Origin of the sequence: Marivirga tractuosa, from assembly GCF_042140215.1 — a bacterium.
Lineage (GTDB): Bacteria > Bacteroidota > Bacteroidia > Cytophagales > Cyclobacteriaceae > Marivirga > Marivirga tractuosa_A.
The window spans coordinates 1,557,129-1,614,799 of the sequence record NZ_CP159478.1; the positions used below are offsets into that span (position 1 = coordinate 1,557,129).

Below are 57,671 nucleotides of genomic sequence, written 5' to 3' on the forward strand. Positions count from 1 at the left end.
TTTGAACTTGCTGTTGTTCTGCCGAACAAAGTAGCTAATTATTGCCGTAGTACCGATGTGAGGCGCATAGACGATAAAATCAGTGCTAGACACATTGCTGAATTTGGTTTATTAAAAAAGATTGACAACTGGACAAAACCGGATGTCTCTTTATTGAAATTAAAAGGCCTGAGCAGAGAAAGAGAGCAATTACTCAATGAAAGAACCAGGGCCAAGAACCAACAACATGCCAAAGAACACATGGCAGAAGTCGATAAGTTTACATTAAAGAGAGCCAAGCAACACATTAAGTTCTTGGATAAGCTGATTGACCAAGTAGAAACTCAGATGAAAGAAATAGTCGGTCAAACCCCATGGTTAAAAAAGAAAATTGAATACATATGCTCCCTAAAAGGAGTTGGTTTTATTACAGCAACCATTGTAATAGCAGAAACAAATGGCTTTAACCTTATCAGAAACAGTCGTCAATTGGTATGTTATGCCGGTTATGATGTCAACAACAAACAATCAGGCACATCAGTTAACACTAAACCTCGCATCTCTCACAAAGGAAATAAACATATTAGAAAAGCACTTTACTTCCCAGCTTTAACGGCAGTTCAAAATGACGAACAATCAAGTAATTTTTATAATCGCTTATTTGAAAGGCAAAAAATTAAAATGAAAAGTTATGTGGCCGTGCAAAGGAAATTGCTGATACTAATTTATACGCTATGGAAAAAAGAAGAAAGATATAATCCAGAATATTACAAGGATAAATTTTTATTAGAGCAGCCCCGAGAGGCCGCCCTAACCGAGCTGGATCAAGTCCGCTCTTGATTTGTTTTCCTAATTGTAAATTTAATGAAAAATCATTTGGTTTTCAACACAGAATCTCCGGCTAGTGATGGTTACTTGTGCCTCGGCACAGGAAACAGATTTATGTTGCTTTCATCAAGAATCAATCGATTTCGCCCGAGGCGATAGTAATTTCCACTAGCCGGAGGCTAGAAGAGAATAACCCTTAGTGCTCCTGCTTTTATGAGTCTTTTTAAAAATAGTTAACTATTTTTAAAAAGACAGTGACCTTTTTTGATTGAATTATCAAAAGTAATTTTTTTATCAATCATTAATCTTAATAGCCTTAAAAGAAGTTCAATTTCTAAATTGTATCAGCTCCTAATATTGCAGAAAAGAAAATAATTCAGCATTTTACGTACCAAAAACTGACTATCATGGAACAAAGTGCTGTAACTGCTATATTTCTTCCTTTAGCTTTAGGGATCATCATGTTGGGAATGGGAATGACGCTCACTCTTAATGATTTTAAAAAAGTTGCGCTCTATCCTAAAGCAGCTGTTATTGGATTGATCAGTCAACTGATTTTATTACCTTTAATTGGCTTCGGATTAGCTGCTTTATTTTTCACTATTCCAGAATTGGCTGTAGGATTGATATTAATTTCACTTTGTCCCGGTGGAGCAACATCTAATTTAATCTCCCATTTAGCGAAAGCAGATTTAGCCTTATCTATAAGCTTAACGGCTATTAGTAGTATCATTACTAATTTCAGCATTCCAATTTTATTGAATATTGCCTTGGCTTATTATATGACTGGTGAAAAGGCTATCACACTTCCTTTCTTTAAAACATTTATTCAGATTTTCTTAGTAACTATTTTTCCAGTAGTCATAGGAATGATTATTAAGAAAAAGCGTCCTCATTTTGCCTTAAAGTCTGAAAAGGCAATGAATATAATTTCAACCTTCTTCTTTATCCTTATTTTGTTAGCAGCTATTTTAAAGGAAAGAGAAAATATCATTCCTTATTTTGAGCAAGCAGGAGTAGCAGCCATTATTTTAAATTTATCAGCATTATTGATGGGCTTTATTTTGGGTAAACTTTTTGGTCTGAATAAAAGACAAAGAAGCTCTATTGCAATTGAAACTGGTATACAAAACGGAACATTAGCAATAGCATTGGCTTTAAGTCCAGCAATATTGAATAATACCCAAATGGCAGTACCCGCTGCAATTTACAGCTTATTGATGTTTGTGACCGCTGCTGTAGTTATTCTGATTTCCAAAAAACAAAATTCGGAGGAGGCTTTAAAAGAACTATCTTTATCATAAATCTAAAATTATCGAACATGACTAAAAAATTATGGATTATTAGTGCTTTGATGCTGACTTCCCTTTGGGTTGTAGCACAAGATCAAGTCGAATTGGTGGAAAATACCATTAAAAAAAGTACGATTGAAGGACATATTTACTTTCTGGCATCTGATGAATTAGGTGGAAGAGAAACTGGAACTCCAGGAATTGATGTTGCCGCTCGATATATTTCTACCACTTTTCAGCGGTATGGAGTATCTCCAGTTGAAGGTGCGACTGAAGGATATTTTCAAGAAGTTCCTTTGGTGAAAAATGTTGCACCAGAGGCTTATGCGCTACAAGTTGGCAATGAAGCTGTAGCTGCGGAAAATTTAGTGCGAGTGGAAGGTTCAAGTGTTGAGTTAAAATCTGATTATGTTTTTCTTAATTACGGAACAGAAGAAGATTTCGATAACAAGAAAATTGAAGGTAAAATTGCGGTAGTATTAGCAGGGCAAGAGGATAATCAGGATTATAGATTTGTTTACCAAGCAAGTGGTAAAAAATCATCTTTGGCAAAAGAAGCTGGGGCTGTAGGCATAATTGAATTACATACCGATAATCCTGATAACTGGAACACTTTTAAAGGCTTTATAGGAAGAGGTTCTTCCATAGGTTTTAAATCAGAAGATAAAGGAGATAGTTTCTTCAAACTTTGGGTAAATGATGGCGAAAAACAATGGCTTGATAAACTGGATACAAGGAAAAATCCTGAATTGACCATCACTATTGGGGAAGCCATGCAATTGCCAATGCCTTCTAAAAATGTGGTAGGAATGGTAGAAGGAATAGATCCTGAGTTAAAAGATGAATTTATCATCTATTCTGCTCATTATGACCACTTAGGAATAGGAAAACCAAATGCAGAAGGTGATTCTATATACAATGGTGCTAGGGATAATGCCGTGGGTGTAGTAACGGTTATGAGTGCGGCTGAGAGCATTGCTAAAAATCCAACCAAGCGTTCGGCATTATTTATACTTTTTACAGCCGAAGAGAAAGGTTTGTTAGGAAGTAAATATTATGTTGAAAATCCGCTTTTACCATTAGATCAAATGGTGTATTGCTTTAATAGTGATAATGGTGGTTATAATGATACAAGTTTAGCTACAATTATTGGCTTAGAAAGAACAACAGCTGGAAAGCATATCAAAAAAGCATCCGAAACATTTGGACTTAAAGCGATTGATTATCCAGCTGGTGAGCAAGGACTTTTTGACAGAAGTGATAATGTGAATTTTGCTAAAAAAGGAATTCCTGCCCCGACTTTTAGTTTAGGATTCACGGCTTTTGATGCAGAAATCGGGAAATATTACCATCAGCAATCTGATAATCCTGAAAGCATAGACTATGATTATATGGAGCAGTTTTTCAGAGCTTTTGTTCTATCAGCTCGACTGATTGCAAATGATGAGGAAACTCCATTCTGGACTGAGGGCGATAAATATTATGAAGCAGGTAAGTCGCTTTATGGTAAATAATAAATGCAATAACTTCCTGAATGAAAATTTCAGGAAGTTATTCTATTTCAAATTCAAATATCCATCTATAATAATCTTTGAAATTGTTGTCCCCAATACTGCCTCTTTCTATAATCTCCACAGTTTGAGACCCCTTGAAACCTTCTTTAGCTCTGAATCGAAATAGCAATTCTTTTTCTATTAATTTTATCTCACTGATTTGATATTTTTTAGCTTGTTTTCTAATACTACGCCCACCTTCTGCAGGAAAAGTACTACCAAAGCTATATTCATATAATTCAGTTCCCTCAAGTGTGACTTCAATAACTTCAGTTTCAACATCGCTGTCTATACTTTCTTCCTTACAACTAACAAAAAATAAGGAAAGGGAAACAATCAATAATTGAAGTTTCATTTTGTTATTTTTAAGTAATTTATTTCACTTTAATTTCAAAAACCCATTTTTTCTGATCTGTAAAGTTATCATCTCCAATACTAGTCGATAAAAAAATCTCTACGGTTTCAGAACCTCTAAAGCCTTCTTTTGCTTGAAAATTGTACGTCCCCCAATTCATTTCGCTTATTTGGTAATTGTTAGCTTGCTTTCTGATTTCATACCCACCTTCTGTTGGAATAGCATCAGCAATTTCATATTGATATGGTTCTGTTCCTTCAAGCGTGACTTTTATGACTTCAGTTTCCAAATCGTTGTTCGTGTTTTCTTTACATCCCATAATGGACAGAAATAGAATTAGGCTTAGAAATGTAACTTTCATAGTTTTTTAATTAAAAGACTCTTTTACCATCTAATAGGTTGGAAGTTTTAAGTGATTTTGATAATTGTAACTCTAGTTACAAACAAAGGCTGCGCAAAAACCGTATCTTTGTGAAAAGAAATATACAACTTTTAAATTATCATTATGAATCATAAAAACATTAGTCCTGAAGAATTTGATAAGCTGTCAAAGGAGTCAAATACTGAAATTATAGATGTTCGATCACCTGAGGAAAAGGTGGAAGGATTTATTGAAGGCGCAAAAGTAATCAATATCATGGGGCCTACTTTTGCAGAGGATATTAAAGGACTGGATAAAGATAAAACTTATTTGGTTTATTGCAGAAGTGGTAACAGAAGCAGTACAGCTTGTGGCTTTATGGCTAGCAATGGCTTTGATAAACTTTACAATTTGGATGGCGGAATTCAAGCTTGGAACGAATACTCTAAATCATAATTTGAAATGGAAGCTTTAGAGGTAAAAAACGTAAAGTGTGGAGGTTGTGTAGATGCTATTAAAAACGGATTGTCTGAACTGGAAGGTATTGATGTGAAGAATATTGATATTCCAACTGGCAAACTGGAATTTGAAAGTGATGGCAAAACTTCAGTGGATAAAGTAAAAGATAAATTGGATAGCTTGGGTTATCCAGCAAACTGATAACTTATGGCAAGTTTTGGAGATTTAATAAAAAGTGAAACCCCTGTTTTGGTCGATTTTTATGCCGATTGGTGTGGGCCTTGTAAGATGATGGCACCTTATTTAGAAGAAGTGGCTCAAAAAATGAAGGGAAAAGTGAAGGTGATTAAAGTAGATGTGGATAAAAATCAACAAGCATCGGCTAAATATCAAGTGCAAAGTATCCCTACTTTAATTTTATTTCAAAATGGGCAAATAAAATGGAGACAGGCAGGAGTTGTACAGCCCAATACAATCATGTCTCAAATAAGTAATTTGAGCAATTGATATGAAACAAAATAAATTGTTACTTCCCATTTTGGCAGTCCTTACTTTAGGATTGGCTCCGTTTTTCCCTGAGCCTCATTTTTTCGGGAAAATTCGTTGGATAATGGGTGGAGGTGAAGGAATGCAGGTTGGAGATTATTTTGACTTATTAATGCACGGAGCACCATGGGTGTTTTTAGCCTATCGATTGATAGAAATGCTAGTTAAATCTCTTAAAAAACAAAGTTCTTGAAATTATTAAGAGGCTTATTTTAGGTGAGCCTTTTAATAATGTTTAATCCTATTTCCTTTTGAAAATATCCCCTATTTTAATTCCTAATTTCCAATCTACTCAATAATTAGATTGTTTTGATCTTCTATTATTTTAATGTAATAGCACTCCTAAATTTAGATACAAAAACTAAAGAAAATTGCGCTGATAATTCTATCCTTTATTCCTTACACTTCATCCTACTAATCCTACACTTCAGTCAACTTTAATTTATTAAAGCAGAAAACTACTCCACATTTGGTGCATAGAGCAACAATTATCAGCACCATGAAAAAGTTATTCATCATATTTATTTTAATCGCAAGTGTTCGGGCAGAGGCTCAAAACCTTATCTCGGGCTTTGTAACTTCAACTAAAGGAGACAGTCTGCCAGGCGTGAGTGTCTATATTAAAAATACATATGATGGTACTTCCACAAATGCAAATGGCTACTTCTCTTTTAAAACTTCGGCAAAAGGCAGTCAATTTTTAGTTGCACAATCAGTTGGTTATAAAAATCAAGAATTTCCTATTGAGTTGAATGGAGATCCAATCGAATTGGAAATTCAACTCAAAGAAGCGATCGATCAGTTAAATGCGGTAACTATTACAGCTGGAGCTATGGAAGCATCTGATGAAAACAAAGCCGTAGTGCTTAAACCACTGGATATTGTGACTACACCCAGCGCAATGGGGGATATTATTGGAGCTTTTCAAACCTTGCCTGGCACTTCTACAGTTGGCAATGATGGACGATTATTTGTCAGAGGAGGAGATGCCTCTGAAACGGCCATTTTTATTGATGGTCTACAAGTTGGAAATGCCTTTGGAACTACAGCTTCTAATGTACCTACTCGAACTCGATTTAGCCCAAATCTTTTCAAAGGTTCTTTTTTTAGTACGGGTGGCTATTCGGCTGAATACGGTCAAGCCCTTTCATCAGCTCTTGCATTAAACACTGTAGATATTCCGCTTCGTAGTCAAGGAGATATCAGCATTATGTCTTTGGGAGGTGGTTATACACAAACCTTGGTGGGTAAGAATAATAGTCTAACGGCCTCAGCTAATTATTTTGATCTTGCGCCTTATCAATCACTAATTAAGCAAAACTTTGATTGGGAACGCGCTCCATACGGTTGGGATGTTTCCCTTGCAGCTAATCAAAAAGTAGGGAATGGGGGAATATTAAAAGCCTATTTTCAAAAGGAATCTAATGGTTTGAAATTATGGCAACATAAGCCAGGTGATACTGGAAGAGGGAATCTAATTGGAATTAAAAATGATTATACCTACGCACAAAGTAACATCAAACTGATTGGGGAAAATAACTGGAGTTACACTGGTGGAATTTCTTATTCTGACAACATAGATCAATTTAATTTGGGTGGACAAAATATTCTCCAACAAAGTAGATTGGTTCATGCCAAGGGTGTGGCTATCAAAGATTTCTCAGATGCTATTTCTTTAAAATCAGGAATAGAAAGCACCTGGTCAATATTTGAAGAAACTCTGGTTGATGAAGGCTTGAGCAGGGATTTTCTAGATCAACGTTATAATGTATTTGTTGAGTCAGATTATTATTTGAGTAATCAATTGATTTTTCGTGGTGGATTAAGATCAGGCTACAGTGTTCTTAGTGATGAGTTTTGGGTGGATCCTAGAGCATCAGTTTCCTACAAATTTGAGCATGAAGGACAAATGTCATTTGCTTATGGCACTTTTAGCCAGCTTCCACTTGCGAAATTTAGGGTGATCAACAATAGCTTAGGAAATACAGAAGCCGAGCACTTCATTCTAAACTATTTTATTTCCAAAAATGGCAGGACATTTCGAGCTGAAGCTTTTCATAAATCTTATGACAACTTAATTACTTTTAATGGATCGGAATTAGCTCCTGAAGATGTCACACTTAGCGGAAATGGTTTTGCAAAAGGGATGGATTTCTTTTATCGAGATCGAAAATCCATTAAAGAAACGGATTTCTGGGTGACCTATAGTTTTGTGGATTCTAAAAGAAAATTTGATTCATTTGAAACTAAGGTACAGCCTGGTTTTGCTCCAAAGCATAATGCATCTATAGTAGCTAAGCATTTTGTATCAGCTTTACAATCACAGTTGGGAATGTCATTCAGTTTTAATGATGGATATGCTTATACCAATCCAAATTTAGCTGGAGAACAAAATGCCAAAACCAAAAGCTTTCAGGATTTGAGCTTAAGCTGGAGTTACTTACCAAAGCCTAACCTCATCATTCATTTTGCATGTAGCAATGTGTTGGGTCGAGATAATATTTTCGGCTATCAATATGCTCCTGAAAGCAATGATACAGGATTAGTTCCAGGAATGCCAGTTACACAAGGTGCACCCCGATTCTTATTTATGGGAATCTTCTTAACCCTTTCAAAGGACAAAACAGCAAATCAATTAAACAACTTATAAATCTAAAAATTATGAAATCGAGCATTTCAAAAAAGTCCTATAGAAAGATGATTTTCGTATGCGAGATTCCATATGGCAAAGTAAAAACTAAATAATAATCATATGAAAAAGTACATTTTAACAATCGCAATTACCTTTATTGGATTACTAAATTTAATGGCTAACGATTCTTCTTATGTAGAAGCCATGAAAACACAATTGCAACAATTTGATGAAGCCAAATCTCCTGAAGATTTTCAAAATGTAGCTAATGCTTTTGCCCGAATAGGGGAGATGAATACCAATGAATGGCTGCCTAAATATTATGCTGCATTTGCACTGACTAATGCTGGATTCAGGACTGAAGGAATTAAAGAAAAAGATGCTTTTTTTAAACAAGCTCAAGACCTAATTGATAAAGCAGTTGAAGAAAACGGAGAGAATTCTGAATTAGTGGCTATGAAAGGCTACGCTTTAATGGGTGAACTGGCAGCTGATCCTGCAAGCCGTGGGCAACAAATGTCGGGTTTGGTAATGAGCACTTTTGGAAAAGCACTTTCTTATGATTCTGAAAATCCTAGAGCTATGATTTTAATGGCGCAAATGGAGCAAGGAACAGCTAAGTTTTTTGGTACAGGTCCTGAAAAAGCTTGCGGAATGGCGAAAAAGAGCTTACAGCTTTTTGAACTAGAAGCCAGTTATGTCAATGAAAACCCTTTAGCGCCTAAATGGGGGAAAGATATGGCTGAAAAAATGACTCAGCAGTGTCAGTAATTGTTCATTACTAAAATTATTTAACTTTATTTATTAAGAGATCACAACAGAAATCCAAGTTCTAAAATGTACCTCATTAAATTTATGAGTAGTTTAGGACTTGGTATTTTACCTTGATTAATTAATCCAACTCAAATGCCTTATACAAAGCTCTTAAAACGAAAGTCTCTATATATCAAATTGGGAAAATTTATTTTGCTTAATTTGAGTATTGCGTTTGTGCTTATGGTTTTTTTCTGCCCAAAGTGTTTTTTAAGTCGGGATCTTTTGGTGCAGGTTATCCCTGACTTTGTCTTTTCTTTTTTTATGTCATCTGCCTTAAGCTTTGGAGGCTTTATGGTGGAGGATTATTTTGATAAGGGAATGAGCTGGGTGAAGTTTCCTGTAAAGCGTCTGTTATTAACTTTGCTTATCTACTTGTTTTACTCATTTGTGGTAAGTTACATTCTTTCTGTGATCGGTCGTTTATTTTTTGATTCGGAAGCAACTTTCAAAACAATTGACTGGCTACCAATGACAGAATACACTATTCTCCCTGTCGGTATTGCTTTAGTCCTGATTTCAGTTTTCACAGCAAGATCATGGCTTTATGAATGGCGAAATGCAGCAATAGAAGCTGAACAATTAAGAACTGAAAAGCTGGCAGGGCAATATCAATCTCTTAAAAATCAGCTCAACCCACATTTTTTATTTAACTCATTAAATGTATTGACCAATTTGGTTTATGAAAATGCGGATAAATCGGCATCATTTATTCAGCAGTTGTCTAAAATTTACCGCTATGTGTTGGATGTTCAACAGGAAGAACTTGTAAGTCTGGCAGATGAAATTGGCTTTGCACAAAACTACCTGAGTTTGCAAAAAATAAGGTTTGAAGAAAACCTAATTTATGATATCAAAACAGAGCATATTGATAATTTTTACTTGCCGCCACTTTCTTTACAGCTTTTACTGGAAAATGCTATCAAACATAATATTGTAAGTATGGAGCATCCTCTTAAAATCAAAATCCATCAAAAAAGAGATATTTTAGTAGTGAGTAATAATTTCCAACCAAAAAGTACGAATGAGATAGAAAGTAATGGCATCGGGTTAGAAAATATAAAAAGGCGATATGAGTTGATGAGTGATAAAATGCCTGAAATTTCTAAGACTGAAACTGAATTTAGCGTTACACTTCCTTTACTTATTTTAAAGAAATGAGAGTTCTAATTATAGAAGATGAAAGACCGGCAGCTGCCAGAATGAAACAGCTCATAGCTAAATATTTGCCTGAGGCTGATATTTTTGGTCATTTAGATAGTGTCTCCTCAGCTGTGAAATGGTTGCAAAATGAACCTAAACCAGATTTGATTTTTTGTGATATTGAATTAGCTGATGGTCAAAGTTTTGAAATATTTGAAAAGGTGGAAATCAAAAGTCCCATTATATTCACCACAGCATATGATCAGTTTGCCATCAAAGCATTTAAGCTAAATTCAATAGACTATCTCTTAAAACCAATCGATCCTGAAGAATTAGAAAAGGCAATTTTGAAATTCAAAAACCAGCAATTTCAACCACAATTGGATTTAAGTCAAATTCAACAATTACTGAAACCGCAAGAAGTTCATTATAAAAGCAGGTTTATGGTGAAGATAGGAGAGAAGATTCAGAGTATTCCAACTGATGAAGTGGCCTATTTTTTTAGTGCAGAAAGAACCACTTTTATGCAAACAAAAGAAGCTGGCAAAAGATATATTTTGGATTATACACTCGACCAAATTGAGGAGATGCTTGATCCGAAATCATTTTTTAGGTTAAATAGAAAGTATATAGCTTCTTTTGAGTCTATAGATCAAGTCCTGAGCTATTCCAACAGCCGCTTGAAAATCAAACTTAAAGATTGCGATGATAATGACATTCTTATCAGCCGGGAAAAAGTTGCCAAGTTTAAAGAATGGCTGGATGATTGATAGATTTAGCCAGCTTGCGAACCGCAAAAATATATAGTAGCCAAGGGCTACATTATTTTACCACAAAGCTCATGGAGATTTCACAAAGCTTCACAAAGGATTAATCCTGATTGAATAAGAAATACCCAATTGATTGTCCATGATATAGGTATAATAGTTAGTGCGAGCTTGTAACTCGTACTTTAATACTTTTCGCTATCTTTTTCATGCTACGAGCTAGGAAGCTCGCACCAACTAGGGGGATGATTGATGCATTTAAACAGCGTGGGGACCTCAAAGATATTTGGTAGCCAAAGGCTACAATTTTTTAACCACAAAGATTCTGTGTTGAAAACCAAATGATTTTTCATTAAATTTACAATTAGGAAAACAAATCAAGAGCGGACTTGATCCAGCTCGGTTAGGGCGGCCTCTCGGGGCTGCTCTAATAAAAATTTATCCTTGTAATATTCTGGATTATATCTTTCTTCTTTTTTCCATAGCGTATAAATTAGTATCAGCAATTTCCTTTGCACGGCCACATAACTTTTCATTTTAATTTTTTGTCTATCAAACAAGCGGTTATAAAAATTACTTAATGGCTCATCATGTTGGACTGCCGTTAATGCTGGGAAGTAGAGTGCTTTTCTAATATGTTTATTTCCTTTGTGGGAAATTCTAGCTTTGGTGTTAACCGATGTTCCAGATTGTTTGTTGTTGATGTCATAACCGGCATAACATACCAATTGACGGCTGTTTCTGATAAGGTTAAAGCCATTTGTTTCTGCTATTACAATGGTTGCTGTAATAAAGCCAACTCCTTTTAGGGAGCATATGTAATTAATTTTCTTTTTTAACCATGGGGTTTGATCGACTATGTCTTTCATTTGAGTTTCTATTTGGTCAATCAGCTTATCCAAGAACTTAATGTGTTGCTTGGCTCTTTTTAATGTAAACTTATCGACTTCTGCCATGTGTTCTTTGGCATGTTGTTGGTTCTTGGCCCTGGTTCTTTCATTGAGTAATTGCTCTCGTTCTCTGCTCAGACCTTTTAATTTCAATAAAGAGGCATCTGGTTTTGTCCAGTTGTCTATCTTTTTTAATAAACCAAATTCAGCGATGTGCCTTGCACTGATTTTATCGTCTATGCGCCTCACATCAGTGCTACGGCAATAATTAGCTACTTTGTTGGGCAGAACAACGGCAAGTTCAAAACCATTATCGTAAAGCGCGTAAGCCAATTGCTCATGATAAACACCTGTTGCTTCCATGACTACTTGAAGAGGAAGATCATTAAGTTGATGTCTTTTAACCCAATTCATCAATTTCTTAATATCCCTTTTGGTATTGGCAAACTGACCACTTGATACAATTTTTAATTCAAAATCCTCTTGGAGGGTAATCAAAACAACATCCAGAGCATCCATTGAAACATCGATTCCACAGCATTGTCTAAGTACTTTCATGGCTTTAAAGTTTAGTTCCACAATAGCAATAAGATACTCTTCTGGCTCCTGTCTCGTGTTAATACAAGATATTTCAATTGATGAAATTCTTTTGATTCTGGTTCGGAATTTAAAAAGAGTAAAAACAAAGTGAGGAATATCTTTGCGAGAACATAGCTCTTAGCTTGTTTGTTCACAAATACTGCTCTCACTTTGCCTAATTGCTTTATTAAAAATACTTATATTTTTAATAATTCTTGAACATACGAGATCATGAAGATTTCACTAAGCTTCACAAAGGAGTAATCTTGATTGAATTAGAAATATCTAATTGATTATTCAAATTTAGATATAATAGCTCCCACTAACTAAGCCTTAGCTGTTATTCCCTCAGTGAAACTTAGTGTAAAACTTAGCGCAACTTTGTGGTTAACCCTTCACAGCCTTCGGCTGTCCTTTTGTTTTCTCTTGAATTTTTTGCGGTTATTAAAAATTAGCTTTAGCTGTATTTTCCTCTGTGTTCTCAGTGTAAGTCTTAGCGCAACTCTGTGGTTAATCCCCCACAGCCTTTGGCTGTTATATAAATCTTCCATTACCGAATCATTAATTTATTTCTAAAAGTATTATCGCCCAAACTATTTTACTTACCTTTGCAACTTGATTAGTTATAGGTTTTTTGTAAATGTCTTAACTAATTGAATATCAGTTAATTTATTTATATTATTTAGATGTCAGAAATTAGAAATGTGGCGATTATTGCCCACGTTGACCACGGTAAAACTACTTTGGTTGACAAAATTATCTATGCTTGTCAAGAATTTCGTGAAGGAACGGAATCAGACGAATTAATTTTGGATAATAATGATCTGGAAAGAGAGCGTGGAATTACCATTTTGAGTAAAAACGTTTCCGTTACTTATAACGGTGTTAAAATTAATATTATTGATACTCCTGGTCACTCCGATTTTGGTGGTGAAGTGGAGCGAGTATTGAAGATGGCTGATGGTGTATTACTATTGGTAGATGCCTTTGAAGGACCAATGCCACAAACGCGTTTTGTATTAGGAAAAGCATTAGACTTAGGCTTAAAGCCAATAGTTGTAGTCAATAAAGTGGATAAGGAAAACTGTCGTCCTGATGAAGTGCACGAGCAAGTTTTCGATTTAATGTTCAACTTAGACGCTACTGAAGATCAGTTAGACTTTCAAACCATTTACGGTTCAAGTAAAAACGGTTGGATGAGCACTGATTGGAAAGAACAGACGGATAATGTTTTCCCACTTTTGGATGAAATCATTAAAACAATCCCTGCAGCACCTGTTAAAGAAGGGATACCGAAATTACAGATTGTATCTTTGGATTATTCATCTTTCGTAGGGCGAATTGCAATTGGAAGATTGTACCAAGGTACGTTGAAAGAAGGTATGCAAATTGGTCTTTGTAAAAAAGACGGTTCTGTTAAGAAAATGAGAATCAAAGAATTGCATACTTTCGAAGGCTTAGCTAGAAAAAGAGTGGAGGAAGTACATTCAGGAGATCTTTGTGCAATCATTGGTTTAGAGGGTTTTGATATTGGAGATACTGTAACTGATCCTGAAAATCCAGAGCCATTACCAAGAATTGCTATCGATGAGCCTACCATGAGTATGCTTTTCACTATCAACAACTCTCCATTCTTTGGTAAGGAAGGTAAATTTGTAACTTCTCGTCATTTGCGTGATCGTTTGATGAAAGAGACTGAGAAAAACTTGGCTTTGCGTGTAGAGTCTACAGATTCCGAAGACCGATTCTTGGTTTACGGCAGAGGTATTTTGCACTTATCTGTTTTGATTGAAACCATGAGAAGGGAAGGCTATGAATTGCAAGTAGGTCAGCCACAAGTACTATATAAAGAAATTGATGGCGTTCGTTGTGAGCCAATTGAGCATATGGTTATTGATGTGCCAGATGATGTTTCAGGTAAAGCCATTGAGTTAGTGACCCAAAGAAAAGGTGAATTGTTAGTAATGGAGCCGAGAGGTGATGTTCAGCATTTGGAATTTGAAATTCCTGCTCGAGGTATAATAGGACTAAGAAATAACATGATGACCGCCACAGCTGGAGAAGCTGTAATGAATCATCGATATAAAGAATATGCTCCATATAAGGGACATATTCCGGAAAGGAATAAAGGCTCATTAATTTCCATGGAGGAAGGAGCTTCTACAGCATTTGCGATCAATAGATTACAAGACAGAGGTGTATTCTTTGTTGAACCAGGTGATGTGATCTACAAAGGTCAGGTTATTGGACAACACTCTAGAGATAATGATCTGGATGTAAATATCAATAAGGGAAAGCAGTTAACCAATATGCGTAAATCAGGTAGTGATGATGCAGTGAGAATTGCTCCAAAAATCAATTTCTCATTAGAAGAAGCCATGGAATTTATTCAGAAAGATGAATATTTGGAAGTTACTCCAAAGAGCATCAGGATGCGTAAAATCTACCTTGATGAAAACGAGCGTAAAAGAATGTCGAAATAAAGACAAGTCTTGATATAAAACATATTATTAAAAGGGAAAAGCCGGTTAAAGCCGGCTTTTTTTGTTTAACACTATATTTCAAAAGCGTTTTAAATAGCTTAGCATTTGTAAGTGAAATATATTATCTATTTCTTTGAATATGACAGCAAAGAAAGTTTTAGCCAGCATTTTTCCATTACTATTTATTGGTTTTGGTGCTTTTTTTCTATTCAAAGCAAGTATCCCTCAAGTTTTCAAAGCTATAGAACAACAGTCTTTCGTTCAAGTTGAAGCAGAACTAATTGAAACTAATCTAGAATGGAGGCTCAACGATTCAGATAAATATATTTATGCGCTCTCCGCAATTTATGAATACGAATTTAATGATGTGCAATACTCCCATAAAAGGGAAGAAACGGATGTTAGGGATACCACTTATCATTATATGACCAAATCTAATAAGGAAGCCATACTGCAAGAATGGAAAGAGGAGGAAGCGAAAGCTTTTTATATTGATCCTTCGGAACCAGAAAAAATACAAAAACTTCAAGATATTGGGGCTGCATTTTGGGCTTTACTTATAGGCTTGCCAAGTTTATTTGTACTGGTTGGGATCCTTATGATTGTAGGGGTATTTAAGCATAAAAAAATAGATTATGCTAGTATTGCGGAGCCATGGCTATTTAAAACTAATTGGAAAAACAAACATATTTCTTGTAATACTATTGCAAGTAATCGTGGAATGATAATAGTAACTGTTTTTTGGAATCTATTTGCATTTACCATGTTCGGAATTATGGTAAATAAGTATGGTATTGATTCTACAGAATTATTATTAATAATTATTTTCCCAATTGTAGGATTGGGTCTATTATTAAGTACTTTTTCAAAAATTATAGATCTCACAAAAAATGGAACTGCATATCTAGAATTAGACCCTTTTCCTGGATCAATCGGAGGGCATTTTGGGGGAGTGATTTTTTTTAATAAGGTGCTTCCCAAAAATAGTATAGTTGAATTAAAATTAAACTGTATTAAAGTAACTATCTCTTCAGGGAGTAATAAAAATAGAAGAGAAACATTGCTGTGGCAAACTTCTGGCTTTGTTTATTTAAATAAGGATTCGAAGAGTGGGCAATTTAGGTTTGATATTCCGTCAGAGCTTAAGCCATCAGATTTAACCCGAAAAGGGATTCATTGGCATGTAGTAAGCACTATATCTTACGATAATGGTCATTTTGAAAGACAATTTGAAGTCCCTATGTATGAAACATCTAAGAAATCTTCAATATCGGTAGCTTCTGAAGAGCATCCGGAGGCAAAACGATTTGCTATTGATTTAATAAATGATGTCACAGAATTTACTGAAAAGGAATCTGGTTATACACTCAGATTTCCGAATTTCCGAATTTTAAAGACATTTTTGGTCTTTGGATCTTTCTTAGGCGGAGGATTGCTAGCATTGGTCTATTTTAATTTACAAGACCAGTTTCTACCTTTCCTATTCAATATTGGATTTGGTTTCATAGGAGCCATATTCTTCAGTATTGCTATTTTTGAAGGCTTTTATACGCTTAAAGTAGATTTGGAACCTGAGAAAATTAAAGTATGCCACAAATGGTTAGGTATTCCATTTAAAATAAAATCAATTTTAAAGGATGAGATGGCTGAATTTAAAATAGGACCTTATCTTAATTCAGATACGAATAGTGGAAAGCATACTGCTTATCATAAAGTTAGTTTAATTTGTAATGAAAGGAAGACGGCCGTAGCTATAAGGCTTAAAAATAGAGCCACTGCGGAGCAGATGAAAGATTTCTTTGATCAATACTATAATTTATAATGGAAGAATATATAGAAATTAGTTTATTGATGGCTTAAAGAACCTTAAAACCATAATAATAGATTCCCATTACGCTAAATATTTATACTACTTAATTATCTATGTAAAATCAAGTAGGTGTATTAATCTTACTGATTAATAAAATGTAAATTCCATAATCTTCATGTTGAAGTCACTATTTAAGGTTATATTAGTATATTGTTAAACAAATTAAAGCACCTTATTGATTTGAAACATAACTGACATGGCGGAAATAAAAACCAAAAAGAACGATAAAGATGTTTATGATTTCATTGATTCATATGCGAATACTGAGCAAAAGAAACAAGATAGTTATGAACTTGTAAAGCTGATGCAGAAAGTTTCTGGACAAGAACCCAAAATGTGGGGAGACTCTATCATAGGATTCGGGCAGTACCATTATAAGTCTGAAAGAAGTAGCCAAGAAGGTGATTGGCCACTGATTGGTTTTTCGCCTCGAAAAACTGCCATTTCGCTTTATGTTTATAGCGGTTGTTCAGGTCAGGAAGAACTACTTAAAGACCTGGGGAAATTCAAAATGGGAGCAGCTTGTATTTACGTTAAAAAGCTTTCTGATATAAATCAAGAACCACTCAAGAAATTAATGAAGTCAACCATTAAATTTCTAAAAGCAAAACACGGATAATCAAAGCAAGAACATTATGGACAAGGCTGCACAAACCATGATTGACAATCTGCATAAAAACACAAGGAAAACGCTAGAGCAGTGGATTGAGATCGTAAAAGCGCAAAATTTTGCAAAGCATGGCGAAATTATGAAATTCCTTAAAGAAGAACACGGGCATTCACATGGATTCGCTAATCTGATTGCACATAAAGCTAAAGGCTCTGATGCTGGCTCTGCAGAAAACCAAGAGGACTTGATTACAAAACAATATCAAGGGAAAGAGCATTTAAAGCCAATTTATGATAAGCTCATTTCGGAAATTAAAGGCTTTGGTGATGATATAGAAATAGCCCCAAAAAATGCTTATGTGAGTTTAAGACGCAAGAAACAGTTTGCGCTTTTGAACCCTGCGACCAAAACAAGATTTGAAATTGGTATTAACCTAAAAGGACAGGAAGCAAAAGGAAGATTGGAAGCTGAAAAACCCAATGCAATGTGTTCGCACAAAATCAAACTTACAGACCTTAATGATATTGACCATGAAGTTAAGGATTGGCTAAAAAGGGCTTATGAAAGTGCAGGTTAAAGAGAAAATTGAGTAGTAATCTCATAAATAACATATAAAATGGGCAAAAAAGGAGCAATGCCAAACTTCAATACAATGGATGATTATATCGCCCATCAGCCAAAAGAAGTTCAAGATGTTTTGCAAGCTTTAAGAAGCATAATCAAAGAGGCAGTACCCGGTGCTGTTGAGGTTTTGAATTATAAAATCCCAGCTTTTTCTTTAGTTAGTGGAGGGAAAAGAGACCAGCAGATTATGATGGCTGGATATGCTAAATTTGTAGGATTTTATCCTTTTCCAACTACCATGGAAGCATTCTCTGAAGAATTAAAGGAATATAAACAAGGAAAAGGTTCAGTTCAATTTCCACTGGATCAACCATTACCCAAAGACTTGATTATTCGAATGGTAAAGTTTAGGAGAGAAGAAATTATGAAAGGAAAGCTTTAGACTTTGAAGAATCCTCAGTTAGCGTTTTTTTATATGAAATCAACATTAAAAATTAATCTTCGAATTTTACACCAACCGAAGATGAATTTTTATTCAAAGATTCCATGTGACAACTTTGATTCAATAATATACACATGAAATTTGAATACCAAATTCTTACCACCTATACCCAAATTTGATACCTACCAGATTCCAAGATAAAAACTCAAGCTGAAATGGAGCCACTTCAAAAGAAAAGTTGAATTGATTGTCTCCCACAAATTGAATTCCTATTGGGAAATAAGGCAAAAAATCCACCGCAACTGCAGGAAATAAGGAACGAGCAACTGCCGCCCCCATGTAAGGTGTCCATTTTTTGTCGGAACCGCCCCAAAGGTGAACTTTCATCCCAATATGAACTCCTATAAAACCAATACCTGCTTCTGCATTTAAATGAGGGGTGAGGAAACGGTCGTAGGAAATGGACCCTATGGCATTAGGGCCAATGCCATATAAACTGATGCCAGAAGAATATTTTAGTCTAGGGTTTTGGTCTTGACTCTCAGTTTGTTGGGCTTGGATTCTCTGAGTAGAAAATACAATCAACATTATGAACGAAAGTTTAAGAATTTGCTTCATTTCTTTATGAAATCTTACTGAAGATAGCATTATATGCTCAGGAAAACAATGTGAAATACCTCTTTACCCTTTTGCCAAAAAAGTATTTGACAGCACTAAAGAAATTCAAGATGTGAAGAGTTGAGAAATTACTTAACACTTAGTTTCGAATTCAGTACAAACTTTTCGACTAAAAGTATAATTTATGGGATGGAGGTAAAATTTATTCTTTTATATTTAGGTTATTAGTTCAAAGTAAATTAAAATTGATAAAGTAATTTTCACTGTGGTAATCATTATGATTTTAATACTTTATATGTGAATACGTCTAAATTTAGAGATTAGTGCTCAAATATTGTTTTTCATACTGAAAAAGCTGAACGCACAGTAAAAGAGTGCTATAGCACACATTGCTTTTTGCCAACACTAGGTCGGAATTTTCAATAACAATTCAGTATATTTGACAACTATTCATAAAACACTTTTTGTAAAATGAATTCATTTAACGAAAAAACACCCATTCTATGAAAAGGGGAGAACTTACTTTTACGACAAGTTGTAGTTTAATTAGAAATTGGCAGTGTTCTTTAGTAAAGTGGCATGGTTAAAGAAGACTATTAAGAGAACAAAAGGTTACCCTGTCTAGATATTTTTTAGTTGGTGAAAAAGACTTATTAACTTTTAGTTAAGAGATGAAAATTTAATTCAGTCAAAGATGATAAGTTTGCTGACTTAGCTTTAAAGAAGGCCAATGAAGTATTTAATAAACAAAGCATGACAACAAAAGCAAAACCATTTCTAAAGTGGGCAGGTGGTAAAACTCAATTAATTCAAGAAATACAAACTAGTTTGCCTATTCAAATAAAATCTGAAAAGTTCACCTACATTGAGCCTTTTGTAGGTAGCGGTGCCATTCTGTTTTGGATGATTAATGAATTTCCAAACATAGAAAGAGCCGTTATCAATGATGTAAACTCTGATTTAATTAATACATACAGAACAATAGCTAGCAAACCGAATGAATTGATTTCAATTTTAGAAACTCTTCAAAATGAGTATCATTCTCTTGTAAATGACCAAGACAAAAAGAAAGAATACTATTATGAAAAGAGAAAACTATTTAACAAAAGAGAAATAGAACAAAGCGGTCAAGCAGCTTTGTTTATTTTTCTCAATAGAACTTGTTTTAATGGGCTTTATCGCGTTAACAGAAAGAATGAATATAACGTTCCAATGGGGAGTTATAAACAACCAACTATCTGTAATGCAGAGAACCTGCTTTCAGTTCACAATGCTTTGCAAAAAGTTGAAATCCTTTGTGGAGATTTTGAAGAAACTATAAACCATACTAGCTCCAATAGTTTCTTCTACTTTGACCCTCCATATAAACCATTAAGTGAAACTTCAAGCTTTAACTCATATGCTAAAGATGAATTCAATGATTTAGAGCAAATAAGGCTTAGAAACTTTTGCCAAAAACTTGAAGAACTCGACCATAATTGGATGCTTAGTAATTCTGACGTAAAAGGGAAAAACCCTGATGATAATTTCTTTGATGATTTAAATGCTAATTTTTTCATTGAAAGAGTTGAGGCTAAAAGAAGTATAAATGTTAGCCTTTCAATTTTTTATTTGGGGGTTACTTTATCGGGTTGGGTCATCCGTTCCAAGTCCTCGCTCCTCTGCGGGCTTTCCACTACTTTCCCTAACGCAGCCTAGCACAAACCATGAATTTATCTTTTAATCTAAGAATAGCCGAAGGTTATAAAAGCAATTCACAAATAGCTCGAGTATTAACTGAGAATTGGGTGCTTTGTAATTCATATTGTCCAAATTGTGGAACTATTCCACTCACTGATTTTGATAACAATAAACCCGTTGCTGATTTCTACTGCCAGTCATGTACAGAAGAGTTTGAACTAAAAAGCAAAGGTGGAAAGCTAACCAATAAGATTACAGACGGTGCTTATTCTACAATGATTGAAAGGATTAATTCTGTAAATAACCCAAATTTTTTCTTTCTTACTTACTCTGAAAAATGGACAGTTGAAAATTTCTTAATTATTCCGAAGCAATTTTTTACTGAAGAAATAATTATTAAAAGACCTCCATTGGCTCCAACCGCTAAAAGAGCAGGATGGGTTGGATGTTGTATTGATATATCTAAAGTTGCTGAAACTGGTAAAGTGTTTTTAGTGAAGAACTCGACTATTATCGATAGAGATATCGTTAGTCAGTCGTTTAAGAAAACTTTGTTTCTTAGGCAACAATCAAAAGAATCAAAAGGTTGGATTATAGATGTTATGAAGTGCGTTGACGAAATAAGAACTGATGAATTTGAACTTGACGAAGTATATAGTTTTGAGAAACGATTAAAACTGAAATACCCAAACAACAATTTCATAAAAGATAAAATAAGACAACAGCTTCAGGTTCTTAGAGATAAAGGTATTATAGAATTTGTTGGTCGTGGTAAATACAAAAAGATAAAATATGAATACATTTGAAGTACAAATCAAGGAATTCTTATCTAAGGTGATTGAAGTTGAAGCTAACTCTATTGAAGAAGCCATTTCAAAAGCTAGAGAAAAGTATGAAAAAGAAGAAATTGTTTTAGGTAGTGAAGATTTTATTACAACTGAAATTGAAGAACATAAAGATGAAAGACCCTAGAGAAATCTTGAGTAAAAAACTAACAGAAAATGGCATTTCATTAAATATTGCAAACATTATTGCACTTGATGCGGGAAGCTCACAAGTCAGTGTTGATAAAGCCTATCTAAAAAAATATAATTTCTCAGAAAGTCAATTAAAAACCGTTATTCAATTAGTATCTAACTTTTATTCAGGAATTCAATTGGAGTAATTTTTTCAAGAGATACAATGAAACTCTTAAATGAGTTTGATCATAAGTTTGATATGGTTTATGCTGATCCTCCTTATTTTCTTTCAAACAATGGACTATCTATTCAAAATGGACAAATCGTAAGCGTTAATAAGGGCAAATGGGATAAGTCTCATGGTTATGATTTCATCAACGACTTTAATCGCCAATGGCTTTCTTTAGTCCGCAGCAAAATGAAAGATGATGCTACAATATGGATAAGTGGTACCATGCATAATATTTTCTCAGTTGGTCAAATTCTGACAGAACTTGATTTTAAAATATTAAACGTCATAACATGGGAAAAGACGAACCCCCCACCAAATTTTTCTTGCCGTTACTTCACTCATTCGACTGAGCAAATAATTTGGGCTAGAAAAAAGGAGAAAGTACCACATTTCTACAATTATGATCTTATGAAGTAATTAAATGGCAACAAACAAATGAAAGATGTTTGGAAACTACCCGCAATTGCAAAATGGGAGAAGTCATGCGGAAAACATCCAACTCAGAAACCCCTTTCTGTTTTAACTAGACTTATTTTGGCTTCTACGAAACCTAATGCTTGGATATTGGATCCCTTTGCAGGTAGCTCAACCACGGGAATAGCAGCGAATCTTTCAAATAGAAGATATCTGGGAATTGAACAGGAAGAAGAGTTTTTAGAGATAAGTAAGAATCGTAAAATAGAGATTGAAAACAGACTTATTGCAGCAAAGTATAGACAAAAATTAGCAGGCTTTAATAATCAAGGAGAATTAGATTTGTTTCTTGCAGAAGAGCCGTTAGTTGAATATGGTAATGAATTGAAATTATGAAAAAGTCGAACAATCAACTCGGACAAATTAAATCTTCGTTACTACAGTCACTAAGAGCTTTCATACTAGTATACAGAGTTAAAAAAACATGAAAGCAACCATTGTCTTTAGGTAATAAAGGGGGAAATACTGATGTGAAATTAGTTACATTAAAAAATCAGGTTTTAAACCGAACGTAAAGTGCATTGAAATCCCGTGCTATACATATCTAAACTGTTATTCATCAAAACAGCCCATGAAAAACCCCCACAAACTCCACTTACTCCCCAGCCCTCTGGGCGAGTATTTTTGATATTTTTTTACCACTACCCAACAAAATTAAATCTGCTTTATAAAACCTTTTAAACCATCAAATAAGCTCATTTTGAGAGGCATAAGAAATAGCTTCGCTTATGTTGCTAACCTCTAATTTTTCGAATAATTTTCTTCTATGAAACTTAACGGTATCGGAAGAAATAAATAGTTTTTCGGAAATCTCATTGATACTATAGCCTCTAATTGAATAGCGTATAATTTCCTTTTCACTATCTGATAAGGCTATTTTTTCTATTCTCTTCCAGCAACAGCTACTTAAATCATATTTATAAGTTTCATTAAATCTATTCCGCTGTATTATATTATTGCCATATTTCTGTTCTGTTGACAAGGAGACTAAACCAATCGCTTTCCATATTTTACCTTCTTCTGTTAAAAATATGGGCGTTAACTTTTGATTGATCAGAATCAATTTCGCTTCATTATTAGTCAAATGGAAATCATAAGAAATAGAGTAGTCTTTCCTGTCTTCCAAGGGAAGGGTTTCATAAAAATCAAAACCAACCGTATTTATTTTTAATAGCAATTCTAAATCATCTGCTGGCACATATTTGAAATAAAACTCATAGTCCATTTCACAAACTTCTTCGGCAGTATGACCGCATTAACACGGTTATATTTTGTTTAATAGAGGATTATGTGAATAGGAAAGAGGATAGGGGGAGGGCTTTAATGGATTGATAATTTCTTTTTATATTTAGCAATTAGTTTATCGGCAAGAAAATCTGTTTACTCATAATTTTTTCAAGGTAAATTGTCAGTGAAAGAGAAATAGTAACATATTAGTTCACAATAGATTTGTTAATGCACATAAAGTATAATGCACCAAAATAGCGGCATAGAAATATATCAAAGCCCAGATGGACAAACTCAGTTAGAAGTTACATTTGACCAAGATACTGTTTGGTTAAATCAAGAGCAATTAAGTAATTTGTTTGACCGGGATAGAACAGTTATCGGTCGACACATAAGGAATGTTTTTACTGAAGGGGAATTAGAGGAAGGCTTGGTATGTGCAGATTTTGCACATACCACTCAACATGGTGCTATTAAAGGAAAAACGCAGAAAAAGACAACAAAATTTTACAATTTAGATGTTATAATATCAGTTGGTTATCGTATTAAATCTCTCCGCGGAACTCAATTCAGACAATGGGCTAGCCAACGTTTGAAAGATTATTTGATAAAAGGGTATAGCATTAATCAGCAGCGACTTGAACAAACAAATCAAGAAATTCAGATTTTAAAATCTGGAATCCAAATTTTAGGTAGGGCAATTGAAGATAAAGCTCATGAAAAGGGATTAGAATGGTTAACCCAGTTTGCTATGGGATTAACCTTATTAGACGATTATGACCATGAGAGATTAGACTCAAAAGGTTTATCCAAAGGACAAGTAAAATATCCGGAGAAAGAAAGCTACCAAAAGTTAATAAACCAAATGAAATCAGAATTTAGGTCAGGTATCTTTGGGTTTGAAAAGGATAAAGGATTTGAAAGTGCAATTTCCCAAATAACAAAAGGATTCGGAGAGAATGATTTTTATCCGAGTGTTGAAGAAAAGGCTGCAACACTATTGTATTTGATAATTAAAAACCATGCATTCACTGATGGAAACAAAAGAATTGCAGCAGCCTGTTTTTTATTGTTTTTAAAAGAAAACAAAATGTTGACTAATAGTGATGGGTCAACAATAATCAGCAATGAAGCATTGGCAAGTTTAACTTTGTTTGTGGCCGCAAGTAAAGCGGATGAAATGGCAGTTGTAAAGAATTTGGTGATCAGCATATTGAATAGAAATAAGAAATAATATGTTGCTATAACATCTAAGTAACTATGCGTGAAAACTAATTTTACTTAGTATCCAGTATTTTGCACAACATTTTTGTTAAAAAAAATAGGGACTTCTATCCAATGCATGTATTACTTTTTTGGTGCACGCTTCTTTGTAATTAAGCCTATATCCTGCAATTTCCTGCCAAGTATATCATCTTTTGCTAATTCCAAAAAATCATTCTCAAGCCTAAGTACCTTTAGCACATTCAAGTAATTGCCAATGCTGACAGATGGTAGTCCTTTCTCTATTGAAATAAGTGTATTTCTGCCAATTCCTGCACGTTCCGCAACCATTTCGCCACTTAATTTGCGTCTTAAGCGGGCAAGCTTTATTTGTTCTCCTACTGTCTCTAGTATTTGACGAGTTTTGGGAAGCAATATAGCACTCTTCTTTTTCATAATGTTTAATATATAGTGCAAATATACTGATTAATGTTTATTATATTAAACCTTATAATAGAAAATTAATTTTGGCTTTTTGGAGTCTTATCGTTTTTATATTCTTTAACAGGGTTTTATATTGTTTGATAGAGGATTATGTCATTAAGAAAGAAGCTAGGAGGAGTTAGAATTGCATTAAAAAACCGTATTGAACCATCAAATAAGCTCATTTTGAGATGCATAGGAAATAGCTTCACTTATGTTACTCACCTCCAGTTTTTCAAATAATTTTCGTCTATGAAACTTAACGGTATCGGAAGAAATAAATAGTTTTTCTGAAATCTCATTTATGCTATATCCTCTAATTGAAAATCGTAGTATTTCTTTTTCTCTATCCGATAACTCTATTTTTTCTATTCTCCTCCAGCAGCAACTACTTAAATCATATTTATAAGTTTCATTATATCTATTCCGCTGTATTATAATATTGCCATAGTTCTGTTCTGTAGACAAGGAGACTAAACAAATCGCTTTCCATATTTTACCTTCTTCCGTTAAAAATATGGGCGTTAACTTTTGATTTATCAGAATCAATTTCCCTTCATTATTAGTCAAATGGAAATCATAAGATATAGAGTAGTCTTTCCTGTCTTCTAAAGGAAGGGTTTCATAAAAATCAAAACCAACGGTATTTATTTTTAATAGCAGTTCTAAATCATCTGATGGAACATATTTGAAATAAAACTCATAGCCCATTTCACAAACCTCTTCGGCAGTATGACCGCTTAAAAAAAGCGGATTATCGCTAACATATTCAAATCCCTTTTTTTGGTAGTCTATAATATAAATACTTTGGTTCGTAGCTCTTGAGAAAGCTTTCACAACTTCGAGATAATCGCCAGCATTTTGTACATCTGCAGCTGTCACATCTCTTACGGTATTTCTATTCGAAAAAAAGGAATCCTTATTATCCATTAATCTTTGGTGATACTTTTTTTAAAGGCTCTACCACGAATTTAATGGTTATTCTACTATTTATCATAGGGATGCCTACGGAATTGTTTCTTTAGTTTCAAGTATTCGCAGTCTTATAGACTGAACTTCAAAGAAGATGAAAAAAATTTTCCTTTGCGAAAACTTTGCGCCATTGCGGCTCCCGACTAAAGTGCGGGACAGGTTTTGCGAGACATTTTAAGCGTCTTTAGACGCCTGCGGTCAATCTTGTTATATAGTAGACAAAAGAAAAAGAAGTTCATTAAAAGTGCCATTAATTAAGTTAAGGATGAATCTGTTACTATTTATCGGTTGTTTTTTTCTTTCAGTGATCTATTTCTTCACTAAAATAACAGTAGAACCTTTTTAAATAATAGTATAGAACTACACTCTAGTGTAGCATTTAAATGATTTTATGGTAATAGTTTTAAAACAGACAAAACAAAACCTTAATATGAAATCTAATATTATCAAAAAAATTCTGTTTGCCCTTACCTTATTAATTCTTTCTGTATTTTCAAATGGACAATACGCTGTCTTTTTTGCTATTTGGATTTTTACAGCCCTACTGCTTTTTGCAGTGCGGAAATTACCAAGATGGAAAGGTTTTTTAATAGCCTTTTTGGTTATAGGAATAGGGTATTATATAGGTATGGATGTTGCACCATTTTTACCAATTTCTTCGGTAATCATTATCACTATAATTTTTAGTCTGGTAGCCTCTTTACCCTATTTAATTGATTCATTCTTTTCGAAACATCGAAGCGCTTTTATCAGTACCCTTATTTTTCCCACAACTGCAGTTTTAATAGAATATGCCTATCATTATGTTGACCCTTTTGGTACTTGGTGGCACTTTGCCTATACCCAAGAATCACAAACTGTTCTCCTTCAATCTGTTTCTGTTTTGGGGATGGGGTATATTACGTTTTTGATTACCTGGTTTGCCTCTGTTAGCAATTGGGTTTATGAACAAAGAAATAAATGGAGTAATGTAAAGAAAGGAGTGCTTATTTATGGTCTCGTTTTGGGTTTAACCTTAATTTATGGTGCTTATCGTGTGCAATTTCAAAAACCCAATTCCGAAACTATTCGCATTGCATCTATTTCTGCATTAGATAGCCTTAAGAATGGAATTGATCTTCAAGGATTAAATGACAAAGAAAGGGCAAATGATGTTAAAATTGAAACTAGAAGAAATACATCGAAATTAAATCAATATTTATTTGATAGAAGTATTGCAGAAGCAAAAGCTGGAGCTAAAATAGTTTTTTGGGCAGAAACAAATGGAATAATATTAAAAGAGGACGAAAATGAATTATACAGACAAGCAAGTCAAATTGCTTCTCAACAAGATATTTATTTAGGTTTGGGTATAGCCGTAGTAGACCCTACAAATAGCAAATACCTTGAAAATAAATTTGTTTTATTTGACAAAAATGGAAGCAAAGTTATTGATTATTGGAAAGGTATTTCAGTACCCGGTGCCGAAGCTCCAATTAGCAATAATACAGCTACTGGAATCCAAAAAATAGAAACTCAGTATGGAACGATAGCAGGAGTGATTTGCTTCGATTTAGATTTCCCCAATTATTTAAAAGGGCCAAAGGAACTGATATTCTGTTGGCGCCAAGTAATGATTATAAAGAAATTGACCAATTACATACTAATATGGCTAAGTTTAGAGCCTTAGAACAAGGATTCAATTTGGTAAGGCAAGCCAGCTTAGGCCATTCCATAGGGGCAGATTATACAGGAAATGTAATAAGTGAAATGAACCACTTTACGGATAATAGTAAAGTACTGGTAACTCAACTACCCACAAAAGGAAGGAAGACTATATATTCTATCATTGGAGATAGTTTTATTGTTTTCTGTTTGCTCTCGCTTATTATGGTCATAATAGTAATTAGAAAGAAAAAAGCCGAAAAATTAATAGTTAGCTCAAATAAATAACGGTATGGTAAAATCAAAAACACTTTGTTCAATAGGCCTATTTTTTTTCGTTTTGAGTTATGTGCTTTTTTCTCAAATATCCTTGAATGCTCAAAAGCATATCGATTTAGCTCATTGGTTTAATTTGATTGGGGCAGTATTACTATTTTCATTTAATGATGTATTTCCAAAAAATAGAATTAATTCCGTTGCATCAGTAATAACTTCATTAGGTGTTATTGGGCACATTGGACTTTGCACTATTGACTTTATTATGTGGAGTTTTGGAACTGAGGATATTGGAAGAAACCTGTTAAGAGAGCAAATAAGTAATACTCCATCAATTTTGTATCCTTTTGTTATTGTTGGGCCATCTTTACTCTTTTTAGGTCTAGCAACTCACGCCTTGAAATTTATAAAAACACACCCCATAAGTTCGCTTATGGTAATAATAGGCGCACCCTTTATTGGCCTTTCCTATTTTATCTGGAATAATGGGGATTTAATGTTAATCAGTTGCGTAGTTTTTGCGACAGGACTTGCATTACTTCTATTCAGAAAAGAGACAAAAAACATTGCACAATTAAACAATGCTTAAATCTGTGACGAAAGATTCTCTTTTGACTTATCTATTTAGTTATGAAGCTTCCACATGGCTAAACATATTTTTTGGCTTTTGGAGTCTTATCGTTTTCATATTTTTCAATACGGTTTTATATTGTTTGATGGAGGATTTTGTGAAGAAGAAGGAAGAGCAAGGAAATTCTAATAACTAATTTATCTTACTTTTAGTGTTAAAATCGCATTTAAATCAAAATAGCTAATGAACCTCACTATCATTGGCTATTTTTAATATCTAATCTCCAATTTTATAGAGGTCTGAAGTCCTAATAGATACTTTTGTTGTCTGATATTAGAGTTTTTTATACCTTCGTATTTTTAAAAATTCAAAAATAATACATATCTAGTACGTTCAGGTTTAGGAATCGTGTCTATTTTAATTTAAAGCTACTTTTTAAAGACTAATCAACTCCATGGAAAAAAAGAAAAAATTTAAACTTACAGGGCTCAAAGTACGACTTTTTGCATCGCTTATGGTGATCACCGTATTGGGGCTTCTTTTAAAAACCCCTATTCTTTACCCATTAGAACTTATATTCAATAGAACTACAGAATATACCAGCACCAATTATTCCTATAAACCTGGCCAATCAGGTTATACATTTGATTTTTATATACTCAATGACGATCATTTATTTGTTCATCTTTCGACTGGATTAGTGATGATCTTGGTGTTTTTATTTTATGTTGGTTTGTTTTCAGGTATATCTGCATTTTTGTTAGTCACACGCCAAAAACTAAAAGCAGCAAAAAGAGATATTATTATAACAATAATTATTGCTGCAGCTCTATTTGGTCTTCCACAGCTTATCTCTTGGGATACACTTTTGGGAATCAATGACAGAGGTGATTACATGGTTAAAGACCGTGTTTTCACTCCAAATAATGGGACATGGGAAATTGGCAATCAAAAGCTAAAAGGTGTTTCGATTGAAAACAATAGAACCAATTCTTCCGACACAAGCGTGTTGAAAATTACAAAATTAAAGGATGGACAAAGCACTCCTCTATTTTCTGAAAAAGTCACCGCAAATGGTGCAGTAATTGTAACAGAAATGTATGGCGATACACTTTGGGTTTTTGGCAATAGAGGACAATACATCAAGGCCTATAATACTGCTACTGAAGAAATACTTTTTCAAAATAAGGATGAGTTGTTAAAAATGTATAATGTAGCTTCATCGGGTAGAGTTGAGTCTTTTAGAGGGCCTCATGCTAATTTTAGGGAGAATTGTGTTTTCCTTACCACCAATGAAGGTAAAGAATTATACTTATTGCTGGATCGTGGTATTATTACAGAAAATAAACCGGCCGCAACCCATAATCATCCGAAATTTTACTTGAGAAATCAAAATAGGCATAGAAGTAAAGTAGTGGCTTATAAAAGAACGGACCTTCCCAAATTTTGGGAAGACAAAGTCTTTTTGGAAGCTGAGATTTTGAAATATACAGATGAGGTCATCATTATTCGTTCCAAACCCAATATTAGTGAGGGAACAAGGCATTCGATCACTGCTTATTCAATTAAGGATGCGGAAGAGCTTTGGAAGGTAAACGAGGAGGAAATTTCCTTTTTAGAAAAAATTTATGGAAAAGTCCGTATAAAAATTCATCAGACTTCTTCTAATACCATGCTCAACTTTTATGATACCTTTACCTTAAAAGGAACTTTACATGTGGATGCTAAAGGTAAAATAACGGGTGAGGATGGTACTTTAGATATTTTCAATATGTAGTCTGCGATTACAGAAGAAGTTAGAAAAAATGATATATCATCCAGAAATAGTATTTAATGCTTTCTGGATGATTATGAAAAGAGCTATGGCTAATTTTTTAGGCTTTAAGAGGGTAATCATTTTTATCCTTTTTCATCTTAATTTGAATACATCAGTTTTACCACTAATCCTTCAAAATTACTAGTATTCTCATTTGTACTAGTTCATATTAATCCTTTCTGTTAGTTTTAGGTATTAGCAAAACATAATTTAAAGGAATATGAACTATATAAAATCAATATTACTTCTAAGCTTAATTTGTATTGGCTTCAACACACAAGCTCAAAACAGGAAAATAGCGGTTGATACTACAGTGGTGACGAATCACACCACCACCATCAAAGGACAAAAAGTCTCCTATTCTGCCACTACTGGCACCCAACCCGTATGGAATGAAAAGGGTGAACCAGATGCTGCGCTTTTTTATACATATTATAAAAGAACAGATGTGACCGATCAAAACCGTCCATTATTGATTTCCTTTAATGGTGGGCCAGGTTCGGCTTCAGTATGGATGCATGTGGCTTATACGGGACCTAAAATTTTAAATATTGATGAAGAAGGTTATCCAGTACAGCCCTATGGCTTTCACGAAAATCCACATTCTATTTTGGACGTAGCCGATATTGTATTTGTAAACCCTGTTAATACTGGTTATTCTCGGACTATTCCAGAAAGTGGAAAAGAGGTGAATAGAGAGAAATTTTTTGGCGTAAATGCTGATGTCAAATACTTAGCTGAGTGGCTTAATACATTTGTGACTCGTCATGAAAGATGGACTTCACCAAAATATTTGATAGGAGAAAGCTATGGAGGAACCAGAGTTTCTGGTTTAGCTTTGGCTTTGCAAGAGCAACAATGGATGTATCTGAATGGCGTGATATTAGTTTCTCCTGCCGATTATAAGGCCATAAATTCTGATAGTCCGATTTCAACGGCAGTAAATTTCCCTTATTTTACTGCGGCAGCATGGTACCATGGCGTTTTGCCAGAAGATTTGCAATCTAAAGACCTATTGGATATTCTACCTGAATCAGAAGAATTTGCAATTAAAAGCTTAATGCCAGCTTTAGCTAAAGGTGGCTTCCTTTCTGATAAACAAAAGCAATCCATTGCCGAAAAGATGTCTTATTTCTCAGGCTTATCCGAAGAGTCTATTTTACAGCATAATTTGGATGTTCCTACTAGCTTTTTTTGGAAAGAGTTGTTACGTGACGAAACAGGAAACACTATTGGTCGCTTAGATTCTCGCTATCTGGGTATTGATAGAACCGAAGCAGGAGTTTCTCCCGACTACAGTGCTGAGCTTACTTCCTGGTTGCATTCTTTCACTCCTGCCATTAATTCCTACATTCGGGAAGAATTAAAATTTAAGACCGATATCAAATACAATATGTTTGGTTCTGTTTATCCATGGGATTTTGAGAATAATACTACGCGGGATGATCTTAGAAAAGCTATGGCAGAAAATCCTTATTTGAATGTGATGTTTCAAACGGGTTACTATGATGGGGCTACTACCTATTTCAATTCAAAATATACGATGTGGCAATTGGATCCAAGTGGTAAAATGAAAGATCGATTAAGTTTCAAAGGCTATCGCAGTGGTCATATGATGTACTTGCGCAAAGCAGATTTAAAAACAGCAAATGATGATTTGAGGGAATTTATTCAGAATACTTTGCCGAATGGTAAAGCAGCAAAGTATTGAAAGCTTAATAATTTAGTAAAGTCACAGAAAAAATAAAAACAGCCAACTAAATTTACTTTCATTGGCTGTTTTAATTATTAATTAAAAATTACTAATTATTAATTATTCACTCTCCCCAAAGATCACTTAAAGTATAGGGTGAACCTTCCATTGTCCAGAAGCTACCATCAATAAACCGGTAGTTTCTATCTTCTTCACTTATAGCTTCAACCTCATCTTGAGTCAGTTGGATGGCATCGGCTTCAATATTTTGTTTGATTCTTCCAGCATTTGTTGATTTAGGGATAACGGATATACCTCTATTTAATCCATAAGCAATTAGAATCTGAGCTGGGGTTTTATCATATTTTGCAGCTAGATTCTTGATTATAGGAAGTTCAAATAGATTAGGTTCATCATCCTTTTTCATTTTACTTATTCTATCTTTTGAGCCTAATGGAGAGTAGGCAGTCATCAAAATATCATGCTTTTTGCAGAAGTTTACTAGCTTTTCCTGAACCAAACAAGGATGCATTTCAACCTGATTCATTTCAGGTTTGATAGTAGCTACTTCTCTTAATTTTTCCAGGTTTTCGATACTATAATTGGCAACCCCAATATGTTTGGTAAGACCTTTGTCGACTAGCTTCTCCATGGCTCTCCAGGTTTTCTGAATGGGTGCATTATCTTGACCTAGAAAATCCTCACCCGATTTAGGTTGCTTGGCTTCTGGCTTTTGAGCCACTGGCCAATGCATCAAATAAAGATCTAAGTAGTCTAATTGTAAGTCCTTTAAAGTTTGTTTAAGTGCTGGTTCCACATCTTCAGACAAGTGTGAATCATTCCACAATTTAGAGGTGATGAAAATTTCTTTTCGGGTGCATAGTCCATCCTTAAAAGCTTTTTGAAGGGCGTCTCCAATTTCCTTTTCATTACCATAAATATAGGCACAATCAATATGTCGATAACCTACCTTAATGGCTTCCAACACTGCTTCATAAACCTCTCCAGGCTCCGATTTCCAGGTTCCAAGTCCTAAAGCAGGTAGAATTTCCCCGTTTCTAAAAGTTAAATTTCTCATTTTGGTTTAGTTTTATAATCTATATTATTATACTACTAAGAGCATATTATGTTGAATAAAATGCGAAAACTCCTTTTTAAGCAGTGACTGAAAAGCCATTGGCAAAGGACTGAGTATGGTGCTTGGACTTTCCTACGGTTTGACGGTTTGTCATATTAAATCAAAGATAATTTTAAAGAGCTAAGCGGAGCGACTTAAGATCTGAAGTTCAAGGAAGCCAATCCGTCTAATCGCTAGTTGCCCCATCTTTAGAATATCGCTCAGACGGTGAAAAGGCTGTTTTATGTCCAACATCCTTTGGATGAAAAGTTTATCTATTTCAGTATAGCGGGTTTTGAGTAAAAACCGTCAAAGCCAGCGCAATCTCTCAGCCTCCTTCCCTTGAGGGAAGGACTGCGGATAGGCTTATAGTTTTCATTAAAAGTTCAAATATTTGTTAGGTGGTACAATTTGAAATAAAAAGTACTCATAACCCTCAGCCTCCTTCCCTTTTGGGGAAGGATTGAGGATGGGGCATTTGAGGATCTAACCAAGGATGGGGCTTTTTTCAACACTTAGCAGTGAATTCATTGCATTATTCCGTTAATTTCCTGTAAATGCAGAAAAGTTCGGTTATTACTCTATTTATAATTTTTCTAAATTAGTATTGTTTTGGTTAATGAAAATGCTATAAATATCTTGTATTCAGTAGTTTAAGCCCATTTTTATGAATTGGATAATAAAAATGCCAAATTTGTATTCGAAATGTATTTGAAATAATGGCTTTGGGCAGTAGATTTGTACCCAATTAATAATTGGTGTTCCCAGATGCTAAATGAACAAATAAATATGTCCTTGAAAACGTATATTACTCGCTTATCTTTTATAGCATTCCTATTAGTGAGTTTTTTATCATTACCTAACAATGCTTTTGCGCAAGATGGCGAATTGCCTACAAGTGAAGAAGCACTTGCAAATGGTGAAAAACTATTTAAGAATAATTGTGCTGTTTGTCATCAAGTCCAAAATAAAATGGTTGGACCTGCTCTTAAAAACGTTTACGAAAGAAGAGAGTTGCCTTGGTTATTGAATTTTATTAAAAATTCTCAAAAAGTAATCCAAAGCGGTGATGAGTATGCAGTAAATCTTTATAATGAGTATGGAAAGGCTGTAATGCCTAATTTTGATTACTTCGAAGATGAGGAAATCAAAAGTATTTTAGGTTATATTAAAGATCAAACCGAAAACCCACCTCAAGAAGCAACTGCTGATGCTGGTGGAGAATCTAGTGAAGCTGGATCTGGTGGAGGAGGTATTCCTTCGGAGTATCTTACATTAATAATTGTAGGCTTCGTAATCGTTTTGATTTTGATATTGGTTGTTTTGGTTTTGATTGTTACAGTCTTGACCAAATTCATCAATCAAAAAGAAGATATTGACGAGAGAGATAGAGAATTTGTTAATCAAAAATTAAATCTTAATAAATTGGTAAGAAGTAATGGCTTCTTATTCTTTGTGATTTTAATTTTTACAGCAGTTGTTGCTAAAACAGTTATTGATGGTCTTTATACAGTAGGTGTTCAGCAAGGATATCAACCAACACAACCCATTGCTTTCTCTCACGAGATTCATGCTGGGCAGTATGAAATTGATTGTCAGTATTGTCACACGGGAGTAATGAATAGCAAGAGTGCTAACATTCCTTCAGCTAATATTTGTATGAACTGTCATACAGCTATTAAAGCTGAGTCAAAAGAAATAGCAAAAATTTATAAAGCAATCGATTACGATGCTGAAACTGGTGAGTATGGAGATAATGTAAAGCCGATTGAATGGGTAAGGGTACATAACCTTCCTGATTTGGCTTATTTCAACCACTCTCAGCACGTGAATGTAGGTGAAATTGAATGTCAAACTTGTCACGGTCCTATAGAGGAAATGGCAGTTGTAAAACAATGGAGCACATTAACAATGGGATGGTGTATCAACTGTCACAGAGAGACTAAAGTAAATGCAAAAGGTAATGCATATTACGATCAATTAGTTGAAGCGCATGATGGTGGCGACTTGAAAGTAGTAGACATAGGTGGTTTGGAATGTGCAAAGTGTCATTATTAATTAAAAATATTTAAGACTTCATTAATCATAGATATGAGTGATCAAAAAACATATTGGAAAGGAACTGAACAATTAACAAATGATCCTTCATTTGTTAAAAATGCAGAAAAAGAATTTCCTGAATACTTACCAATCAATGAGAATAAAGAGTCCAACGGAAGTACTTCCAGAAGGGATTTCTTGAAATTGATGGGGTTTGGTGTAGCTGCAGCATCCCTTGCTGCTTGTGAAGCACCTGTAAGAAAGGCTATACCTTATTTAAATAAACCTGTTGATGTTGATCCAGGAATTCCTAATTACTATGCTTCTACTTATTCAGTAGGTGGCGACTATGCCAGCATTGTGGTTAAAACCCGCGAAGGAAGACCAATCAAAATAGAAGGAAATAAAAAGTCTTCTATCACTCAAGGTGGTGTAAATGCACAGGTTGAGGCATCAGTTCTTTCTTTATATGATCAAGAAAGATTAAGAGGTCCTTTGAAAGAAGGCAAAAATGCAGATTGGAAATCAATCGATAAAGAAATTACAGAGCAACTTCAATCGATAAGTGATGCTGGAGGGCAAATTAGAATTGTATCTAATACAATTAATTCCCCTTCTACTTTAAAAGCTATTCAAGAAATGGCTGATAAGTATGGCAATACTGAGCATATTATGTATGATGCTGCTTCTCAGCATGGTATGTTGGTTGCCAATGAAACAATGTTCGGAGTGAAAGCTGTTCCAGCTTATGATTTCAGTAAAGCAGACACTATCGTAAGTTTCAATGCTGACTTCTTAGGAACCTGGGTTTCTCCAATAGAACATACAAAACAATACAGCAAAACCAGAAAGGTAAATAGCGAGAACAAAAACATGTCTCGTCATTATCAATTTGAAGCGAACCTTTCATTAACAGGGTCTAATGCTGATTATAGAACTCCAGTTAAACCTTCTCAAGAAGGATTAGCAGTTGCTGCTTTATATAATGAGGTAGCTAAAATGACTGGAAATTCTCCTATCAACACTAATAAAGTTGACATAGCGAATATTAGCAAAGCTGCAAAAGACTTAGTTTCTGCTAAAGGGAAGTCTTTAGTAGTTGCAGGTTCAAATGATACTGATATTCAGATATTGGTTAACGGTATCAATTCCATGTTAAACAACTATGGAACTACTGTTGATTTGAATCAGCATTCTAATGCTAGAAAAGGAGATGATGCTGCTTTTGATAAATTTGTGGAAGAAGCTAAAGCAGGAAATATTAAAGCAGTTATTTTCTACAATGCTAATCCAGTATATGATTCTGGAAGAGGTGAAGAGTTGAAAACAGCTTTAGGAAAAGTATCTTTAACAATTTCTACTTCTGAAAGAAAAGACGAAACTGCTGATGTTGTAAAATATGTAGCACCAGATCATCACTTCTTAGAGTCATGGAATGATGCTGAACCTAAAAAAGGTCAGTTGAGTTTAACTCAGCCAACTATTTCTCCATTATTCAAAACTCGTCAGGCTCAAGACAGCTTCATGACTTGGACTGGAAATAAACAAGAATATTATAATTTCCTTAGAAAGAATTGGGAAGACAAGCATTTCAGTGGTCAAGAGCCTACTTTCGATATTTTCTGGGATAAAACTTTACATAATGGTGTATTCACCTATAATGTAGAAAACAGTGATTTAACAGCACAAGAAGTAGATTTATCTGCGTGTGCAAATAGAATAAACAAGAACTATAAGTCAAGTAACAGTGACTTAGAAGTAGTTTTCTATCAAAAAGTATCTATTGGAAATGGTTATCATGCTAACAATCCTTGGTTACAAGAATTACCAGATCCAATTTCAAAAGCCACTTGGGATAACTATGCTACTATTTCCCAAAAAATGGCGAATGAATTAGGAATTAAAATTTTCGAAGGAAAAACTTCTAAAATCAATCTAACAATCAATGGTCAAGCTATGGAGGTTCCTGCATTGGTACAACCTGGTCAGGCTAATGGTACTATCGGTCTTGCTTTAGGATACGGTAGAAAAATGGCTGGTAAAGTAGCTAATGGCGTTGGGTTTGATGTTTATCCTTTCTTAGGTCAATTAAATGGTACTAAATCTTATGCTTTAACATCAGGCGCTAAAATTGATGGAACAGCTGGAAGTTACCAATTGGCACAGACTCAAACGCACCAAACTTTCATGGGGCGTGAAACGGTAATCCAAGAAGCTTTATTAGAAGATTACAAGAAAAAAGGATGGGAGAGAAATTTCCAACCACATATAGAAACTAGTAAAGGAAGTGTAAAGCCATCTAAATTAACTCTTTGGAATGGCCACAAATATAATAACCATCATTGGGGATTAGCAATTGACTTGAATTCATGTACTGGTTGTGCAGCTTGTACAATTGCTTGTCAATCAGAAAATAATATCCCTGTTGTAGGTAAAGAGGAAGTGGTAATGAGACGAGATATGCAGTGGATGCGTGTTGATCGTTACTATAGCTCAGATGCTGCGCCAGATGATACTGCAGGCTTGGAAAAAGCAGCAGAAAATCCGGAAGTAACATTCCAACCAATGATGTGTCAGCACTGTAATAATGCTCCTTGTGAAACTGTTTGTCCGGTTGCGGCCACTACACACAGTTCAGAAGGATTAAACCAAATGACTTATAACAGATGTGTGGGTACAAGATATTGTGCTAACAACTGTCCTTATAAAGTAAGAAGATTCAACTGGTTTAAATACCATGACAATACCCAGTTTGACAAGAATTCATCAATGAATAATGATCTTGGAAAAATGGTGTTGAATCCAGATGTAACGGTTCGTTCTCGTGGAGTTATGGAAAAATGCTCTATGTGTGTTCAAAGAATTCAAGCTGGTAAGTTGAAAGCTAAGAAAGAGAAAAGACAATTAGAAGATAAAGATGTGAACACTGCATGTGCTTCAGCTTGTCCTTCTGATGCTATTGTATTCGGAGACTTGAATAATCAGGACTCAGCTATTTCTAAATACTTGAAATTGAAAGAGAGTACTGATGAACCACTTAAAGAGGTGAATGAAGAACGCGCTTACCATGTGTTGGAAGAGTTGCGTGTATCACCTAATGTTTGGTATATGACCAAAATCAGAAATAAAGATAAAGTAAATACTAAGGCTTAATTTAATAACTGTAGCAATATGGAAGTCACTTCACCTGTAAGAGAAGTATTAGTAACAGGAAATAAAACATATCATGATGTATCTCATGATATCTGTAGGCACGTAGAAGCCAAACCAAATCCAAAATGGTTGGCAGCAATGGCCGTTTCTTTAGGAGCATTTTTAATCGGAGGCTATGCATTGGCTATCACCCTTTGGGATGGTATCGGTATGTGGGGTCTGAATAAAACTGTCGGATGGGCATGGGATATCACCAACTTTGTATGGTGGGTAGGTATCGGTCACGCAGGAACTTTGATTTCTGCTGTATTGCTTTTATTCCGTCAGAAATGGAGAACATCCATTAATAGAGCGGCAGAGGCGATGACAATTTTTGCCGTTATCTGTGCCTTATTGTTCCCATTGATTCACACAGGAAGACCTTGGTTGAGTTTCTATTGGTTCGTTCCAATTCCAAATACTTGGGGTTCATTATGGGTTAACTTCCATTCTCCATTATTGTGGGATTTCTTTGCGATCTCAACTTACTTCACAGTTTCCTTAGTATTCTGGTATATAGGCTTAATTCCTGATTTTGCTACAATCAGAGATAGAGCAACTAACAAAATATCAAAAGCCATCTATGGTGCTTTAAGTTTCGGATGGGATGGAGCTGCAAAAACTTGGCAACGATATGAAACCGTATCATTGGTTTTGGCCGGTCTTGCCACTCCTTTAGTACTTTCAGTGCACACCATTGTATCCATGGACTTTGCCACTTCTGTTATTCCGGGTTGGCACACTACCATTTTCCCTCCATATTTCGTGGCTGGGGCAATTTTCTCAGGATTTGCAATGGTATTGACCTTGATGTTGGTAACCAGAAAAGTTTATAACCTAGAAGACTATATTACTATCAATCATATTGAATTGATGAACATTATCATCATGATAACCGGTTCAATTGTGGGTGTTGCCTACATTACGGAGTTGTTTATGGCATGGTATTCAGGAGTACAATACGAGCAATATGCTTTCTTAAACAGAGCAACAGGTCCTTACTGGTGGGCATATTGGGCAATGATGACCTGTAATGTGATTTCGCCTCAGTTATTCTGGTTCAAGAAAATCAGGACAAGTTTATGGGCTACTTTCATTTTATCAATAGTGGTAAACATCGGAATGTGGTTCGAAAGATTTGTAATTATCGTAACCTCATTGCATAGAGATTACCTACCATCAAGTTGGGCCATGTTTAGTCCTACTATTTATGATATGGGTATCTATCTATTCAGTTTTGGTTTATTCTTTACACTGTTTTTCTCTTTTGCTAAATTCTTCCCAGTGATTAATATGGCAGAGGTTAAAGCAGTATTGAAATCTAGTTCAGGTGAAATTGAAAACAAAAAATAATTATGGAAAGCGGTAAAAACTTTATCGTAGGGATTTTTAATGACGAATCAGTACTTTTAAGTGCAGTCAAAAAAGTCCGTGGAAGCGATGTAAAAATTCATGAATGTTATACTCCTTATCCAGTACATGGTTTGGATGATGAATTGGGCTATAAGCGCTCCAGAATTTCCATAGCAGCATTTATGTTTGGTATCACTGGAACTTGCTTAGCATTTTTGATGATGATCTACATGATGGGGATTGACTGGCCAATGATTATTGGTGGTAAAGATTATGTAGCTATTCCATCATTTGTGCCTGTTGGTTTTGAAGTAACAGTACTTTTAGCTGCTCTTGGTATGGTGGCTACTTTCTTTGTGATTAGTAATCTAAAGCCATACGGAAAACCAAGAATTTATGATATTCGAAGCACAGATGATATGCATGTAATGGCAATTGATTTGGCTAAGAATAAAAAGTCTACAGACGAATTAAGTTCTATCTTGAAAGAATCAGGTGCTGTGGAAATTAATGAAAAGAAATTTTAAGTTGAATTATCAAATGATGACTACAAATAAAATATTTCAAATCTTATTTTTCGGCTTCCTTACAGTGTTGGTTGTTTCGTGTAAGCCAGGAAAAGATAATCCAGGAACGGAATATGCACCCAATATGTATCATGCTGTTTCTTATGAGCCTTTGACACAGATTACGGAGAAGGATGCTGGCGCTTGGGTTTCTTCTGATGAGGATGAATATGGTGAGTATTATAACTCAAATCCTAATAATCCTTTTGGAATGACCATGAGAGAGCCAGCTAAAAATACAGTTCCAAGAAATGAAAATGGCATCTTACCTTATAGATTGCCTAAAGATAGCGTGGAATTAGCAGCCAGAACTTTAAAAAATCCTGTGCCTGACACCAAAGAGATATTAGAAGAAGGTAAAGTACTTTATACAAAATATTGTACGCATTGTCACGGTGAAAATGGTGGTGGATCTATGGATGAAACTGCTAAAGTAGGCAAAGTTTACCAAGGTGTTCCATCTTATAGTGCTGGTGCTACTTCTCAATTATCAGAGGGTCATATTTTTCACGTGATTACGCATGGTATTAGAAGAATGGGAGCTCATGGTTCTCAGGTGCAGCAAGAGGACAGATGGAAAATTGTACGTTATGTACAAACTTTACAAAAACAAGATTAATAAAACAGTTTTAAGATAATTTATCATGGCTGAAGAACAATTTCAATTTACTGCAAAAGCAAAAAAGAGACTATCTATTTTAGCTTTTGTAGGTGTCGTTTTACTTATATTAGGTATTTTTTCTGCAAGCTCTAATTCCCATGCTGATGAAGCAAGTCATGGAGAACAGACTGAACAAGTAGCGGAAAGTCATGGAGAGGAAGCACATGCGACTGAAGAGCATGCAGGAGAAGAAGGACATGGATACCACTGGTCGAAAAGAATATTTGCTAACCTATGGATCAACAATATGTATTTTGTTGGTTTAGCCTTATTAGGGGTTTTCTTTGTTGCAATTCAATACGTTTCACAAGCCGGTTGGTCAGCAGCTTTAATACGAATCCCAATGTCTTTTGGTAATTGGTTACCAATTGGAGGTATATTAACTTTAGCTATCTTTCTTTTAGGTGGTCATGATATTTTCCATTGGACACATGAATATCTTTATGATGTAAATGATCCGCGTTATGATGCTATCATTGCAGGTAAGGAAGGTTATCTAAATACGCCTTTCTTTTTAGCAAGAATGGTAGTTTACTTTGTTGTATGGTATTTAATGTTTAGATGGATTCAGAAGAAGTCTTTAGAAGAAGATTTAAATGGTAGTTCTGATTACTATTTTAAATTAAGAGGCATTTCTGCAGGATTCATTGTTTTCTTTGCAGTTACATCTTCTACTTCAGCTTGGGATTGGATTTTATCAATCGATACACACTGGTTCTCTACTATGTTCGGATGGTATGTATTCGCTTCATGGTGGGTAACAGCTTTAGCTGCCATTACATTAATCACTGTAATTTTGAAAGAACAAGGTTATTTGAAAATTGTAAATACTGGAGTTTTACATGACTTAGGTAAATTTGTTTTTGCATTCTCTATTTTCTGGACATATATCTGGTTCTCTCAGTTCATGTTAATCTATTATTCTAACATTCCAGAGGAAACTGTTTATTTCATTGAGAGACTTTCAAGTGATCATTATAGCATAGTGTTTTTTGTTAACTTGATATTAAACTTTTTCTTTCCATTCTTGGTTTTCATGCCAAGAGATTCAAAAAGACATACAGTTTTCTTGAAAATCGTTACAATAATTGTTTTAATTGGTCATTGGTTTGATTTTTATTTAATGATTACACCAGGTGTTTTGAAAGAGAATGGAGGTTTTGGATTACTTGAAATTGGTATGGCAATAATTTTCGGAGTGGCCTTCTTATTTGTAGCTCTTACGGGCTTATCTAAAAAGCCATTGATTGCTAAGAATCATCCAATGTTGAAAGAAGCAGAACATCATCACGTATTTTAATTTAATTAAGTAACAGCAATATATATGTTCAATTTAGCTATAGGTTTAGGAGTAGTACTTTTACTGGCAATTTTGTTCTTGATCTTTAGGATTTCCTCTTTGATAAGCGTAGCCAAAGGAAATACCAATAAGATTGCGACTAGTTCCAATAAAATAAATGGAGCTTTATTTATGCTCTTCTTAATAGGAGGGGGCTTCTTATTTTTCTGGTATTCAATTAAGGAGTTTGATAATTATAATTTACCAGTTGCCTCAGAACATGGTTCCGAATATGAATTTATGTTTTGGATTACAATGGCGGTAACAGGTGTTGTATTTGTTTTAACTCAAATTTTATTGTTTTATTTCTCTTGGAAATATCAATATAAGGAAGATTCTAAAGCACTTTTCTACCCTGAAAACAACAAATTAGAAGTAGTTTGGACATTTGTACCAGCTGTTGTTCTAGCAATCTTAGTATTTACAGGTTGGAGAGTATGGACAGATATTACAGCACCAGCTCCTGAAAATACAAATAACATTGAAATAATGGGTTATCAGTTTGCATGGGGTGTTCGTTACCCTGGTTTAGATGGTGAACTAGGTAATTCTGATTATAGAGAAATTGATGCGACTAATAACTTTGGTATCGATTTTAATGATAAAGCAGCTTATGATGATTTCATTCCTCGTGAAATGCATATCCCTAAGGGAGAGCCTGTAACTTTTAACATCAGAGCAAGAGATGTTTTACATAGTGTGTTCGCACCTCATTTCAGATTAAAAATGGATGCAGTGCCTGGTATGCCAACAACATTTACTTTTACGGCTACCAAAACAACTGAGGAAATGAGAGAGGAATTGAATGATCCTGAATTCAATTATGAAATTGCTTGTACGGAAATATGTGGAAGAGGTCATTATTCTATGAAATTAACTTTAATAGTTGATGAACCTAAAGAATATAGAGAATGGTACGCTGAACAGGAGTCATTCTTGAAAAGGAATCCTGAGTACTTAACAAAAGTTCCAAATGACTTAAAAGAAGTGGCACTTTTGAAAACAGGAATTGATAACAAAGAGTTAGACTAAAAATTAAATCATAAAGTTATGTCAACAGCGGCAGAAGTAAATATAGATCAAGATGTTCACCATGATGAACATCACGATCACGAACAAAGCTTTATTTCAAAATATATTTTCACGACTGATCATAAAATGATTGGTAAGCAATTCCTCATTACTGGTATAATGTGGGGATTGATTGGTGTTGGAATGTCTGTAATCTTCCGTCTCCAGTTAGGTTTTCCTGAAATGGATTTGGGTTGGTTAAGGCCTTTATTAGGAGGCTGGATATCTGAACAAGGTAAATTAGATCCTGAATTCTACTTAGCATTGGTTACTATGCATGGTACCATCATGGTATTTTTCGTTTTAACGGCAGGTTTAAGTGGTACTTTCAGTAATTATTTAATTCCGTTACAGATTGGTGCACGAGATATGGCATCAGGCTTTATGAACATGTTATCATACTGGTTCTTCTTTTTATCTAGTGTGGTAATGATGGCTTCTATATTTATAGAAACTGGTCCTGCTGCTGGTGGATGGGTAGTTTATCCACCATTAAGTGCCTTACCTCAAGCAATTCAAGGTTCAGGTCTTGGAATGACCTTATGGCTGGTAGCTATGGTGTTTTTCATCGTTTCTATGTTATTAGGAGGAATTAATTATATCACAACTGTAATAAACTTGAGAACTGAAGGGATGTCATTTTCTAGATTACCATTAACGATCTGGGCATTCTTCTTAACAGCAGTAATCGGTTTATTATCATTCCCTGTTTTATTTGCTGCAGCTTTATTATTAGTGTTTGATAGAAGCTTCGGTACTTCATTTTACTTATCTGATATTTACATTGGTGGGGAGGCTTTACCTAATATGGGTGGTAGTCCTATTTTGTATCAGCATTTGTTCTGGTTCTTAGGTCACCCTGAAGTTTATATTGTATTATTACCTGCTTTAGGTATTACCTCAGAAGTTATTGCTACCAATTCAAGAAAACCAATTTTTGGTTATAGAGCAATGATTGGTTCAATGTTAGGAATTACTGTATTGTCTTTCGTTGTGTGGGCTCACCACATGTTCGTTTCAGGATTGAATCCTTTCTTAGGTTCAGTTTTCATGTTCTTAACTTTAATCATTGCAATTCCTTCAGCAGTTAAAGTATTCAATTACTTAACCACTCTATGGAAAGGTAATATCATATTTACACCTGCTACATTGTTTTCAATTGGTTTGGTTTCATTCTTTATCTCAGGTGGTTTAACAGGTATCTTCTTAGGTAATTCTGTTATTGATATTCAATTACACGATACTTATTTCGTGGTTGCCCACTTCCACTTGGTAATGGGTAGTTTATCGATCTTCGGTTTACTAGCTGGTGTTTATCACTGGTTCCCTAAGATGTTCGGAAGAATGATGGACGAAAAATTAGGTCATATTCACTTCTGGATGACTTTCATTGGGGTTTATATGATTTTCTTCCCTATGCACTATATTGGTATTGCAGGTTTCCCAAGAAGATATTATTCTTGGACTAACTTTGATGCATTCAGTAGTTATACTGACTTGAATATGTTTGTCTCTGTTGCAGCTTTCGTTACTGTTGCAGCTCAGTTTATCTTCTTGTTCAATTTCTTCTATTCAATGTATAGAGGGAAAAGAGCACCTCAAAATCCATGGAGATCTAATACTTTGGAATGGACAGCTCCAATTGAGCCTGGTCATGGAAACTGGCCTGGAGAAATTCCTAAAGTATACAGATGGCCTTATGACTACAGTAAGCCAGGTGCTAAAGAAGACTTTATACCTCAACATATTCCATTATCTCATACGCCTGAGTCTAACTTAGATCATGAAGTGGAATTAGCGAAAAAGGAAGTTGTTGATAAAACAGCTAATGCACAATCAAACGCATAATAACTCATTTAAAATAAGCAGCTATTACCGTAACTTAGTAACAGTTACGGTAATAGCTGTTTATCTTTTGATACTTGCTGGAGGTATTGTAAGAAGTACTGGTTCTGGCATGGGATGTCCTGATTGGCCCAAATGTTTTGGTCAATGGGTTCCTCCAACTTCAGTAGATGAGTTACCAGATGATTATCAGGACTTTTATGCAGAATACAGACATCAAAAGAATATAAAATTTGCTAAATACTTAGATGTATTTGGTTATTCTGAGATTGGAAAAGCAATTTTAGAAGATGAATCAATTAAAGAAGAAGCTGAATTTAACCCCTCTAAAACCTGGACAGAATATGTAAATAGGCTTTTGGGTGCGCTTGTTGGTTTTTTGATTATTTTATGTGTGATTGGATCTTTTAAATATATTAAAAAGTTCAAGACAGTATTCATTTTAGCTTTTTCTTCCCTGGTTTTAGTGTTAATTCAGGGCTGGATTGGTTCCGTAGTTGTTTCTACTAATTTACTATCATGGTTGATTACAGTTCACATGGTTCTGGCTTTAGTCATTTTAGCAGTTTTAACTGCTTTATATTTTGTAGTTCATCGTAATAGCGAGAAAGACCTATTAAAAATTACAGAACATAAAACGCTCACTTATGTCTTGGTCGTAGCAATGCTTATGATTTTGATACAAGTGATTTTAGGAACACAAGTAAGAGAATCTTTAGATATAGTGGCTAATAGATTAGGAGAAGCTTTAAGAGGAAGTTGGATAGATGGATTAGGAGTTGATTTTTATGTTCATCGTTCTTTTTCTATTGCTATTGCAATTATTCACATTTATCTTTTGTTCAAATTATACAAGGCGAAAGAGGAATTGAAAGACATTTATAGAAATGTTAAAATTTTAATGAGCCTAATCATTCTTGAAATATTATCAGGAACCATAATGGCTTATTTTGCAATACCATTTTGGGCTCAACCAATTCATTTGGTTTTAGGTAGTATGATTTTTGGAGTACAATTTTATATATTTTTGCAAGTAGTTTACACTACTCAAAAAACAAATAAAAAGGAGTATGCAATATCCTAATTCACAAAATTTATCCATAACGGACTTAGTTTTAAGTTATGCAAGGAATCTATTTATTTTATTAAAGCCCAGACTAAGCTTTTTAGTAGCTTTTTCATCTGCTTTTGGGTATGTATTAGGTTTTAGTGGAAGTGGAATAAATTATTCAGTTTTAGCTTTTCTTTCCCTTGGTGGATTTTTAGTGTCTGGTTCGGCTGTTACCATCAATCAAATTTTGGAAGTTGAATTAGATAAGAAAATGGATAGAACCAAAAACCGTCCATTACCTACTGGTAGAATCTCAATTCAAGAAGCAACAATTTATTCTATTATTACAGGACTTGCAGGATTAGGCCTCTTATTAGTTTTTACTAATGTATTAACCACAATACTTTCATTGATATCCTTGATTCTATATAGCTTTGTTTATACTCCATTAAAAAGAGTAGGACCAATTGCTGTTTTCGTTGGTGCTATTCCTGGTGCATTACCTCCATTATTAGGATGGGTGGCAGCAACAAATGGATTCAGTATTGAAGCTTGGATTATATTTGGAATTCAATTTATCTGGCAATTCCCACATTTTTGGGCAATAGCATGGGTGGCTGATGAAGACTATAAAAAAGCTGGTTTTAAATTATTGCCATCCGGTGGTAAAAAAGATTTGAATACGGCTATACAAATCATGATTTATACCTTGTTTTTAATTCCTTTAGGCTTATTACCTACTATGTTTGGAATTACAGGGATTTATTCTGCCTTGGTAGCTACAATTTGTGGGGTTTTGTTTTTAAGTCAAACATTCTATTTAATGAAGGAATGCAGTAAAGAAGCTGCTTTAAAAATCATGTTTGGTTCTTTTTTATATTTACCAATTGTTCAAGTAGCATATCTTTTAGATAAAATTTAATTATGGAGACTTCTTTAAATAAAGAACAACAATTACAACCGAGTATTAAAATACTTTCTATGCATCCTTTAAAGTTTGCGTTATGGTTATTTATTGTCACAGTTGTGATGATATTTGCTGCTTTAACTAGTGCATATATTGTTCGTCAATCTGAAGGCAATTGGTTAATTTTTGAATTGCCTAACATCTTTTTATATAATACCATCATTTTGGTTGCTAGCAGTGTTACTATGCACTTGGCTTATATAGCTGCTAAGAAAGATAATTTTAAAAATTTAAAGGTCTTTATGATTATAACCGCAATTTTAGCAGTAGCTTTTTTTGTGGGACAATATGAGGCATGGGGTGCATTAGTAGAACGAGATGTTTACTTTGTAGGAAATCCTTCTGGCTCATTTTTATATGTAATTTCAGGATTACATGCATTTCATTTGATTTCTGGGCTGATATTTATATTAATTATGTTATTTTCGGCCTTTAAATATAAAGTTCATTCTAAAAATATGGTGAAAATGGAAATGTGTACAACATATTGGCACTTTTTAGATGGACTTTGGGTATATTTATTTATATTTTTGTTGTTAAATCATTAATCCTATTTTGAACAGTTAAATTTATGGCAACTACTGCAACAATTGATACTACAAAAAGCAGATGGGGAGGTGGAGTAGCCCCCATGAATGCTAGTTATGGAAAACTGATGATGTGGTTCTTCCTTTTGTCGGATGCATTTTCATTTTCAGCTTTACTAATAACTTATGGTCTAATTCGCTATTCACACCCTGCTTATGAGGGTACTGTCTCTGAATTTACCTTCAGCACAGAATATTGGCCAATTCCTGAAATGGTATTTGAAGCCGTTCCTTTCTTACATGGAGTTCATGCGCCTTTGATTTTTGTAGGTATAATGACTTTCATCCTGATTTTAAGTAGTGTTACTATGGTATTAGCCGTTGAGGCTGGCCATAGAATGGATCGCCAGGGAGTTATCAAGTGGATGCTTTGGACTATCATTGGTGGTTTAACTTTCTTAGCTTGTCAGGCATGGGAATGGAGTCACTTCATTCACGGAACAGCTGAAGGCACTGTTAATGCTATGGGAGAAACCATTTTTGGTGCCAACTTAACTGAAAATCAATACGGGCCACCACTATTCGCTTCATTATTCTTTTTTATTACGGGATTCCACGGTTTCCACGTATTTAGTGGGGTAGTGATTAACTTTATCATATTCTTCAACGCAGTAGTAGGTACTTATGAAAAAAGAGGTCATTACGAAATGGTTGAAAAAACTGGACTTTATTGGCACTTTGTTGATTTGGTTTGGGTATTTGTGTTTACACTTTTTTACTTGATTTAACTTATTTTAAATATGTCACAAGAAGAAACTAATAACGTTCAGGTAATTCCTGAAGACAAGGAAAAAACCAAGAAGATTTGGAAAGTAGCAGCTATTTTGGCAATTGTGACCATTATAGAGTTTATTTTTGCTTTTACCTTACCAAGAGGTATTATCCTAGTATCCATTTTCTTAGGTTTAACAGTCGTAAAAGCTTTTTATATTGTTGCTGAATTCATGCACCTAAAACATGAACAAAAAGCTTTGATATGGTCTATTATGATTCCAACTGTTCTGATTTTATGGTTGGTAGTTGCCTTGATGGTAGAAGGTACGGCTATATTCAACATTAGATATTAATTAATTTCATTAGAACTTTAAATAAATCAGGTTGGTCTTAATCAACCTGATTTTTTTGTTTATGAAGAAATCAAAAATTTTAATTCTTACCATTACGCTCAGTTTTCCTGTAATTCTTTATTTGTTTTTAAGGTCTTATGGACAAAATGAATTTGCATTACCTGTATTCTTTGAGAATGAGGAGAAATTGTATTGTAATGACTCAAGTAATGCAAATGATTTAATTCAGGTATTTAGCTTAAATCTAGAAGATTCATTTAAACTAGAGAATGTTTATAAGGCAGATTATAAAGTAGTCCATTTTCCTAATGTTGATGATTCTGAAATTCAGACATTAAAAAATGAATTGAATCGAATTTTAAATACATTCGATGATTTATCTATCAATCTTTTAAGCTTTAAATCGCTAACCACTGAAAATGATCAATCAGTTAGTTTTTTATCTGCTAATAGATCTAATACTTACCTCTATACTCAAGATTATAAAGACATTTTTATAAATTGCATATACGCTTTTCCTACAGAAGCATGGAAAGGTAAACATCCTTCTGAAGAAACTATTCCCATTGATAATACTCTTATTTTATTAGATCAAGAGAATAAGATTAGAGGATATTATGATGGATATGAAACAAAAGAAGTAGACAGATTGATTTTAGAAATTAGAGTTTTATTAAGCAATAAATAAATGAGTTCATTAAACAATAATCAAAATATATATCTGAAATTAATATGGGTTTTGTCAATTGCAATACCTGTAGTAGTAGCTATTCTTATTTTTGCACCTGAGAAAATTAATGGTGCTGGGGATTGGGTTTATATTCTTCCTCACCTGAATGCAACTTTTAATTCTATTACTACAATAGTATTACTTTTAGGTCTATATTTTATTAAAAACAAAAATATAAAAGCTCATAAAAGCATGATGTCTATTGCTTTTGTTTTAGGAAGTTTATTTCTAGTGAGTTATGTGATTTATCATTCAACTGCCGACTCTACTATTTATGGGGATTTGAATAATAATGGAGTATTGGATGATGCTGAGAAAACAAATGAGTTAATGTGGTGGAGAGGATTGTACGTTGGAATTTTATTACCGCATATTGTTTTGGCTGCTGTTGTGGTTCCTTTTGTTCTTTTCGCATTTTATTATGCTTTGTCAGATAAAATTGAGAAGCATAAGAAAATAGTGAAATGGACATTTCCGATTTGGTTGATAGTTTCCGTAACTGGGGTAGTGGTTTACTTAATGATTAGCCCTTATTATCCTAAATAAGTAGAACTCATTATGTGTTTTTGGGGTTTTTATACTAAAAATGATTCGATGAAAAAATTTTTGCTTTTTGTTATTTCCTTTCTGTTTTTTAATCTTAATGATATAATGGCTCAATGCGCCATGTGTAGAGCTACAGTTGAGAATAATGTCAATAATGGTGAAATAGGAATTGCGAGTTCATTGAATTTTGGCATCCTATATCTGTTTGCTGCTCCTTATTTAGTGGCGATGGTTATTGGAATCCTTTGGTACAAGAACAGTAAGAAGCAGAATAAAAAAAATCAATATTAGGGATATTCTATCAAGAAAGCAGAATTCTTAGATTGCTTATATCAATTCTTTTATTTTTAAGTATTTCGATTTTAATATTTAAACTCCAGTACGATTATTGCTATATTGATGCTTTATAAACTCATCAATTACTAGTGAAAAAATATTCGATTTATATTTTTATATCTATTTTGGCGATACTTATAATATCTCTAAGGAGTTATTATCATTCTAAAGAAATAGATCAAGAAAATTTCATTTCCAAAACACAAAGTAAGCTTCATCGTGAGCTTCAAAAAGTAGAAGAAGATAAAGGAGAGTGGTTAAAATACTTCTCTCAGAATAATTCTTTGGATTTTGAATCTCTGAATAAAATAAAAAGTGCCTATCCATTCTTTATCTTTAAAAATACTTCTCTGGTTTTTTGGTCTGATGAGCATTATGCACCCGATTCTAAAAAATATCGAAATGAAGGATGGTATTTTGTGAATAAACAATCAGGCCAATATCTTGAATACTCTATAAAATCAAAAAATGGCAATATTAATTTAGTTTCAGTTGTACCACTTTTTGAATTCTATGATGTTAACAATGATTATATACAATCAAGATATAACACTGATATATTACCTCCATCTAATATTAGTCTCCATCGAGGTAAAATAGATAACTCTTATGCTTTAGAAGATTTAGATGGGGATCCAATTTTTTATATATCTCTATCTGAGAATTTTGAAAACTATAATAGGGAGCTTCACTATCTGATTTTACTTTTAGAGTTAATTTTGATTGCAATGCTTATTTATTTAGTCTGGAAATTTAGCAGTCAAAGACAGTATCTTTTTATAAAAATACTTTTCTTTATAGTTGGTATGGCTGTAATATGGGGTTTAATGGAAATTTTTGATTTTCCTTTTCATTCTAAAGATTTACGGCTTTTCGATCCCAAGTTTTTTGCTTCCTCTGATTTCAATCCTTCTTTAGGCTACTTAATAATTAATTGTGTATTATTTTATTTTATTGGTCATTTTTCAATAAAGCAGATATCAAAATATCTTAAGGAAGCAGATCAGAAAGTAAATTTTATTAATGTCGGAATTAATTTACTTTCTTACGTAACTACCATTGGAATTTTCTATTTCATAAATCTGATCTACATTCATTCGAATTGGGGATTGGACAGCACTTTATCTATCGAATTCAGTATATTTCAAATATTGTCCTTTGGAATTGTTCTTCTTTTTGGTTTTTTGGTGTTTGAGGTTTTTAAGCTTGTCCATTCCTTTAATTCTAGCCAAAATGTAAATATCATTCGTTTTATAATTACTCAAATCTTTTGCTTCGGGCTTTTTTCATGCTTCGCTATTTTTTTCGGCTACTCTGTTTTTTGGATTGGAACAACTGTTTTTATTCTGAATGCGGTCATTTACTTTGTTAAGCTTGGAAATGCACTTAATAACATCAACTTTTTAAGTTTTATCTATTTGTTTTTACTGATTACGGCAATTTCAGTTATAAATGCAATTTCAGTTCAATCCTTAGAAAAAAAGGGAGAGGCCAGACAGAGAAATATTTTAGCTGACCGAATAATAAATGGGAATGATGTACTAGCGGAATATATGCTAGTGCAGTTAGATGAAAGTCTAAGAAAAGATGAATACATCAAAAGACAATTTTTGATGCCATTAACTCCCTATAAAACCATAGTGGATAAGATAGAAAAGTTTTACCTAAATGATTATTTCGAAAAATATGAGAAATCCGTAAAAATTTTCGATGCAGAAGGAAATACAATATATCCTAGTGGTACATTACCCATGTCTTCTTCCTACCCAATCCAACAAATGAATGAAAGAAATAGGAGGGGAGATATCAAATTATACTTAGTGGGAAATACGGAAGGAAATCAACTACAGAGGAAATATATATATGTATTTGAGATTAAACATTATGATTTTGTATTTGCTAAAATAGTATTGGAATTCAAGCCTAAAAAGATTAGACCTGATAACGTATTTCCTGAATTATTAGTAAAGAATAGAAATATTCCTACTTTTTTGGACATCCCTTATGATTATGCCCTTTATAAAAATGATACATTATCTTATAGCGTAGGTGATTTAAATTTTCCTAATGTTGTAAATAATCAAACTACCAAAGATGAACAACTATTAAAAATTCAAGATGAAGGTAATTATCAATTCAACGTAGTGGTTGATAAAGATGAGAAGTTAATTTTTAGTAAAAAGAATAATTTTTGGTACCGATTCTTCTCTAATATCTCTTTTTTCTTTATTCTGTGTTTTGTGTTGGTATTTACGACCTCAGCTTATCAATTCCTTAAAATTTATTGGAAAACGAGGACTATTGGATTAAGTGCCAAAATCCAACTCTATTTTTCTTTAGCATTTTTAATACCACTCTTATCAGTTAGTATTTCTACCATTGGTTTCGTTAATGCTACTTTTTTGGAAGATATTGTTTCTAAATATGAAGAAAATACCAATAGGGTAGCTAGCCAATTGGTTCCTTTATTGATGAAATATGATAATGGTATTGTTGATAAAGCAAATTTGAATAATGAAATTTCAACGGTTACTAAAATAATTAATGCTGATATTAATCTCTATGATCTAAATGGGCAATTATTTTTAACAAGTCAGCCTCAGGTTTTTGAAAAGAATTTGCTTTCCTACAAGATTAACCCAAAAGCATATGCTTCCATTTATCAAAATGGACAAAAAATGATCACCCTAGAAGAACAAGTAGGAAACCTTAACTATCAATCGGCATATGTTGGGATTCGTTCTTTTAATTCAGGGGAGTTATTGGCTATTTTGGGAAGCCCTTTTTTCAAATCTAATAAGGAGTATGATTTGCTTTTAACAGATTTATTAAATAATGTATTTAATATTTTTGTTGCTTCTTTTATCATCTTTATTTTTCTGGCTTACACTGCTACTAATATTTTAACCTCTCCATTAAATTTATTAAAGCAAAAACTATCCCAGGTAAATTTATCTGCAGAAAATAAGCCAATAAGCTGGCAAGTAGATGATGAAATTGGATTGTTGATTAAAGAGTATAACCAGATGCTTCTAAAACTTGAGAAAAGTAGGCAAGCACTAAGTAAAACTGAGAAGGAGTCAGCATGGCGTGAGATGGCACAACAGGTGGCACATGAAATCAAAAATCCGCTTACGCCTATGAAGTTGTCTTTACAGCATTTACAAATGAAAATTCAGAGATCAGATAATCCAATGCCAGATGCTTCTGCAAAAATCAATAGCATCTTGTCTCAGATCGAAAATCTTAGTGATATCGCTACTTCTTTTTCATCTTTTGCAAAAATGCCAATTCCTGAAAATGAAAAAATTTGCATTAGCGAGATATTAAAAAAAGTAGTTGAATTTTTCAGAGCAGAAAATGTGGAAATCAATCTTGATATGCCTCAAGAAGACATATATGCATTAGCAGATCCAAAAATAATGGAGCGAACTTTTAATAATATGGTGCTGAATGCATTGCAAAGTGGCGAAGGTGATGAAAAAGTTGAAGTCAATATTAAGATTGAGTTGATAGAGGATAATGTTAAAATATCAATTCAAGATAATGGGATGGGTATTCCTGAAGACAATTATAACAAAGTATTTTTACCTAACTTTACTACAAAATCTAGCGGTTCGGGTATTGGATTGGCCATTGCCAAAAGAGGTATTGAACATGCTGGAGGTGAAATTTGGTTTGAATCTGAACCTAATAAAGGGACAAGCTTTTATATTGAATTAAAAAGACTGAAGTAGTTTTGAGGTGGTTTAAGGAATTTATTTTTTTAATGGTATTGGGCTTTATTATTAGTCCATTAAATCTAAATGCCCAAAACCATTGCTTTCAAACCACCTATTCTGCTATATCTTTACCCGATTCTGTTTTAATTATTTTTGCTTCAATAGAAGTTAAAAATCAATATGGTGAGAAAATACCTCATGAAAGTTCAGAGGGATTTTTAAAGATCAATAAAACTGATCAGAATGATACTGTTCAGGTCTGTTTTAATTATATTCCGAAAAAGCAAGAAATTGTATCTACAGCGGTTCCTGAGCATTATTTTGATAGCACTGCACAATTTACAGATCAAATCTATACAGAGGATTTAAGTACTAAGACGACTCAAGAATTGCTGGGTTTGAGCGGTATAGAAATTTCTGGGGCTTTTATGCGATCCGTGTCTGCAGGAGATCGACAATCTGCTATGATGCATTCAGTTATGGATTTAACGATTTCAGGTGATATTTCCGATGAATTAAAGCTTCGAGCTAGAATGACAGACCAGCAAATGCCTTTCGAACCTGAAGGAAACACTCAAAGGTTACAGGATTTTGACAGAGTGAATGTTCAATTGATTCATGAAAATTGGGGGTTAGAAGCTGGTGATCTAAATATTCATTCAAGCAATCAACTTAATTTTTTGAAGTATAATCGACAAGTTCAAGGTTTGGGTGTTTCATCTTCTAAGCTATCTTTTGATTCTACCCAGTCCAATACCCAGCTAGTAACTTCTTTTGCCAGAAGTAAAACGGGTGTTCAAAATATTGAACCTCTGGAAGGAGTTTTAGGCCCATATAGAATTGAAGGGCCACAGAATGAGCCTTTCATTTTTATTATGGCAGGTTCTGAAAAGGTGTTTTTGGATGGGGAGCAATTGCAAAGAGGATTAGAAAATGATTATGTGATAGATTATAACGCTGCTGAGATAATATTTAATTCACTGCATTACATTTCAAAATATAGTGTCATTCAAATTGAGTTTGAGTATTCGGATAGACAATATAACCGAAATGTAACTACTCTTAAGCATGAGCAATCTATCGGTAATTTGGATTTGAGTATTGGTTATTTTCAACAATTGGATAAACCAGATAATCAAATCCAAGATTTAAGCCAATCCGATTTGGACGCACTTTCTTCCCTTGATGGTAGTGCTAAGTATGCTGAAATTCCAGCTATTGACAGTTTAGGTTTTGCTCCTGACAAAGTAAGATATGCTAGGGTAGATACCGTAGTTAATGAACAAGTATTTCAAATTTTTAGATCATCTAAAAATCCAGAAATCGCTCATTATCAATTGAATTTCACAATGGTAGGAGAGAATAATGGAAATTACAGAATTGCTAATTCTTCTGAAAATGAAGTACTATACGAATGGGTTGCGCCTGTAGATGAAATCCCTCAAGGTAATTATGAGCCAGTCAAGAAAATGGCTTTACCGCAAAATCAAAGAGTAATCAATATTGGACTGAATTATAAGCTCAAAGATGAATCGAATATACGTTTTGAATATGCGGGTTCAGAGTTTGTGAGTAATCGGTTTAACAAAAGCAATACACAATTAAAGGGAAATGCAATGGCTGTTGGATTTCAATCCTCTCCAAAAATTATAAATTTTATGCATGATGCCAATATCAACTACTTTGTCAAATATGAATACTTAGATTCAGCATTCGCGCCTGTTCAGCCATTTCAGGCTATGGATTTTAATAGAAACTGGGGTTTGGATGAGTCTGCAGTATTTCGAGCTGGAGAGGAACATTTGGTGAATCTTGGTTCCACTATAAAAACAACTAATCAAGTCCTAAGCTACGATATTGCAATTAGAGATAAGGAAAACTTAGGGAATGGGTATCAGCATACTATCAATTTTCAAAATCAAGGTGATTTTAAAATAAATATCGATGGCTTTTTGATGGAAAGTGAAAATGGCGATTTCAATATGGATTGGAAAAAGGCATTAGTTGATTTTAAATTTGCTAAATATAAATTGAGGCCAGGCTATACTTTCAGAACCCAACAACATCAAATCCTAAATAAAGGGGAACTAAGAAGTAGTTTCCAATTTTTTGATAGTCATCAATTTTACATCAATAAAGAAGATTCCGGGAAATGGAATTTTAGATTGTCTCATGAGTTTCGGTCTGACAAGAGACCGTTTGAAGGACAAATGAGTGACTCAGAAGATGCTCAAAACACACAATTAAAATCCACTTTTCATTTGGGGGAAACAAATATGCTCTCTATGAATATTTTAAGAAGAAATATTCAACAAAAAATTGACTCCACTCAAGATGAGCAATATTTTCAAGGTGGCTTAAACTGGCAATCTTCTTTTTGGGATGATAATATTATTCAAAATCTTAATTTTCAAACGGGGACTGGCCGCGTTTTGCAAAGAAGTTATTTCTTCATGGAAGTAGCACGGGGATTAGGTACTCATTCTTATTCAGATTTAAATGGGAATGGAAAACAAGAACTCAATGAGTTTTTTGAGGATGAAACAGATTATGGCGATCGGAACTATGTTAAAGTTCTGACCATGGGCAATGAATACCAAACAGCATTTATTAATAATTTACAATATCAATTGCGTTGGAAAATGCCAGGAAGTTGGGCTAAATCTCAAAATTTATTGCAGTACTTAGGGAAGCTGTCAGGGAATTTCAATGCTAATCTGGATACTAAAAATACCTTTGAAGATTGGTCAGATAGAATTTCACCTTTCAATACTCAGGAAAATGAAAATATTCTTTCCTCAAGAAATATGTGGAAGTCGAGCTTCTTTTATAATAGGGGAGGAAATGCATTTTTAGAATCAGGATGGACACAATCCAATCGAAAACAATTGCTTTTGGATGGATTTGAAGGGATGGATAGAAAGAGTTTTCATTTTTCAGGCACACTGAATGCTTTCAGTGATTGGAACTTCAATACTCTTTATAGGTCATCACAAAATGCATCATTTTCTGATAGAGTAGAAGAAAGAGATTATCAATTTCGTTCGAGTGCTGTGATTCCTAAAATAATGTGGCAAGGAAGCAAAAACCTCAGAGTTAGTATAGCCTACAAAAATGAAAACAAATGGAGTTCTGATGAAGCAGTTGGGGGAAAAGTCTTAGTAAATTCATTAGAATTATCCAATAAGCTTATTCAATCTCAAAATGGCATCTTGGAATCAAAATTCAGCTACGTGAGTGTTGTATCAGACTTAGGAGATAACCAAAGTCCACTGGCATACGAAATGTTTGAAGGACTAAGAGCTGGAGATAATTATGTGTGGAATTTATCCTTAAGAAGAAAAATTATTGGAGATTTAAACCTTATCATTCAATATATTGGACGAAAAAGCGAAGCAGAAAAAACAATCCATAATGGCAGCGTTCAGTTAACGGCTTTATTTTAATCCATCCTCACCCAACATCCT

General features: G+C 34.0%; 52 protein-coding genes and 1 pseudogene (1 of these 53 only partly in view). 45 read left to right on the forward strand and 8 right to left on the reverse strand.

Going from position 1 to position 57,671, the window contains the following annotated elements:
* The 3 genes from ABWH96_RS07150 to ABWH96_RS07160 form a co-directional block, all read left to right on the forward strand.
* Positions 1-819 carry the 3' portion of an IS110 family transposase gene (locus ABWH96_RS07150; protein WP_375580787.1) on the forward strand. Its footprint begins 252 nt before the window's first position, so 819 of the gene's 1,071 nt are visible here — the last part of the coding sequence; its start codon lies beyond the left edge, outside the window; its stop codon occupies positions 817-819.
* Between the two features lie 395 nt (positions 820-1,214).
* A complete protein-coding gene (locus ABWH96_RS07155) occupies positions 1,215-2,111 on the forward strand; it encodes a bile acid:sodium symporter family protein (RefSeq protein ID WP_375580788.1) in 897 nt (298 codons plus the stop codon).
* Between the two features lie 17 nt (positions 2,112-2,128).
* Positions 2,129-3,613, forward strand: a complete 1,485-nt coding sequence (locus ABWH96_RS07160; protein ID WP_375580789.1) for a M28 family peptidase — start codon at positions 2,129-2,131, stop codon at positions 3,611-3,613.
* Between the two features lie 37 nt (positions 3,614-3,650).
* On the opposite strand, the gene ABWH96_RS07165 is transcribed toward ABWH96_RS07160, so the two are convergent.
* Both ABWH96_RS07165 and ABWH96_RS07170 read right to left on the reverse strand, forming a co-directional pair.
* On the reverse strand, positions 3,651-4,007 hold the full coding sequence (locus ABWH96_RS07165; protein WP_375580790.1) for a hypothetical protein: 357 nt from the start codon (positions 4,005-4,007) through the stop codon (positions 3,651-3,653).
* 19 nt (positions 4,008-4,026) lie between these two features.
* Positions 4,027-4,368: a hypothetical protein gene (locus ABWH96_RS07170; RefSeq protein WP_375580791.1), complete on the reverse strand. Its 342-nt coding sequence runs from the start codon at positions 4,366-4,368 to the stop codon at positions 4,027-4,029.
* Between the two features lie 144 nt (positions 4,369-4,512).
* Here ABWH96_RS07170 and ABWH96_RS07175 point away from each other — a divergent pair, with 144 nt between their 5' ends.
* The 8 genes from ABWH96_RS07175 (at position 4,513) to ABWH96_RS07210 (ending at position 10,731) form a co-directional block, all read left to right on the forward strand.
* A complete protein-coding gene (locus tag ABWH96_RS07175) occupies positions 4,513-4,824 on the forward strand; it encodes a rhodanese-like domain-containing protein (protein ID WP_375580792.1) in 312 nt (103 codons plus the stop codon).
* Between the two features lie 6 nt (positions 4,825-4,830).
* Complete coding sequence (locus ABWH96_RS07180; protein ID WP_375580793.1) at positions 4,831-5,028, forward strand: heavy-metal-associated domain-containing protein; 198 nt, start codon at positions 4,831-4,833, stop codon at positions 5,026-5,028.
* A gap of 6 nt (positions 5,029-5,034) precedes the next feature.
* Entirely contained in the window at positions 5,035-5,334 is a 300-nt protein-coding gene (gene trxA / locus ABWH96_RS07185) for a thioredoxin (RefSeq protein WP_375580794.1), read from the forward strand.
* A 1-nt stretch (position 5,335) separates the two neighbouring features.
* Complete coding sequence (locus tag ABWH96_RS07190; protein ID WP_375580795.1) at positions 5,336-5,566, forward strand: hypothetical protein; 231 nt, start codon at positions 5,336-5,338, stop codon at positions 5,564-5,566.
* 306 nt (positions 5,567-5,872) lie between these two features.
* Positions 5,873-8,023, forward strand: coding sequence for a carboxypeptidase-like regulatory domain-containing protein (locus ABWH96_RS07195; RefSeq protein ID WP_375580796.1), 2,151 nt, complete (start codon positions 5,873-5,875; stop codon positions 8,021-8,023).
* Positions 8,024-8,125: 102 nt separating this feature from the next.
* Positions 8,126-8,776 (forward strand): hypothetical protein, encoded by a 651-nt coding sequence (locus ABWH96_RS07200; RefSeq protein WP_375580797.1) that lies wholly within the window; start codon positions 8,126-8,128, stop codon positions 8,774-8,776.
* Positions 8,777-9,082: 306 nt separating this feature from the next.
* Positions 9,083-9,979: a sensor histidine kinase gene (locus tag ABWH96_RS07205; protein ID WP_375580798.1), complete on the forward strand. Its 897-nt coding sequence runs from the start codon at positions 9,083-9,085 to the stop codon at positions 9,977-9,979.
* On the forward strand, positions 9,976-10,731 hold the full coding sequence (locus ABWH96_RS07210; RefSeq protein ID WP_375580799.1) for a LytR/AlgR family response regulator transcription factor: 756 nt from the start codon (positions 9,976-9,978) through the stop codon (positions 10,729-10,731). The genes ABWH96_RS07205 and ABWH96_RS07210 overlap by 4 nt, the downstream gene beginning before the upstream one ends.
* Positions 10,732-11,105: 374 nt before the next feature.
* Here ABWH96_RS07210 and ABWH96_RS07215 read toward each other — a convergent pair whose 3' ends face one another.
* Positions 11,106-12,176 (reverse strand): IS110 family transposase, encoded by a 1,071-nt coding sequence (locus ABWH96_RS07215; protein ID WP_375580261.1) that lies wholly within the window; start codon positions 12,174-12,176, stop codon positions 11,106-11,108.
* Positions 12,177-12,883: 707 nt separating this feature from the next.
* Between ABWH96_RS07215 and typA the strand changes: the two genes are divergently transcribed.
* The 5 genes from typA (at position 12,884) to ABWH96_RS07240 (ending at position 18,166) form a co-directional block, all read left to right on the forward strand.
* Positions 12,884-14,680: a translational GTPase TypA gene (gene typA / locus ABWH96_RS07220; protein ID WP_375580800.1), complete on the forward strand. Its 1,797-nt coding sequence runs from the start codon at positions 12,884-12,886 to the stop codon at positions 14,678-14,680.
* A gap of 139 nt (positions 14,681-14,819) precedes the next feature.
* Positions 14,820-16,502 carry a hypothetical protein gene (locus tag ABWH96_RS07225; RefSeq protein ID WP_375580801.1) on the forward strand — a complete coding sequence of 561 codons (1,683 nt, stop codon included), beginning with the start codon at positions 14,820-14,822 and terminating at the stop codon, positions 16,500-16,502.
* A gap of 244 nt (positions 16,503-16,746) precedes the next feature.
* The gene (locus tag ABWH96_RS07230; protein WP_375580802.1) at positions 16,747-17,169 is read left to right on the forward strand and encodes a DUF1801 domain-containing protein; all 423 of its coding nucleotides are present in this window, start codon (positions 16,747-16,749) and stop codon (positions 17,167-17,169) included.
* 16 nt (positions 17,170-17,185) lie between these two features.
* A complete protein-coding gene (locus ABWH96_RS07235) occupies positions 17,186-17,737 on the forward strand; it encodes a DUF4287 domain-containing protein (RefSeq protein ID WP_375580803.1) in 552 nt (183 codons plus the stop codon).
* A 39-nt stretch (positions 17,738-17,776) separates the two neighbouring features.
* Entirely contained in the window at positions 17,777-18,166 is a 390-nt protein-coding gene (locus ABWH96_RS07240) for an iron chaperone (RefSeq protein ID WP_375580804.1), read from the forward strand.
* A 156-nt stretch (positions 18,167-18,322) separates the two neighbouring features.
* On the opposite strand, the gene ABWH96_RS07245 is transcribed toward ABWH96_RS07240, so the two are convergent.
* The gene (locus tag ABWH96_RS07245; protein ID WP_375580805.1) at positions 18,323-18,754 is read right to left on the reverse strand and encodes a hypothetical protein; all 432 of its coding nucleotides are present in this window, start codon (positions 18,752-18,754) and stop codon (positions 18,323-18,325) included.
* 783 nt (positions 18,755-19,537) lie between these two features.
* On the opposite strand from ABWH96_RS07245, the gene ABWH96_RS07250 reads away from it, so the two are divergent.
* The 5 genes and pseudogenes from ABWH96_RS07250 to ABWH96_RS07270 all read left to right on the forward strand — a co-directional run bounded on the left by ABWH96_RS07250 (position 19,538) and on the right by ABWH96_RS07270 (position 22,465).
* Positions 19,538-20,482 carry a DNA adenine methylase gene (locus ABWH96_RS07250; protein ID WP_375580806.1) on the forward strand — a complete coding sequence of 315 codons (945 nt, stop codon included), beginning with the start codon at positions 19,538-19,540 and terminating at the stop codon, positions 20,480-20,482.
* A gap of 8 nt (positions 20,483-20,490) precedes the next feature.
* Entirely contained in the window at positions 20,491-21,270 is a 780-nt protein-coding gene (locus ABWH96_RS07255; protein WP_375580807.1) for a DpnI domain-containing protein, read from the forward strand.
* Positions 21,257-21,436, forward strand: coding sequence for a DpnD/PcfM family protein (locus ABWH96_RS07260; RefSeq protein ID WP_375580808.1), 180 nt, complete (start codon positions 21,257-21,259; stop codon positions 21,434-21,436). The genes ABWH96_RS07255 and ABWH96_RS07260 overlap by 14 nt, the downstream gene beginning before the upstream one ends.
* Positions 21,423-21,629 carry a hypothetical protein gene (locus ABWH96_RS07265; RefSeq protein ID WP_375580809.1) on the forward strand — a complete coding sequence of 69 codons (207 nt, stop codon included), beginning with the start codon at positions 21,423-21,425 and terminating at the stop codon, positions 21,627-21,629. The genes ABWH96_RS07260 and ABWH96_RS07265 overlap by 14 nt, the downstream gene beginning before the upstream one ends.
* Before the next feature lie 53 nt (positions 21,630-21,682).
* Positions 21,683-22,465: pseudogene (locus ABWH96_RS07270) on the forward strand (DNA-methyltransferase).
* A 349-nt stretch (positions 22,466-22,814) separates the two neighbouring features.
* Here the strand turns inward: ABWH96_RS07270 and ABWH96_RS07275 are convergent.
* The gene (locus ABWH96_RS07275) at positions 22,815-23,354 is read right to left on the reverse strand and encodes a response regulator transcription factor (RefSeq protein ID WP_375580810.1); all 540 of its coding nucleotides are present in this window, start codon (positions 23,352-23,354) and stop codon (positions 22,815-22,817) included.
* A gap of 246 nt (positions 23,355-23,600) precedes the next feature.
* Between ABWH96_RS07275 and rhuM the strand changes: the two genes are divergently transcribed.
* On the forward strand, positions 23,601-24,590 hold the full coding sequence (rhuM, locus tag ABWH96_RS07280; protein WP_375580811.1) for a RhuM family protein: 990 nt from the start codon (positions 23,601-23,603) through the stop codon (positions 24,588-24,590).
* A 113-nt stretch (positions 24,591-24,703) separates the two neighbouring features.
* Here rhuM and ABWH96_RS07285 read toward each other — a convergent pair whose 3' ends face one another.
* Both ABWH96_RS07285 and ABWH96_RS07290 read right to left on the reverse strand, forming a co-directional pair.
* A complete protein-coding gene (locus ABWH96_RS07285) occupies positions 24,704-25,015 on the reverse strand; it encodes a helix-turn-helix domain-containing protein (RefSeq protein ID WP_375580812.1) in 312 nt (103 codons plus the stop codon).
* Positions 25,016-25,213: 198 nt separating this feature from the next.
* Entirely contained in the window at positions 25,214-25,972 is a 759-nt protein-coding gene (locus ABWH96_RS07290) for a response regulator transcription factor (protein ID WP_375580813.1), read from the reverse strand.
* Between the two features lie 472 nt (positions 25,973-26,444).
* Here ABWH96_RS07290 and ABWH96_RS07295 point away from each other — a divergent pair, with 472 nt between their 5' ends.
* The 5 genes from ABWH96_RS07295 to ABWH96_RS07315 all read left to right on the forward strand — a co-directional run bounded on the left by ABWH96_RS07295 (position 26,445) and on the right by ABWH96_RS07315 (position 32,032).
* Complete coding sequence (locus ABWH96_RS07295; protein WP_375580814.1) at positions 26,445-27,683, forward strand: hypothetical protein; 1,239 nt, start codon at positions 26,445-26,447, stop codon at positions 27,681-27,683.
* Positions 27,662-27,946, forward strand: a complete 285-nt coding sequence (locus tag ABWH96_RS07300; protein ID WP_375580815.1) for a hypothetical protein — start codon at positions 27,662-27,664, stop codon at positions 27,944-27,946. The genes ABWH96_RS07295 and ABWH96_RS07300 overlap by 22 nt, the downstream gene beginning before the upstream one ends.
* Positions 27,947-27,950: 4 nt before the next feature.
* The gene (locus tag ABWH96_RS07305) at positions 27,951-28,523 is read left to right on the forward strand and encodes a hypothetical protein (protein WP_375580816.1); all 573 of its coding nucleotides are present in this window, start codon (positions 27,951-27,953) and stop codon (positions 28,521-28,523) included.
* Between the two features lie 436 nt (positions 28,524-28,959).
* Positions 28,960-30,282: a hypothetical protein gene (locus tag ABWH96_RS07310; RefSeq protein ID WP_375580817.1), complete on the forward strand. Its 1,323-nt coding sequence runs from the start codon at positions 28,960-28,962 to the stop codon at positions 30,280-30,282.
* Positions 30,283-30,541: 259 nt separating this feature from the next.
* Positions 30,542-32,032 (forward strand): S10 family peptidase, encoded by a 1,491-nt coding sequence (locus ABWH96_RS07315; RefSeq protein ID WP_375580818.1) that lies wholly within the window; start codon positions 30,542-30,544, stop codon positions 32,030-32,032.
* A gap of 106 nt (positions 32,033-32,138) precedes the next feature.
* On the opposite strand, the gene ABWH96_RS07320 is transcribed toward ABWH96_RS07315, so the two are convergent.
* On the reverse strand, positions 32,139-33,092 hold the full coding sequence (locus ABWH96_RS07320) for an aldo/keto reductase (RefSeq protein ID WP_375580819.1): 954 nt from the start codon (positions 33,090-33,092) through the stop codon (positions 32,139-32,141).
* 828 nt (positions 33,093-33,920) lie between these two features.
* Here ABWH96_RS07320 and ABWH96_RS07325 point away from each other — a divergent pair.
* The 18 genes from ABWH96_RS07325 to ABWH96_RS07410 all read left to right on the forward strand — a co-directional run bounded on the left by ABWH96_RS07325 (position 33,921) and on the right by ABWH96_RS07410 (position 57,650).
* Complete coding sequence (locus ABWH96_RS07325) at positions 33,921-35,189, forward strand: c-type cytochrome (protein WP_375580820.1); 1,269 nt, start codon at positions 33,921-33,923, stop codon at positions 35,187-35,189.
* Between the two features lie 33 nt (positions 35,190-35,222).
* Positions 35,223-38,324, forward strand: a complete 3,102-nt coding sequence (locus ABWH96_RS07330; RefSeq protein ID WP_375580821.1) for a TAT-variant-translocated molybdopterin oxidoreductase — start codon at positions 35,223-35,225, stop codon at positions 38,322-38,324.
* Between the two features lie 18 nt (positions 38,325-38,342).
* Complete coding sequence (gene nrfD, locus ABWH96_RS07335; protein ID WP_375580822.1) at positions 38,343-39,716, forward strand: NrfD/PsrC family molybdoenzyme membrane anchor subunit; 1,374 nt, start codon at positions 38,343-38,345, stop codon at positions 39,714-39,716.
* Between the two features lie 2 nt (positions 39,717-39,718).
* Positions 39,719-40,243 carry a DUF3341 domain-containing protein gene (locus ABWH96_RS07340; RefSeq protein ID WP_375580823.1) on the forward strand — a complete coding sequence of 175 codons (525 nt, stop codon included), beginning with the start codon at positions 39,719-39,721 and terminating at the stop codon, positions 40,241-40,243.
* Between the two features lie 13 nt (positions 40,244-40,256).
* Complete coding sequence (locus ABWH96_RS07345; RefSeq protein WP_375580824.1) at positions 40,257-40,901, forward strand: c-type cytochrome; 645 nt, start codon at positions 40,257-40,259, stop codon at positions 40,899-40,901.
* A gap of 25 nt (positions 40,902-40,926) precedes the next feature.
* The gene (locus ABWH96_RS07350) at positions 40,927-42,243 is read left to right on the forward strand and encodes a quinol:cytochrome C oxidoreductase (protein WP_375580825.1); all 1,317 of its coding nucleotides are present in this window, start codon (positions 40,927-40,929) and stop codon (positions 42,241-42,243) included.
* A 24-nt stretch (positions 42,244-42,267) separates the two neighbouring features.
* The gene (locus ABWH96_RS07355) at positions 42,268-43,314 is read left to right on the forward strand and encodes a cytochrome c oxidase subunit II (protein WP_375580826.1); all 1,047 of its coding nucleotides are present in this window, start codon (positions 42,268-42,270) and stop codon (positions 43,312-43,314) included.
* 18 nt (positions 43,315-43,332) lie between these two features.
* Entirely contained in the window at positions 43,333-45,201 is a 1,869-nt protein-coding gene (locus ABWH96_RS07360; protein ID WP_375580827.1) for a cbb3-type cytochrome c oxidase subunit I, read from the forward strand.
* Entirely contained in the window at positions 45,182-46,282 is a 1,101-nt protein-coding gene (locus ABWH96_RS07365; RefSeq protein WP_375580828.1) for a heme A synthase, read from the forward strand. The genes ABWH96_RS07360 and ABWH96_RS07365 overlap by 20 nt, the downstream gene beginning before the upstream one ends.
* The gene (gene cyoE / locus ABWH96_RS07370; protein WP_375580829.1) at positions 46,269-47,171 is read left to right on the forward strand and encodes a heme o synthase; all 903 of its coding nucleotides are present in this window, start codon (positions 46,269-46,271) and stop codon (positions 47,169-47,171) included. Before ABWH96_RS07365 ends, cyoE begins: the two co-directional genes overlap by 14 nt.
* A 2-nt stretch (positions 47,172-47,173) precedes the next feature.
* Complete coding sequence (locus ABWH96_RS07375; RefSeq protein WP_375580830.1) at positions 47,174-47,764, forward strand: heme-copper oxidase subunit III; 591 nt, start codon at positions 47,174-47,176, stop codon at positions 47,762-47,764.
* A 23-nt stretch (positions 47,765-47,787) separates the two neighbouring features.
* Entirely contained in the window at positions 47,788-48,531 is a 744-nt protein-coding gene (locus tag ABWH96_RS07380; protein ID WP_375580831.1) for a cytochrome c oxidase subunit 3, read from the forward strand.
* A 12-nt stretch (positions 48,532-48,543) separates the two neighbouring features.
* On the forward strand, positions 48,544-48,870 hold the full coding sequence (locus ABWH96_RS07385) for a cytochrome C oxidase subunit IV family protein (RefSeq protein WP_375580832.1): 327 nt from the start codon (positions 48,544-48,546) through the stop codon (positions 48,868-48,870).
* A gap of 61 nt (positions 48,871-48,931) precedes the next feature.
* The gene (locus ABWH96_RS07390) at positions 48,932-49,558 is read left to right on the forward strand and encodes a hypothetical protein (RefSeq protein WP_375580833.1); all 627 of its coding nucleotides are present in this window, start codon (positions 48,932-48,934) and stop codon (positions 49,556-49,558) included.
* Positions 49,559-50,146 carry a DUF420 domain-containing protein gene (locus ABWH96_RS07395; RefSeq protein WP_375580834.1) on the forward strand — a complete coding sequence of 196 codons (588 nt, stop codon included), beginning with the start codon at positions 49,559-49,561 and terminating at the stop codon, positions 50,144-50,146.
* 48 nt (positions 50,147-50,194) lie between these two features.
* Entirely contained in the window at positions 50,195-50,437 is a 243-nt protein-coding gene (locus ABWH96_RS07400; protein WP_375580835.1) for a hypothetical protein, read from the forward strand.
* Positions 50,438-50,607: 170 nt separating this feature from the next.
* On the forward strand, positions 50,608-54,219 hold the full coding sequence (locus ABWH96_RS07405) for an ATP-binding protein (protein ID WP_375580836.1): 3,612 nt from the start codon (positions 50,608-50,610) through the stop codon (positions 54,217-54,219).
* Positions 54,220-54,221: 2 nt separating this feature from the next.
* A complete protein-coding gene (locus ABWH96_RS07410) occupies positions 54,222-57,650 on the forward strand; it encodes a hypothetical protein (protein ID WP_375580837.1) in 3,429 nt (1,142 codons plus the stop codon).
* Positions 57,651-57,671 lie beyond the last annotated feature (21 nt).

What these genes read in the sequence shown, in the direction of transcription:
- ABWH96_RS07355 (WP_375580826.1), top strand. Translation starts at nt 42,268, where the DNA reads ATGTTCAATTTAGCTATAGGTTTAGGAGTAGTACTTTTACTGGCAATT.
- ABWH96_RS07315 (WP_375580818.1), top strand. Translation starts at nt 30,542, where the DNA reads ATGAACTATATAAAATCAATATTACTTCTAAGCTTAATTTGTATTGGC.
- ABWH96_RS07160 (WP_375580789.1), top strand. Translation starts at nt 2,129, where the DNA reads ATGACTAAAAAATTATGGATTATTAGTGCTTTGATGCTGACTTCCCTT.
- trxA (WP_375580794.1), top strand. Translation starts at nt 5,035, where the DNA reads ATGGCAAGTTTTGGAGATTTAATAAAAAGTGAAACCCCTGTTTTGGTC.
- ABWH96_RS07190 (WP_375580795.1), top strand. Translation starts at nt 5,336, where the DNA reads ATGAAACAAAATAAATTGTTACTTCCCATTTTGGCAGTCCTTACTTTA.
- ABWH96_RS07330 (WP_375580821.1), top strand. Translation starts at nt 35,223, where the DNA reads ATGAGTGATCAAAAAACATATTGGAAAGGAACTGAACAATTAACAAAT.
- ABWH96_RS07235 (WP_375580803.1), top strand. Translation starts at nt 17,186, where the DNA reads ATGGACAAGGCTGCACAAACCATGATTGACAATCTGCATAAAAACACA.
- ABWH96_RS07180 (WP_375580793.1), top strand. Translation starts at nt 4,831, where the DNA reads ATGGAAGCTTTAGAGGTAAAAAACGTAAAGTGTGGAGGTTGTGTAGAT.
- ABWH96_RS07290 (WP_375580813.1), bottom strand. Translation starts at nt 25,972, where the DNA reads ATGGATAATAAGGATTCCTTTTTTTCGAATAGAAATACCGTAAGAGAT.
- ABWH96_RS07305 (WP_375580816.1), top strand. Translation starts at nt 27,951, where the DNA reads ATGGTAAAATCAAAAACACTTTGTTCAATAGGCCTATTTTTTTTCGTT.
- ABWH96_RS07300 (WP_375580815.1), top strand. Translation starts at nt 27,662, where the DNA reads ATGGCTAAGTTTAGAGCCTTAGAACAAGGATTCAATTTGGTAAGGCAA.
- ABWH96_RS07250 (WP_375580806.1), top strand. Translation starts at nt 19,538, where the DNA reads ATGACAACAAAAGCAAAACCATTTCTAAAGTGGGCAGGTGGTAAAACT.
- ABWH96_RS07265 (WP_375580809.1), top strand. Translation starts at nt 21,423, where the DNA reads ATGAAAGACCCTAGAGAAATCTTGAGTAAAAAACTAACAGAAAATGGC.
- ABWH96_RS07395 (WP_375580834.1), top strand. Translation starts at nt 49,559, where the DNA reads ATGAGTTCATTAAACAATAATCAAAATATATATCTGAAATTAATATGG.
- ABWH96_RS07390 (WP_375580833.1), top strand. Translation starts at nt 48,932, where the DNA reads ATGAAGAAATCAAAAATTTTAATTCTTACCATTACGCTCAGTTTTCCT.
- nrfD (WP_375580822.1), top strand. Translation starts at nt 38,343, where the DNA reads ATGGAAGTCACTTCACCTGTAAGAGAAGTATTAGTAACAGGAAATAAA.
- ABWH96_RS07350 (WP_375580825.1), top strand. Translation starts at nt 40,927, where the DNA reads ATGGCTGAAGAACAATTTCAATTTACTGCAAAAGCAAAAAAGAGACTA.
- ABWH96_RS07295 (WP_375580814.1), top strand. Translation starts at nt 26,445, where the DNA reads ATGAAATCTAATATTATCAAAAAAATTCTGTTTGCCCTTACCTTATTA.
- ABWH96_RS07225 (WP_375580801.1), top strand. Translation starts at nt 14,820, where the DNA reads ATGACAGCAAAGAAAGTTTTAGCCAGCATTTTTCCATTACTATTTATT.
- ABWH96_RS07380 (WP_375580831.1), top strand. Translation starts at nt 47,788, where the DNA reads ATGGCAACTACTGCAACAATTGATACTACAAAAAGCAGATGGGGAGGT.
- ABWH96_RS07195 (WP_375580796.1), top strand. Translation starts at nt 5,873, where the DNA reads ATGAAAAAGTTATTCATCATATTTATTTTAATCGCAAGTGTTCGGGCA.
- ABWH96_RS07385 (WP_375580832.1), top strand. Translation starts at nt 48,544, where the DNA reads ATGTCACAAGAAGAAACTAATAACGTTCAGGTAATTCCTGAAGACAAG.
- ABWH96_RS07310 (WP_375580817.1), top strand. Translation starts at nt 28,960, where the DNA reads ATGGAAAAAAAGAAAAAATTTAAACTTACAGGGCTCAAAGTACGACTT.
- rhuM (WP_375580811.1), top strand. Translation starts at nt 23,601, where the DNA reads ATGCACCAAAATAGCGGCATAGAAATATATCAAAGCCCAGATGGACAA.
- ABWH96_RS07200 (WP_375580797.1), top strand. Translation starts at nt 8,126, where the DNA reads ATGAAAAAGTACATTTTAACAATCGCAATTACCTTTATTGGATTACTA.
- ABWH96_RS07340 (WP_375580823.1), top strand. Translation starts at nt 39,719, where the DNA reads ATGGAAAGCGGTAAAAACTTTATCGTAGGGATTTTTAATGACGAATCA.
- ABWH96_RS07285 (WP_375580812.1), bottom strand. Translation starts at nt 25,015, where the DNA reads ATGAAAAAGAAGAGTGCTATATTGCTTCCCAAAACTCGTCAAATACTA.
- typA (WP_375580800.1), top strand. Translation starts at nt 12,884, where the DNA reads ATGTCAGAAATTAGAAATGTGGCGATTATTGCCCACGTTGACCACGGT.
- ABWH96_RS07325 (WP_375580820.1), top strand. Translation starts at nt 33,921, where the DNA reads ATGTCCTTGAAAACGTATATTACTCGCTTATCTTTTATAGCATTCCTA.
- ABWH96_RS07205 (WP_375580798.1), top strand. Translation starts at nt 9,083, where the DNA reads ATGTCATCTGCCTTAAGCTTTGGAGGCTTTATGGTGGAGGATTATTTT.
- ABWH96_RS07170 (WP_375580791.1), bottom strand. Translation starts at nt 4,368, where the DNA reads ATGAAAGTTACATTTCTAAGCCTAATTCTATTTCTGTCCATTATGGGA.
- ABWH96_RS07210 (WP_375580799.1), top strand. Translation starts at nt 9,976, where the DNA reads ATGAGAGTTCTAATTATAGAAGATGAAAGACCGGCAGCTGCCAGAATG.
- ABWH96_RS07400 (WP_375580835.1), top strand. Translation starts at nt 50,195, where the DNA reads ATGAAAAAATTTTTGCTTTTTGTTATTTCCTTTCTGTTTTTTAATCTT.
- ABWH96_RS07165 (WP_375580790.1), bottom strand. Translation starts at nt 4,007, where the DNA reads ATGAAACTTCAATTATTGATTGTTTCCCTTTCCTTATTTTTTGTTAGT.
- ABWH96_RS07375 (WP_375580830.1), top strand. Translation starts at nt 47,174, where the DNA reads ATGGAGACTTCTTTAAATAAAGAACAACAATTACAACCGAGTATTAAA.
- ABWH96_RS07275 (WP_375580810.1), bottom strand. Translation starts at nt 23,354, where the DNA reads ATGGACTATGAGTTTTATTTCAAATATGTGCCAGCAGATGATTTAGAA.
- ABWH96_RS07155 (WP_375580788.1), top strand. Translation starts at nt 1,215, where the DNA reads ATGGAACAAAGTGCTGTAACTGCTATATTTCTTCCTTTAGCTTTAGGG.
- ABWH96_RS07245 (WP_375580805.1), bottom strand. Translation starts at nt 18,754, where the DNA reads ATGTTGATTGTATTTTCTACTCAGAGAATCCAAGCCCAACAAACTGAG.
- ABWH96_RS07255 (WP_375580807.1), top strand. Translation starts at nt 20,491, where the DNA reads ATGAATTTATCTTTTAATCTAAGAATAGCCGAAGGTTATAAAAGCAAT.
- ABWH96_RS07240 (WP_375580804.1), top strand. Translation starts at nt 17,777, where the DNA reads ATGGGCAAAAAAGGAGCAATGCCAAACTTCAATACAATGGATGATTAT.
- ABWH96_RS07345 (WP_375580824.1), top strand. Translation starts at nt 40,257, where the DNA reads ATGATGACTACAAATAAAATATTTCAAATCTTATTTTTCGGCTTCCTT.
- ABWH96_RS07365 (WP_375580828.1), top strand. Translation starts at nt 45,182, where the DNA reads ATGCACAATCAAACGCATAATAACTCATTTAAAATAAGCAGCTATTAC.
- ABWH96_RS07260 (WP_375580808.1), top strand. Translation starts at nt 21,257, where the DNA reads ATGAATACATTTGAAGTACAAATCAAGGAATTCTTATCTAAGGTGATT.
- ABWH96_RS07320 (WP_375580819.1), bottom strand. Translation starts at nt 33,092, where the DNA reads ATGAGAAATTTAACTTTTAGAAACGGGGAAATTCTACCTGCTTTAGGA.
- ABWH96_RS07215 (WP_375580261.1), bottom strand. Translation starts at nt 12,176, where the DNA reads ATGAAAGTACTTAGACAATGCTGTGGAATCGATGTTTCAATGGATGCT.
- ABWH96_RS07175 (WP_375580792.1), top strand. Translation starts at nt 4,513, where the DNA reads ATGAATCATAAAAACATTAGTCCTGAAGAATTTGATAAGCTGTCAAAG.
- ABWH96_RS07230 (WP_375580802.1), top strand. Translation starts at nt 16,747, where the DNA reads ATGGCGGAAATAAAAACCAAAAAGAACGATAAAGATGTTTATGATTTC.
- ABWH96_RS07360 (WP_375580827.1), top strand. Translation starts at nt 43,333, where the DNA reads ATGTCAACAGCGGCAGAAGTAAATATAGATCAAGATGTTCACCATGAT.
- cyoE (WP_375580829.1), top strand. Translation starts at nt 46,269, where the DNA reads ATGCAATATCCTAATTCACAAAATTTATCCATAACGGACTTAGTTTTA.